This is a genomic window from Streptomyces sp. NPDC001373, from assembly GCF_042895815.1.
GTDB lineage: Bacteria > Actinomycetota > Actinomycetes > Streptomycetales > Streptomycetaceae > Streptomyces.
This window is the reverse complement of sequence record NZ_JBIAWQ010000021.1, coordinates 1-54,219: the sequence shown is the minus strand read 5'-3', so window position 1 is coordinate 54,219 and position 54,219 is coordinate 1. Positions and strand designations below refer to the sequence as shown.

General features: G+C 71.6%; 60 protein-coding genes (1 of these 60 only partly in view). 19 read left to right on the top strand and 41 right to left on the bottom strand.

The window, feature by feature from the left end; all coding sequences use genetic code 11:
* From ACFY15_RS31595 to ACFY15_RS31575, 5 genes are all read right to left on the bottom strand, one after another.
* Positions 1-960, bottom strand: partial view of a dicarboxylate/amino acid:cation symporter gene (locus ACFY15_RS31595; RefSeq protein ID WP_390688389.1) — the 5' portion only. It extends 360 nt beyond the left edge of the window; 960 of the gene's 1,320 nt are visible here — the first part of the coding sequence; it begins with the start codon at positions 958-960; its stop codon lies beyond the left edge, outside the window.
* Positions 961-1,351: 391 nt separating this feature from the next.
* Positions 1,352-1,660 carry a DUF4229 domain-containing protein gene (locus ACFY15_RS31590; RefSeq protein WP_390688533.1) on the bottom strand — a complete coding sequence of 103 codons (309 nt, stop codon included), beginning with the start codon at positions 1,658-1,660 and terminating at the stop codon, positions 1,352-1,354.
* Positions 1,661-1,776: 116 nt separating this feature from the next.
* Positions 1,777-2,301: a GNAT family N-acetyltransferase gene (locus ACFY15_RS31585; RefSeq protein WP_390826507.1), complete on the bottom strand. Its 525-nt coding sequence runs from the start codon at positions 2,299-2,301 to the stop codon at positions 1,777-1,779.
* A gap of 103 nt (positions 2,302-2,404) precedes the next feature.
* Positions 2,405-3,568 (bottom strand): aminofutalosine synthase MqnE, encoded by a 1,164-nt coding sequence (gene mqnE / locus ACFY15_RS31580; RefSeq protein WP_390826506.1) that lies wholly within the window; start codon positions 3,566-3,568, stop codon positions 2,405-2,407.
* Between the two features lie 60 nt (positions 3,569-3,628).
* The gene (locus ACFY15_RS31575) at positions 3,629-4,084 is read right to left on the bottom strand and encodes an Lrp/AsnC family transcriptional regulator (protein WP_344151061.1); all 456 of its coding nucleotides are present in this window, start codon (positions 4,082-4,084) and stop codon (positions 3,629-3,631) included.
* 121 nt (positions 4,085-4,205) lie between these two features.
* On the opposite strand from ACFY15_RS31575, the gene ACFY15_RS31570 reads away from it, so the two are divergent.
* Complete coding sequence (locus tag ACFY15_RS31570; protein ID WP_281187172.1) at positions 4,206-4,340, top strand: hypothetical protein; 135 nt, start codon at positions 4,206-4,208, stop codon at positions 4,338-4,340.
* Here the strand turns inward: ACFY15_RS31570 and ACFY15_RS31565 are convergent.
* The 4 genes from ACFY15_RS31565 to ACFY15_RS31550 form a co-directional block, all read right to left on the bottom strand.
* Positions 4,337-5,008, bottom strand: a complete 672-nt coding sequence (locus ACFY15_RS31565) for a UbiX family flavin prenyltransferase (RefSeq protein WP_390688386.1) — start codon at positions 5,006-5,008, stop codon at positions 4,337-4,339. The genes ACFY15_RS31570 and ACFY15_RS31565 overlap by 4 nt on opposite strands.
* Before the next feature lie 222 nt (positions 5,009-5,230).
* Positions 5,231-6,154, bottom strand: a complete 924-nt coding sequence (gene mqnP / locus ACFY15_RS31560) for a menaquinone biosynthesis prenyltransferase MqnP (RefSeq protein ID WP_390688385.1) — start codon at positions 6,152-6,154, stop codon at positions 5,231-5,233.
* Positions 6,151-6,621: a hypothetical protein gene (locus tag ACFY15_RS31555; protein WP_390688384.1), complete on the bottom strand. Its 471-nt coding sequence runs from the start codon at positions 6,619-6,621 to the stop codon at positions 6,151-6,153. The genes mqnP and ACFY15_RS31555 overlap by 4 nt, the downstream gene beginning before the upstream one ends.
* Entirely contained in the window at positions 6,618-8,075 is a 1,458-nt protein-coding gene (locus ACFY15_RS31550) for a menaquinone biosynthesis decarboxylase (RefSeq protein WP_390688383.1), read from the bottom strand. Before ACFY15_RS31550 ends, ACFY15_RS31555 begins: the two co-directional genes overlap by 4 nt.
* A 91-nt stretch (positions 8,076-8,166) precedes the next feature.
* On the opposite strand from ACFY15_RS31550, the gene ACFY15_RS31545 reads away from it, so the two are divergent.
* On the top strand, positions 8,167-8,484 hold the full coding sequence (locus ACFY15_RS31545; RefSeq protein ID WP_390688382.1) for a PLD nuclease N-terminal domain-containing protein: 318 nt from the start codon (positions 8,167-8,169) through the stop codon (positions 8,482-8,484).
* Between the two features lie 34 nt (positions 8,485-8,518).
* On the opposite strand, the gene ACFY15_RS31540 is transcribed toward ACFY15_RS31545, so the two are convergent.
* The 7 genes from ACFY15_RS31540 to hemL all read right to left on the bottom strand — a co-directional run bounded on the left by ACFY15_RS31540 (position 8,519) and on the right by hemL (position 15,325).
* Positions 8,519-9,010: an SRPBCC domain-containing protein gene (locus ACFY15_RS31540; protein WP_390688381.1), complete on the bottom strand. Its 492-nt coding sequence runs from the start codon at positions 9,008-9,010 to the stop codon at positions 8,519-8,521.
* A gap of 25 nt (positions 9,011-9,035) precedes the next feature.
* Complete coding sequence (ccsB, locus tag ACFY15_RS31535) at positions 9,036-10,121, bottom strand: c-type cytochrome biogenesis protein CcsB (protein ID WP_390688380.1); 1,086 nt, start codon at positions 10,119-10,121, stop codon at positions 9,036-9,038.
* Positions 10,118-11,818 (bottom strand): cytochrome c biogenesis protein ResB, encoded by a 1,701-nt coding sequence (locus ACFY15_RS31530; protein WP_390688379.1) that lies wholly within the window; start codon positions 11,816-11,818, stop codon positions 10,118-10,120. The genes ccsB and ACFY15_RS31530 overlap by 4 nt, the downstream gene beginning before the upstream one ends.
* A gap of 13 nt (positions 11,819-11,831) precedes the next feature.
* On the bottom strand, positions 11,832-12,608 hold the full coding sequence (locus ACFY15_RS31525) for a cytochrome c biogenesis CcdA family protein (protein WP_390688378.1): 777 nt from the start codon (positions 12,606-12,608) through the stop codon (positions 11,832-11,834).
* Between the two features lie 4 nt (positions 12,609-12,612).
* On the bottom strand, positions 12,613-13,242 hold the full coding sequence (locus tag ACFY15_RS31520; RefSeq protein ID WP_390688377.1) for a TlpA family protein disulfide reductase: 630 nt from the start codon (positions 13,240-13,242) through the stop codon (positions 12,613-12,615).
* Between the two features lie 89 nt (positions 13,243-13,331).
* Positions 13,332-14,006, bottom strand: a complete 675-nt coding sequence (locus ACFY15_RS31515) for a histidine phosphatase family protein (RefSeq protein WP_390688376.1) — start codon at positions 14,004-14,006, stop codon at positions 13,332-13,334.
* Positions 14,003-15,325: a glutamate-1-semialdehyde 2,1-aminomutase gene (gene hemL, locus ACFY15_RS31510; RefSeq protein WP_390688375.1), complete on the bottom strand. Its 1,323-nt coding sequence runs from the start codon at positions 15,323-15,325 to the stop codon at positions 14,003-14,005. Before hemL ends, ACFY15_RS31515 begins: the two co-directional genes overlap by 4 nt.
* Before the next feature lie 469 nt (positions 15,326-15,794).
* Here hemL and ACFY15_RS31505 point away from each other — a divergent pair, with 469 nt between their 5' ends.
* A complete protein-coding gene (locus ACFY15_RS31505) occupies positions 15,795-16,232 on the top strand; it encodes a hypothetical protein (RefSeq protein ID WP_045949392.1) in 438 nt (145 codons plus the stop codon).
* 24 nt (positions 16,233-16,256) lie between these two features.
* Here the strand turns inward: ACFY15_RS31505 and ACFY15_RS31500 are convergent, their stop codons facing one another.
* Positions 16,257-17,156, bottom strand: a complete 900-nt coding sequence (locus tag ACFY15_RS31500; protein WP_390688532.1) for an NADP-dependent oxidoreductase — start codon at positions 17,154-17,156, stop codon at positions 16,257-16,259.
* A gap of 163 nt (positions 17,157-17,319) precedes the next feature.
* Here ACFY15_RS31500 and ACFY15_RS31495 point away from each other — a divergent pair, with 163 nt between their 5' ends.
* Both ACFY15_RS31495 and ACFY15_RS31490 read left to right on the top strand, forming a co-directional pair.
* Positions 17,320-17,736: a winged helix-turn-helix transcriptional regulator gene (locus tag ACFY15_RS31495; RefSeq protein WP_390688374.1), complete on the top strand. Its 417-nt coding sequence runs from the start codon at positions 17,320-17,322 to the stop codon at positions 17,734-17,736.
* 63 nt (positions 17,737-17,799) lie between these two features.
* Positions 17,800-18,537, top strand: a complete 738-nt coding sequence (locus ACFY15_RS31490; RefSeq protein WP_390688373.1) for a Mut7-C RNAse domain-containing protein — start codon at positions 17,800-17,802, stop codon at positions 18,535-18,537.
* 30 nt (positions 18,538-18,567) lie between these two features.
* Here the strand turns inward: ACFY15_RS31490 and ACFY15_RS31485 are convergent, their stop codons facing one another.
* Positions 18,568-19,017, bottom strand: coding sequence for a hypothetical protein (locus tag ACFY15_RS31485; protein ID WP_390688372.1), 450 nt, complete (start codon positions 19,015-19,017; stop codon positions 18,568-18,570).
* A 266-nt stretch (positions 19,018-19,283) separates the two neighbouring features.
* Between ACFY15_RS31485 and ACFY15_RS31480 the strand changes: the two genes are divergently transcribed.
* Together ACFY15_RS31480 and ACFY15_RS31475 are read left to right on the top strand one after the other, a co-directional pair.
* Positions 19,284-20,051 (top strand): SDR family NAD(P)-dependent oxidoreductase, encoded by a 768-nt coding sequence (locus ACFY15_RS31480; RefSeq protein ID WP_390826505.1) that lies wholly within the window; start codon positions 19,284-19,286, stop codon positions 20,049-20,051.
* Positions 20,052-20,332: 281 nt separating this feature from the next.
* Entirely contained in the window at positions 20,333-20,911 is a 579-nt protein-coding gene (locus ACFY15_RS31475) for a Uma2 family endonuclease (RefSeq protein ID WP_390826504.1), read from the top strand.
* A 24-nt stretch (positions 20,912-20,935) separates the two neighbouring features.
* Here the strand turns inward: ACFY15_RS31475 and ACFY15_RS31470 are convergent, their stop codons facing one another.
* On the bottom strand, positions 20,936-22,129 hold the full coding sequence (locus ACFY15_RS31470; protein ID WP_390826503.1) for an RtcB family protein: 1,194 nt from the start codon (positions 22,127-22,129) through the stop codon (positions 20,936-20,938).
* Positions 22,130-22,319: 190 nt separating this feature from the next.
* Between ACFY15_RS31470 and ACFY15_RS31465 the strand changes: the two genes are divergently transcribed.
* The 3 genes from ACFY15_RS31465 to ACFY15_RS31455 all read left to right on the top strand — a co-directional run bounded on the left by ACFY15_RS31465 (position 22,320) and on the right by ACFY15_RS31455 (position 25,583).
* Positions 22,320-23,180: a DUF3558 domain-containing protein gene (locus ACFY15_RS31465; protein ID WP_390826542.1), complete on the top strand. Its 861-nt coding sequence runs from the start codon at positions 22,320-22,322 to the stop codon at positions 23,178-23,180.
* A gap of 134 nt (positions 23,181-23,314) precedes the next feature.
* Positions 23,315-24,115, top strand: coding sequence for a DUF3558 family protein (locus tag ACFY15_RS31460; protein WP_390688368.1), 801 nt, complete (start codon positions 23,315-23,317; stop codon positions 24,113-24,115).
* A gap of 76 nt (positions 24,116-24,191) precedes the next feature.
* Positions 24,192-25,583: a DUF2637 domain-containing protein gene (locus tag ACFY15_RS31455; RefSeq protein ID WP_390826502.1), complete on the top strand. Its 1,392-nt coding sequence runs from the start codon at positions 24,192-24,194 to the stop codon at positions 25,581-25,583.
* A 96-nt stretch (positions 25,584-25,679) separates the two neighbouring features.
* Here ACFY15_RS31455 and lysS read toward each other — a convergent pair whose 3' ends face one another.
* On the bottom strand, positions 25,680-27,419 hold the full coding sequence (gene lysS, locus ACFY15_RS31450) for a lysine--tRNA ligase (protein ID WP_390826501.1): 1,740 nt from the start codon (positions 27,417-27,419) through the stop codon (positions 25,680-25,682).
* Between the two features lie 190 nt (positions 27,420-27,609).
* Here lysS and argS point away from each other — a divergent pair, with 190 nt between their 5' ends.
* On the top strand, positions 27,610-29,373 hold the full coding sequence (argS, locus tag ACFY15_RS31445; protein WP_390688366.1) for an arginine--tRNA ligase: 1,764 nt from the start codon (positions 27,610-27,612) through the stop codon (positions 29,371-29,373).
* Positions 29,374-29,430: 57 nt separating this feature from the next.
* Here the strand turns inward: argS and ACFY15_RS31440 are convergent, their stop codons facing one another.
* Entirely contained in the window at positions 29,431-29,829 is a 399-nt protein-coding gene (locus ACFY15_RS31440; RefSeq protein ID WP_390826500.1) for a type II toxin-antitoxin system VapC family toxin, read from the bottom strand.
* A complete protein-coding gene (locus tag ACFY15_RS31435; RefSeq protein WP_045948584.1) occupies positions 29,826-30,056 on the bottom strand; it encodes a hypothetical protein in 231 nt (76 codons plus the stop codon). Before ACFY15_RS31435 ends, ACFY15_RS31440 begins: the two co-directional genes overlap by 4 nt.
* A gap of 219 nt (positions 30,057-30,275) precedes the next feature.
* Between ACFY15_RS31435 and ACFY15_RS31430 the strand changes: the two genes are divergently transcribed.
* The 3 genes from ACFY15_RS31430 (at position 30,276) to ACFY15_RS31420 (ending at position 33,383) form a co-directional block, all read left to right on the top strand.
* Positions 30,276-31,823: an alkaline phosphatase gene (locus ACFY15_RS31430; protein ID WP_390688363.1), complete on the top strand. Its 1,548-nt coding sequence runs from the start codon at positions 30,276-30,278 to the stop codon at positions 31,821-31,823.
* Between the two features lie 75 nt (positions 31,824-31,898).
* Entirely contained in the window at positions 31,899-32,438 is a 540-nt protein-coding gene (locus ACFY15_RS31425; RefSeq protein WP_390688362.1) for a hypothetical protein, read from the top strand.
* 147 nt (positions 32,439-32,585) lie between these two features.
* On the top strand, positions 32,586-33,383 hold the full coding sequence (locus tag ACFY15_RS31420; protein WP_390688529.1) for a VOC family protein: 798 nt from the start codon (positions 32,586-32,588) through the stop codon (positions 33,381-33,383).
* Between the two features lie 70 nt (positions 33,384-33,453).
* Here ACFY15_RS31420 and ACFY15_RS31415 read toward each other — a convergent pair whose 3' ends face one another.
* The 3 genes from ACFY15_RS31415 to ACFY15_RS31405 form a co-directional block, all read right to left on the bottom strand.
* A complete protein-coding gene (locus tag ACFY15_RS31415; protein ID WP_390688361.1) occupies positions 33,454-33,708 on the bottom strand; it encodes a Txe/YoeB family addiction module toxin in 255 nt (84 codons plus the stop codon).
* Complete coding sequence (locus ACFY15_RS31410) at positions 33,705-33,980, bottom strand: type II toxin-antitoxin system Phd/YefM family antitoxin (protein ID WP_390688360.1); 276 nt, start codon at positions 33,978-33,980, stop codon at positions 33,705-33,707. The genes ACFY15_RS31415 and ACFY15_RS31410 overlap by 4 nt, the downstream gene beginning before the upstream one ends.
* Positions 33,981-34,045: 65 nt before the next feature.
* Positions 34,046-34,441, bottom strand: coding sequence for an ATP-binding protein (locus ACFY15_RS31405; protein WP_390688359.1), 396 nt, complete (start codon positions 34,439-34,441; stop codon positions 34,046-34,048).
* Positions 34,442-34,554: 113 nt separating this feature from the next.
* Here ACFY15_RS31405 and ACFY15_RS31400 point away from each other — a divergent pair, with 113 nt between their 5' ends.
* Both ACFY15_RS31400 and ACFY15_RS31395 read left to right on the top strand, forming a co-directional pair.
* Positions 34,555-35,379 (top strand): Scr1 family TA system antitoxin-like transcriptional regulator, encoded by an 825-nt coding sequence (locus ACFY15_RS31400; protein ID WP_390826499.1) that lies wholly within the window; start codon positions 34,555-34,557, stop codon positions 35,377-35,379.
* Entirely contained in the window at positions 35,376-35,555 is a 180-nt protein-coding gene (locus ACFY15_RS31395) for a DUF397 domain-containing protein (protein ID WP_390826498.1), read from the top strand. Before ACFY15_RS31400 ends, ACFY15_RS31395 begins: the two co-directional genes overlap by 4 nt.
* 18 nt (positions 35,556-35,573) lie before the next feature.
* On the opposite strand, the gene ACFY15_RS31390 is transcribed toward ACFY15_RS31395, so the two are convergent.
* From ACFY15_RS31390 to ACFY15_RS31355, 8 genes are all read right to left on the bottom strand, one after another.
* A complete protein-coding gene (locus ACFY15_RS31390; RefSeq protein WP_390688356.1) occupies positions 35,574-35,846 on the bottom strand; it encodes a DUF1876 domain-containing protein in 273 nt (90 codons plus the stop codon).
* 85 nt (positions 35,847-35,931) lie between these two features.
* On the bottom strand, positions 35,932-36,441 hold the full coding sequence (locus tag ACFY15_RS31385) for a carboxymuconolactone decarboxylase family protein (protein ID WP_390826497.1): 510 nt from the start codon (positions 36,439-36,441) through the stop codon (positions 35,932-35,934).
* A 138-nt stretch (positions 36,442-36,579) separates the two neighbouring features.
* Positions 36,580-37,581: a porphobilinogen synthase gene (gene hemB, locus ACFY15_RS31380; protein WP_390688354.1), complete on the bottom strand. Its 1,002-nt coding sequence runs from the start codon at positions 37,579-37,581 to the stop codon at positions 36,580-36,582.
* A 174-nt stretch (positions 37,582-37,755) separates the two neighbouring features.
* The gene (locus ACFY15_RS31375; protein WP_390688353.1) at positions 37,756-39,426 is read right to left on the bottom strand and encodes a uroporphyrinogen-III synthase; all 1,671 of its coding nucleotides are present in this window, start codon (positions 39,424-39,426) and stop codon (positions 37,756-37,758) included.
* A complete protein-coding gene (gene hemC / locus ACFY15_RS31370; RefSeq protein WP_390688352.1) occupies positions 39,423-40,391 on the bottom strand; it encodes a hydroxymethylbilane synthase in 969 nt (322 codons plus the stop codon). Before hemC ends, ACFY15_RS31375 begins: the two co-directional genes overlap by 4 nt.
* Positions 40,388-42,157 (bottom strand): glutamyl-tRNA reductase, encoded by a 1,770-nt coding sequence (locus ACFY15_RS31365; RefSeq protein WP_390688351.1) that lies wholly within the window; start codon positions 42,155-42,157, stop codon positions 40,388-40,390. The genes hemC and ACFY15_RS31365 overlap by 4 nt, the downstream gene beginning before the upstream one ends.
* The gene (locus ACFY15_RS31360) at positions 42,154-42,993 is read right to left on the bottom strand and encodes a redox-sensing transcriptional repressor Rex (protein ID WP_390688350.1); all 840 of its coding nucleotides are present in this window, start codon (positions 42,991-42,993) and stop codon (positions 42,154-42,156) included. Before ACFY15_RS31360 ends, ACFY15_RS31365 begins: the two co-directional genes overlap by 4 nt.
* 273 nt (positions 42,994-43,266) lie before the next feature.
* On the bottom strand, positions 43,267-43,545 hold the full coding sequence (locus tag ACFY15_RS31355) for a glutaredoxin family protein (RefSeq protein ID WP_042815778.1): 279 nt from the start codon (positions 43,543-43,545) through the stop codon (positions 43,267-43,269).
* A gap of 99 nt (positions 43,546-43,644) precedes the next feature.
* Here ACFY15_RS31355 and ACFY15_RS31350 point away from each other — a divergent pair, with 99 nt between their 5' ends.
* The 3 genes from ACFY15_RS31350 (at position 43,645) to ACFY15_RS31340 (ending at position 47,282) form a co-directional block, all read left to right on the top strand.
* The gene (locus ACFY15_RS31350) at positions 43,645-44,676 is read left to right on the top strand and encodes an HAD family hydrolase (protein ID WP_390688349.1); all 1,032 of its coding nucleotides are present in this window, start codon (positions 43,645-43,647) and stop codon (positions 44,674-44,676) included.
* Between the two features lie 339 nt (positions 44,677-45,015).
* Entirely contained in the window at positions 45,016-45,825 is an 810-nt protein-coding gene (locus ACFY15_RS31345; protein ID WP_042815776.1) for an ECF subfamily RNA polymerase sigma factor, BldN family, read from the top strand.
* Positions 45,826-46,070: 245 nt separating this feature from the next.
* A complete protein-coding gene (locus ACFY15_RS31340; protein ID WP_390826496.1) occupies positions 46,071-47,282 on the top strand; it encodes a DUF5667 domain-containing protein in 1,212 nt (403 codons plus the stop codon).
* An 87-nt stretch (positions 47,283-47,369) separates the two neighbouring features.
* Here the strand turns inward: ACFY15_RS31340 and ACFY15_RS31335 are convergent, their stop codons facing one another.
* From ACFY15_RS31335 to ACFY15_RS31300, 8 genes are all read right to left on the bottom strand, one after another.
* On the bottom strand, positions 47,370-48,398 hold the full coding sequence (locus ACFY15_RS31335; protein WP_390688347.1) for a lysophospholipid acyltransferase family protein: 1,029 nt from the start codon (positions 48,396-48,398) through the stop codon (positions 47,370-47,372).
* The gene (locus tag ACFY15_RS31330) at positions 48,398-49,447 is read right to left on the bottom strand and encodes an NAD-dependent epimerase/dehydratase family protein (RefSeq protein ID WP_390688346.1); all 1,050 of its coding nucleotides are present in this window, start codon (positions 49,445-49,447) and stop codon (positions 48,398-48,400) included. The genes ACFY15_RS31335 and ACFY15_RS31330 overlap by 1 nt, the downstream gene beginning before the upstream one ends.
* Positions 49,448-49,542: 95 nt before the next feature.
* Positions 49,543-49,641 (bottom strand): 30S ribosomal protein bS22, encoded by a 99-nt coding sequence (locus tag ACFY15_RS31325; protein ID WP_003948845.1) that lies wholly within the window; start codon positions 49,639-49,641, stop codon positions 49,543-49,545.
* Positions 49,642-49,774: 133 nt separating this feature from the next.
* Positions 49,775-49,984, bottom strand: coding sequence for a helix-turn-helix domain-containing protein (locus ACFY15_RS31320; protein WP_008738568.1), 210 nt, complete (start codon positions 49,982-49,984; stop codon positions 49,775-49,777).
* A gap of 116 nt (positions 49,985-50,100) precedes the next feature.
* A complete protein-coding gene (locus ACFY15_RS31315) occupies positions 50,101-50,931 on the bottom strand; it encodes a phosphatase (RefSeq protein ID WP_390688345.1) in 831 nt (276 codons plus the stop codon).
* Between the two features lie 91 nt (positions 50,932-51,022).
* Positions 51,023-52,171, bottom strand: a complete 1,149-nt coding sequence (locus ACFY15_RS31310; RefSeq protein ID WP_390688528.1) for an acetoin utilization protein AcuC — start codon at positions 52,169-52,171, stop codon at positions 51,023-51,025.
* The gene (locus tag ACFY15_RS31305; protein WP_390688344.1) at positions 52,143-53,366 is read right to left on the bottom strand and encodes an MFS transporter; all 1,224 of its coding nucleotides are present in this window, start codon (positions 53,364-53,366) and stop codon (positions 52,143-52,145) included. Before ACFY15_RS31305 ends, ACFY15_RS31310 begins: the two co-directional genes overlap by 29 nt.
* Before the next feature lie 43 nt (positions 53,367-53,409).
* Positions 53,410-54,063, bottom strand: coding sequence for an HAD family hydrolase (locus ACFY15_RS31300; protein ID WP_390688343.1), 654 nt, complete (start codon positions 54,061-54,063; stop codon positions 53,410-53,412).
* Positions 54,064-54,219: the final 156 nt, after the last annotated feature.

Sequence of the window (54,219 nt, the reverse complement as noted above, 5' to 3'; positions counted from 1 at the left end):
GAGGGCCGGGTAGATCGCGGCGCAGCCGTCCATCTTGGTGGTGGCGCCGAACGGGACGGCGAAGGAGGCGTACTCCTTCGGGACGCCGAGGCGCTCGGTGACCTTCTGGGTGACCGGCATGGTGCCGACCGAGGAGCGGGAGACGAAGGCCAGCTGGATGGCGGGCCAGGCGCCCTTGAAGAACTGGACCGGGTTGACCTTGGCGACCGTGGCGAGGAGCAGCGGGTAGACGCCGAACATGACGAGCGCCGAGCCGATGTAGACGTCGGCGGTGAAGGTGGCGTACTTGCCGATCAGGTCCCAGCCGTAGCCGGCGATGGCGGTACCGATGAGGCCGACGGTGCCGACCGGGGCGAGGCGGATGACCCACCACAGGGCCTTCTGGAGGAGCTCCAGGACGGACTCGGCGAGGTTCAGGACCGGCTGGGCCTTGGAACCGAGCTGGAGGGCGGCGATGCCGGCGACGGCGGCCAGGAAGACGATCTGGAGGACGTTCAGCTCGGTGAACGGGGTGACGATGTCCTTGGGCACGATGCCGGTCAGGAAGTCGATCCACGAGCCGTGCCGCTTGGGCTCCTTGCCGTCGGCCGGGGTGAGGCCGGTGCCGGCGCCCGGGTCGGTCAGCAGGCCGATCGCGAGGCCGATGCCCACCGCGATCAGCGAGGTGATCATGAACCAGAGCAGGGTGCGGGAGGCGAGGCGGGCGGCGTTGTTCACCTTCCGCAGGTTGGTGATGGACACCAGGATCGCGAAGAAGACGAGCGGGGCGACGGCCAGCTTGAGCAGCTGGATGAAGATGTCGCCGACCTGTTCCAGGGTGGTCTTGAGCCAGCCGACGTCCTGGCTGCGGGCTATCCAGCCGAAGAGGACGCCGAGCGCGAGACCGGTGACGATCTGGGCCCAGAAGGGGAACTTGAACGAGGCCTTGGCGGGAGCCTGGGCCTGGGGGGACGCGGACACGGCATTCTCCGGGGGACGCGCGGACGTACGGCGGAAGGTTTCTGCGGGGGATGCGGTACGGCGGCAGCCGGAAAGGGGCCGGGCCGGCCGGCGACCGCTGCTGCGGGCGCTTCAGCGGCAACAGCAACAGGCCGCGGACACGCGGCGGCAGAGGTCGACATGCAGGCGCGCCACGAGCGGGAGGCTCGGGCCCATCGGGTGCGCGGCTGCGGTCAACATGTTGAACACGCTAACACTTCCACTTTGAGAAACCCAAAGAGATGCTTTGAGCACTGATCGCGCGTGGCTGGATCCGCTGAGCCCGCACACCCCCGGAAACGCCGAAACCCCGGCGCAGCGGGGGGTGTTCCCGGCGCCGGGGTCCGTCGAGGGGACCGCTCGTGTCAGTTGTTCACGCGCGGGCGGCGTCGTCGGCCGCGTCCTCCTGGCTGCGGTTCGCGGCGAGCTTCTGCTTCGCATCCGCGACGCGTCCGGAGATCTGCTCGGACATCGCGTCGCGCTGCTTGCGCAGCAGGATGAAGGAGAGCGGCGCGGAGAGCACCAGCGCGAGGAGCACGACCCAGGCGGGGTTGGCCGCGCCGAGCCCGGCGGGCACCCAGCCCAGGTTGACCAGGACGGCGACGAGGACCAGGCATCCGACGAAGATGCCCAGGCGCATCGCGGTGTAGCGGATCGTCGCACTCGGCTTGAGGGACACGATGACCCCTTCTTTCTCATCGGAAACGTCGGCCACGTCGGCACGTGCCCGTCCAGTGAAGCACGCCGGGCACCCGGCACGGCCCGGCGGGGGTCGGTGCGGGAGCCCGGCGGGGGCGGTCAGTGCAGGGGCAGCAGCATGGTGATGCCGTCGCGGTCGTCGCCGGGGGCCACGCGGATCGCGCCGGGGATCCGGCCGACCTCCTTGTAGCCGCAGGCCGCGTAGAAGTGCTCCAGGCCGAGGCCGCCGCGGCACTCCAGGACGACGGCCTCGACGCCCTCCAGCGTGCGGGCCGCGTCGGCGAGGGCGGCCATCAGGGCCCGACCGGCGCCGCGGCCCTGGAGGGCGGGGCTGACCATGACCGTGTACGCGTACACCCAGTGCTTCATGAGCTGGTGCGGGTTGAAGGCGAGGAAGGCCGCGGCGGCCACGGCCCCGCCCTCGTCGCGCCCGACCAGCAGCCGGTGGCGGCCCTCGGCCATCGCGACGAGGTGCTTGACCAGCGCGGGCCGGATGTCGTCGAGCGTGACGGGCGGGACGAAGCCGACCGCGCCGCCGGCGTTGGAGACCTCGGTCCACATCTCCGCGATGCCGTCGCGGAGGGCGGGGTCGACAACGGGATCGAAGGTAAAAGTAAGGGTCACTCGCGCAGACTATCCATTACCGACTCGCACGGCAACGGGTTTTCGGCACGCGAAAGGCCCCGGTCCGCAGGTTGGGGACCGGGGCCTTCGGGGCCGGGCGGGGTCAGACGCGCATCGCCTGCGGGGTCTCGCGCAGCGAGGCGTCGGGGCCGGGGTACTCGCGGATGACCTCGTAGCGCGTGTTGCGCTCGACCGGGCGGAAGCCCGCCTCGCGGATCAGCTCCAGGAGGTCGTCGCGGGTCAGCTTGTTCGGGGTGCCGTAGTTGTCCGCGTCGTGCGTGATCTTGTACTCGACCACCGAGCCGTCCATGTCGTCGGCGCCGTGCTGGAGCGCGAGCTGGGCGGTCTGCACGCCGTGCATCACCCAGAAGACCTTGACGTGCGGCACGTTGTCGAACAGCAGCCGCGAGACGGCGAAGGTCTTGAGCGCCTCGGCGCCCGTCGCCATCGTCGTGCGCGCCTGGAGCCTGTTGCGGACCTTGCCGTCCTTCATGTCCACGAAGTCGTGCTGGTAGCGCAGCGGGATGAAGACCTGGAAGCCGCCGGTCTCGTCCTGGAGCTCGCGCAGCCGCAGCACGTGGTCCACGCGGTGGCGCGGCTCCTCGATGTGCCCGTAGAGCATGGTGCTCGGGGTCTTGAGCCCCTTCTCGTGCGCCAGGCGGTGGATGCGCGACCAGTCCTCCCAGTGGGTCCGGTGGTCGACGATGTGCTGACGGACCTCCCAGTCGAAGATCTCCGCGCCGCCGCCGGTGAGCGACTCCAGGCCGGCCTCGATCAGCTCGTCCAGGATCTCGGACGCCGAGAGACCGGAGATCGTCTCGAAGTGGTGGATCTCGGTCGCCGTGAACGCCTTCAGCGAGACGTTCGGCAGCGCCTCCTTGAGGGCCGACAGCGACCGGGGGTAGTACCGCCACGGCAGGGAGGGGTGCAGGCCGTTGACGATGTGCAGCTCGGTGAGGTTCTCGTTCTCCATGGCCTTGGCCAGGCGCACGGCCTCCTCGATGCGCATCGTGTACGCGTCCTTCTCGCCCGGCTTGCGCTGGAACGAGCAGTACGCGCAGGAGGCGGTGCACACGTTCGTCATGTTGAGGTGGCGATTGACGTTGAAGTGGACGACGTCGCCGTTCTTGCGGGTGCGCACCTCGTGGGCGAGACCGCCCAGCCACGCCAGGTCGTCCGACCCGTAGAGGGCGATGCCGTCCTCACGCGTCAGCCGCTCGCCGGAGCGGACCTTCTCCTCCAGCTCGCGCTTGAGCCCAGCGTCCATGCCGGTGTCTCCCTGTCTTTCCCTGTCCCAGCCTGTGTGCAACCGCCACCCACCGTACTCTCAGGCGTCCTCGGGCAGCTCGCCGACCCGGTTCTCCCACTTGGTGGAGAGGACGATCGTGGTGCGGGTGCGCGAGACGCCCTTGGTGCCGGAGAGCTTGCGGATGATCTTCTCCAGGCCGTCGACGTCGCTGGCGCGGACCTTGAGCATGAAGGAGTCGTCGCCGGCGATGAACCAGCAGTCCTCGATCTCGGCGAGGTCGCGCAGCCGGCGGGCCACGTCCTCGTGGTCGGCGGCGTCGGAGAGGGAGATGCCGATCAGCGCGGTGACGCCGAGGCCGAGCTCGGCGGCGGCCACGGTCGCGCGGTAGCCGGTGATGACACCGGCCGATTCGAGACGGTTGATCCGGTCGGTGACGCTGGGGCCGGAGAGGCCCACGAGACGGCCCAGCTCCGCGTACGAGGCACGCCCGTTCTCCCGGAGTGCCTGGATGAGCTGCCTGTCCACCGTGTCCATTACGTGGAGCCTTCCATTATTCGGCGATCCTGCAAGTTTAGGTATAGAATCAAAGGCACACAGGGTCAACACCCTGTGAATCTTTCAACAGATCAAAGACGATCTTCAGGAGTGGTTCACCGTGTACACGATCGAGATGGCCTACGCGCACATGCGACAGCTCCAGGAGCTGGCCAACCGATCCCGCACCGACCAGCCCGCCGCCGCCTACCGGAACGACAAGACCCGCAGGCCGCTCCGCGCCAAGAAGCGCTAGTCACGGGGGCGGGCGCTGCCAAGCTCCCCCTCCCAACGGCGGTACAGACCGTGCGGCACCCCTGCCGCGTCGAGCACCCGCCCCGCGACGAAGTCCACGAGGTCCTGGATGTGTGTCGCACCCGCATAGAACGCCGGAGAGGCGGGCAGCACGATCGCGCCCGCCTCGTCCAGCGCCACCAGATGCTTCAGCGTCTGCCCGTTCAGCGGGGTCTCCCGCACCGCGACCACCAGCCGGCGCCGCTCCTTGAGCGTCACGCTCGCGACGCGCTGGAGCAGGTCCTTCGACAGCCCGAGCGCCACGCCGGCCACGCAGGCCGTGGACGCGGGGACGATCAGCATCCCCTTGACCGGGTACGACCCCGAACTCGGCCCGGCGGCCAGGTCCCCGGCCGCCCAGTACCGCACGTCCTCCAGGCCACCGGCCTCGAAGGTTCCCGGCTTTCCGTCGGCGCCGCGCGCCAGCCACTCGGCCAGATCGTCGCGCCAGTGCGCGTCCCGGAAGGCGATCCCGGTCTCGTCCAGCAGGGTCAGCCGCGAGGCCCGGCTGACGACCAGGTCGACCGCCTCTCCCGCCGCGAGCAGCCCTCGGACCACCGAGGCCGCGTACGGCGTCCCGGACGCCCCGGAAACCCCCACCACCCAGGGGGTGCGCTTGCGCTCAGTCATACCTCCGAGACTATCCGGCCACACCCGGAGGCCACTCGTTAAGGTGTGCCGGACGCTCCCCGGACGGGACCGGCACCCGCCCGGCCCCCGGCTCAGCTGACGGCGGAGGGGTCCACGGGCAGGCCGGACGTGTCCACGGAGAGCTTGCCGAGGCCGCTCCCGACGACGACCCGGGGACGTCGGCCTCCCTGTCCATGCACGCGGTGGTAGGCCGCACGCCGGCTAGAGGGTCAGGCCCCGCACCGTCAGATCGGCGAGCGCGCACACGAACAGGGCGATCCCGATGAAACCGTTGACCGTGAAGAACGCCCGGTTCAGGCGGGACAGGTCGTGCGGCTTCACGATCGTGTGTTCGTAGAGGAACGCCGCCGCGACGATCAGCAGGCCCAGCCAGAGGAACGGGCCTCCGTCGGTGAGCAGGGCGTAGGCGGCCAGGAGGGCCGTGGTGACGGCGTGGCAGGCGCGGGCGCCCCACAGGGCGCCCGGGACGCCGAAACGGGCCGGGACGGACCTGACGCCCTCGGCGCGGTCGGACTCCACGTCCTGGCAGGCGTAGATCAGGTCGAAGCCGCCGATCCAGACGCCGATGGCCAGGCCGAGGACCACCGCGTCCCAGGACCACTCCCCCGTGACCGCGAGCCAGGCGCCGACCGGGCCCATCGCCTGGGCCAGGCCGAGGATCGCCTGCGGGAAGTTCGTGAACCGCTTGCCGTACGGGTAGACCACCATCGGCACCACCGCGACCGGCGCCAGCGCCAGGCACAGGGGGTTGAGGAGGGCGGCCGATCCCAGGAAAACCACGAGCGCTATGCCCGCGCCCGTCCAGGCCGAGCGCACCGACACCGCGCCGGTGACCAGCTCGCGCCCGGCGGTGCGCGGGTTGCGGGCGTCGATCTCGCGGTCGATGATCCGGTTCGCGGCCATCGCGAAGGTCCGCAGGCCCACCATGCACACGGTGACGAGCAGCAGCTCCCGCCAGTGCATGAGCCCGTCCAGCCGGAACATGGCGGTGAGCGCGGCGATGTAGGCGAAGGGCAGCGCGAAGACCGAGTGCTCGATCATCACGAGGCGCAGGAAGGCCTTGACCCTGCCGGTGGGCTGCGGCGCCTGTCCGGGGCCGAGCACGCCTTCGGCGGTGGTCGTCATGCGAGGCTCCCGCGGAACTCCTCTAGGTCGGCGCGGAGCGCGTCGGCGTCCACCCCCGGGATGTCCAGGGTCACCGGGGCGAGCTCCTCGCCCTCGGGCGGGGTGATCGTGGAGACGAAGCGGCAGCCGTCGCCGGCCGGGTAGGCCCGGATGTGCAGCACCTCGCCCGCGCCGACGGTGAACGGGCCGGACTCGAAGGACAGCTCGGCCAGCAGCCGGTCGGCGAAGTCCTCGGCCTCCGCGTCCCGCAGGCCCGGCAGCTCGAAGCCGCCCCCCTCGCCGTTCTCCTGCTCCCACATCAGCGCCCAGACGGTGCCGGGGCCGGCGAACTCCTCGGGGCTCACGCCGGCCTGCTCGGCGGCCTCGCGGACCTCCGGGTCGGCCGGGTCCAGGCGCGGGCGCGCGAGGGCCACGTAAGCGGTGTCGGTGCCGATGAAGAGGGCGGGGCCGCCCATGGCCGTGCTCACAGGCCGTACTCCTTCCAGCGGCGGTCCACCAGGGCCGCCGTCTCCGGGTCGGACTCGACCATGTCGGGCCAGCCGCCGTCGCGGGTGTAGCCCTCCTCCGGCAGCTTCTTGGTCGCGTCGATGCCCGCCTTGCCGCCCCAGAACTGCTGGTACGAGGCGTGGTCCAGGTGGTCCACCGGCCCCTCGACCACGGTGAGGTCGCGGGAGTAGTCGGTGTTGCCGAGGGCCCGCCAGGAGACCTCGTGCAGGTCGTGGACGTCGCAGTCCTTGTCCACCACGATGATCAGCTTGGTCAGCGACATCATGTGCGCGCCCCAGATGGCGTGCATGACCTTCTGGGCGTGCTTGGGGTACTTCTTGTCGATCGAGACGATCGCGCAGTTGTGGAAGCCGCCCGACTCGGGGAGGTGGTAGTCCACGATGTCCGGGACGATGATCTTCAGGAGCGGGAGGAAGAAACGCTCCGTCGCACGGCCCAGCGGGCCGTCCTCCGTCGGCGGCCGGCCGACGACGATCGACTGGAGCAGCGGCCGCTTCCGCATCGTCACACAGTCGATCTTCAGCGCGGGGAAGGGCTCCTGCGGGGTGTAGAAGCCGGTGTGGTCGCCGAAGGGGCCCTCGGGGAGCATCTCGCCGGGCTCCAGCCACCCCTCGATCACGACCTCGGCGTTGGCCGGGACCTGGAGCGGGACCGTCTTGCAGTCGACCATCTCGATCCGCTTGCCCGCGACGAACCCGGCGAACAGGTACTCGTCGATGTCGCCGGGCAGCGGCGCGGTGGAGGCGTAGGTGACGGCCGGCGGGCAGCCGAAGGCGATCGCGACGGGCAGCCGCTCGCCGCGTGCGGCGGCGACGGCGTAGTGGTTGCGGCTGTCCTTGTGGATCTGCCAGTGCATGCCGATGGTGCGCTTGTCGTGCCGCTGGAGGCGGTAGAGGCCGAGGTTGCGCACGCCGGTCTCGGGGTGCTTGGTGTGGGTCAGGCCGAGGTTGAAGAAGTCGCCGCCGTCCTTGGGCCAGGTGAACAGCGCCGGCAGCATGTCGAGGTCCACGTCGTCGCCGGTGAGGACGACCTCCTGGACGGGCGCGGACTCGCCCTTCACCTTCTTCGGCGGCACGTGCACCATCGAGCCGAGCTTGCCGAAGGCCTCACGGATGCCGATGAAGCCCTGGGGCAGCTCGGGCTTGAGCAGGCCGCCGATCTTCTCGCTGATCTCGCCGTAGGACGTGAGGCCGAGGGCCTTCAGGAGGCGGCGGTCGGTGCCGAAGACGTTCATGGCCAGCGGCATCGCGGAGCCGCGGACGTTCTCGAAGAGGAGGGCGGGGCCGCCCGCCTTGTTCACTCTGTCGACGATCTCCCCGACCTCCAGGTACGGGTCGACTTCGGCCTTGATGCGCTTGAGGTCGCCCTCCCGCTCCAGGGCCCGGAGCAGCGAGCGGAGATCGTCGTAAGCCATGGGCCCCAGTATCCGTCACCGCATACCCTGGGGGCGTCACCGGGGCCCCGCGCGGGCCCGCCGCCACTGCCCGGGGAGTCGGTCCCACACCGTGCTGCGCTATCTGCCGTTCCTGCTGATCCTCGCGCTGACCATCTACGCCTTCATCGACTGTCTGAACACCCCGGAGGAGGAGGTCAAGAGCCTCCCGAAGGGGGTGTGGGTGCTGATCATCCTGCTGTTCTCGATCGTCGGCCCGGCGGTGTGGCTGCTCGCGGGCAGGAAGCGGACGACGGCCGGCGGCGCGGGCGGGTTCGGCGGGGGCGGCCGGGCGCGCCGCACGCAGTGGGTGGCGCCCGACGACAACCCGGAGTTCCTGCGCTCGCTGCGCAAGGACGAGAAGGACAAGGACAAGGACGACCAGGGGTAGCAGCCCCGGGCCCGGGGTCCCGCGCCGCTCCGGCCTACGCCGCGTACGAGGCGCGCAGCTGCGAGCGGCGGGTGTCGGTCCAGGAGGACCAGTCCGCCGGGTGCCCTTCGAGGGCGGCCTCCAGCAGCTCGAAGTGGTCGTGCCAGGCGGCCAGGCCGTCGAGGCGTTCCTCGTCGCTGCCGTCGCGTTCGTTCAGGAAGCGGATCACCGTCGAGTCGGTGCCGACGGGCTCCAGGTGGAAGCGGATCCGCCCCTGGCCGGAGACCGTGTACTCCACGACCCGCTCGACGTCCCAGGCCGTGATCTGCCCCGAGGCCGTGGTGCCGGAGGTCGGCCAGTGCAGGGTGACGGGGCCGCCGAGGCGGCGTTCGGGCAGGTCCGCCGCCGCCAGCCAGGTACGCAGCCCGTCATCGGTGGTCAGGACGGGCCACAGGGCCTCGTAGGCGTAGGGCACGTGCACCTCGAAGCGCAGGAGCCAGCGGCCGGGGCCGCGGGGCTCGCTGGTGGCATGACTCACAGGAGGCATACCACCAGCGTCCCACCGGTCGGGCTCAGACGCCCGCGTAGGAGTGCTTGCCGCTGAGCAGGATGTTCACGCCGTAGTAGTTCCAGATCCAGCAGGCGAAGGCGAAGAGCGCCAGGTAGGCGGCCTTGCGGCCCTTCCAGCCGGCGGTGGCCCGCGCGTGCAGGTAGCAGGCGTACGCCACCCACGTCACGAACGACCAGACCTCCTTGGGGTCCCAGCCCCAGTAGCGGCCCCAGGCGTCGCCGGCCCAGATGGCGCCCGCGACGATCGTGAACGTCCACAGCGGGAAGACGGCCGCGTTGATCCGGTACGAGAACTTGTCGAGGGTGGCCGCCGACGGCATCCGCTCCAGGACCGAGGTGCGGAAGCGGCCGGGGGTCTTCCCGGCCTCCAGGTGGCTCTCGTACGCGTCGCGGAAGAGGTAGAGGACCGCGCCGGCCGCGCCGATGTAGAAGACGGCGCCGCAGAAGATGGCGGTGGAGACGTGGATCCACAGCCAGTACGAGTGCAGGGCCGGGACCAGCTGGTCGCTGGCGGTGTAGAGCCAGGTGGTGGCGATGCCCAGGTCCAGCAGGACGGAGGTGACCAGGATCAGGCCGAGCCAGCGGACGTTCTTCTTCAGGGCCAGGAGCGCCAGGTAGGCGCCGACGGCGACCGTGGAGAAGGTCAGGTTGAACTCGTACATGTTGCCCCAGGGGGCACGCTCCACCGACAGCGCGCGGGAGACCACGCCCGCCGCCTCGATGAGGAAGCCGAGGACGGTCAGCGAGACCGCGATCCGCCCGTACAGGTCGCCCTTCTCGGTGCCGCCGGCGGCGCCGGGGCCGTCCGGGACGTCGCGGACGCCGGTGGCGGAGCGGGTGACGACCTTCGGCCGGTCGAGGACGGCCGTGCCGCCGCCCTTGGTCCGCACCTGCACGGCGGGCGCGGCGCCGGCCGCGGCGGCCGGGGTCAGCGCGGCGGCCGTACGGCCCACCTTGCTGCGGCTGCCGAAGACCCATTCGGTGATGTGCGCGAAGAAGGCGAGCATGTAGACCGCCATCGACGCGTAGACCAGCTTGTTGCTGAGATCGGCGAGGCTCTCGTTCGTCGCCGCCGCGAGCAGCGTCATGCGCGCTCCCCTTCTTCTTCTGTTGTGGTGTCGACTTCCGCCGGCTCGGCTTCCGCCGGGCTCGGCACGGTCTCGTAGAGGGCGGCGGAGAGCGCCGACAGCTCCTCGGGGAGCTTGGCTGACTCGCTGCGGCCCAGACCCGCCATCTCGACGACGGTCACCCCGTCCTCACCGCGCACCGCGCGGACCCAGATCCTGCGGCGCTGGACGAACAGGGACGCGGCCAGGCCGCCGATGGCGACGACGGCGCCCGCGAGGGCCAGCCCGGAGGCGGGCTGGTGGGTGACCGAGAAGGTGGCCCAGCGCTCGATGCCCTCGAACTTCACCGTGCCGGCGCCGTCCGGGAGGGTCATCGTCTCCCCGGGCAGCAGCCGCTGCTTGAACAGCTGCCCCTCGGGGTCCTTGAACTCCTGCATCTTGGAGGTGTTCAGCTGGTACACGTTCTGCGGCAGGCCCGCGTCCACGCCCAGGCTGCCGTGGTAGGCGCTGAGGGCGAGGACGGGGAAGTTCAGGTCCGGGAACTGGGAGAGCATCGTGCCCTTGCCGGCGCCCGCGAACGTCGGCACGAACATGGCGTTGAAGCCGAGCTGTTCCTTGTCGCCGTTCTTGTTGTGGTAGCCGTCCGGGACCTTCACGGCGCCCGACGAGCTGAGGTTGGCGTCGAAGGGCAGCATCGGGACGGCGTCCCGGTAGACGACCTTGCCGCTCGGGTCGGTCACGGAGATGACCGGGGCGTAGCCGTGGCCCAGCAGGTAGATCTTCGAGCCGTCGATCTCCAGCGGCTTGTTGACCTCGATCTCGGCCTTCTTCGGCTCGCCCTCGGCGCCCTCGCTGTAGGTGACGTACGCCTTGAAGTCGCGGGCGGTGCCCTTCTGCGGGCCGCCCTTCTCGTAGCTGGCGTCGAACTTGTCCAGGGTGAACGAGAACGGCACGAGGTCGTCGGCGGAGAAGAGGCTGCCGGACTTGAAGTCGTCGTACTGGGTGAGCGTGTTCGAGAAGCCCTTGCCGCGCAGGACGAGCTTGCCGCCCTCGGACTTGAAGAGCTGCCCGCAGGCGAAGGCCACGAGCATCACGATCAGGGCGATGTGGAAGGCCAGGTTCCCGGCCTCGCGCAGGTAGCCCTTCTCCGCGGCGACGGAGCCGGCGGAGGCCTCGGTGCGGAAGCGTCGCCCGCCGAGCAGGCCCTTCGCGGAGGCGAGCACCTCGTCCGGGCTCTTGTCCGTACGCCAGGTCGTGTAGGCCGGCAGCCGGTCCAGGCGGCGCGGCGCGACCGGCGGGCGGCCGGTGAGCTGGCCGACGAACTGCCAGGTACGCGGGACGATGCAGCCGATCAGCGAGACGAACAGCAGGATGTAGATCGCGGAGAACCACACCGAGCTGTAGACGTCGAAGAGCTGGAGTTTCTCGGCGGCCGGGACCCAGAACCCGTGGGTCTTCTTCCACTCCGCGACCTTCATCGCGTCGACCTGCGTCTGCGGGATGAGGGAGCCGGGGATGGAACCGAGGGAGAGCAGGAAGAGCAGGATCAGCGCCACCCGCATGGAGGTGAGCTGGCGCCAGAACCAGCGGGCCCAGCCGGTGACCCCTATGCCGACGGGGGCGGCGGGGTTGTCGTCGACGGGGGCCGTGGACAGCTGGGCGCGGGCGGCCGCGTCCTCGTTCGGCGCCTCGGCGGGCGCCTTGTCGGTCGTACTCATGTGCGTGTAGTCCTCAGATCCCCACCGTGAAGCCTTGGGTCCAGCCCTGCATCTCGTTGACGATGCTGAACCACATTCCTGTGACGAGCAGCAGACCGGTCAGGATCAGCATGCCTCCGCCGATGCGCATCACCCACGCATAGTGCTTCTTCACCCATCCGAACGCGCCCAGCGCCTTGCGGAAGGCGACGGCCGCGAGGATGAAGGGCACACCCAGGCCGAGGCAGTAGACGGCCGTCAGCAGGGCGCCGCGGCCGGCGGTGGCCTCGTTGATGGACAGGGTGCCGACGGCCGCGAGGGTCGGTCCCATGCAGGGGGTCCAGCCGATGCCGAAGAGGACACCGAGCACGGGAGCCCCGAGCAGGCCCGCCGTCGGCTTCTTGTGGAAGCGGAACTCGCGCATCGTCAGGCCCGGGATCCAGCCCATGAAGAAGAGGCCGAGCAGGATCACCAGGACGCCCATCACACGGGTGATGACCTCCTTGTTCTCACCCTGGAAGACCTGGCCGAACTGGCCGAAGAGCGCGCCGGTCGAAACGAACACGGCGGTGAAGCCGAGGACGAACAGGCCCGCGCCGGCCACCATCCGCCCGCGCCGGGCCTCGGCGAGGTCGGCGCCGCTGACACCTGTCACGTAGGACAGGTAGCCGGGGACCAGCGGGAGGACGCAGGGGGAGAAGAAGGAGACCAGCCCCGCGAGCAGGGCGATCGGCAGGGCGATCAGCAGCCCGCCGGTCAGCACGGTCGTGTTCACGCCGGTCGACTCGGCGGCGAGGAGGTGCCCGACCACGAGGTCACTGCTCCGCGAGGAGCGGGTCGATCATCGAGCGCAGCTGCTCCTCGTTGACCGCGGCCAGCGTACGGGCCGCGATCCTGCCCTCCTTGTCGAGGACGACGGTGGAGGGGATCGCCGACGGGTTCAGGGTGCCCTTGGGGAAGCGCAGGATCAGCTTGCCGTCCGGGTCGTACAGGCTCGGGTAGGTGATCCCGAAGTTCTGCTCGAAGGCGGCGGCGTTCTGCGTGCTGTTGTCGCGGGTGTTGATCCCGACGAACGCCACGTCCTTGCCGGCGTCGCCCAGCTCCTTGCTCACCTTCGCGAAGTACGGGGCCTCCGCACGGCAGGGCGGGCACCAGGAACCCCAGACGTTCAGGACGACGACCTTGCCCTTGAGGGTGGTGGTGTCCAGCGTCTTGCCGTCGACGGTCGCGCCGTCCAGCTTCGGGGCCTCGGCCCGCTCGCCCCGGGCGACGGTGGAGATGCCCGTGGGGCCCGTCACGTAGTTGCCGCCGGCGGAACCGGCCGAAGTGCTGCCGCTGTCGCTGCACGCCGTCAGGGTCAGGGCGCTCGCGAGGGTCACCGCGGTCAGCAGGATGGCGCGGCCGCTGGTCGAGCGGCGGCGACGGGGGGCGCGGCTAAGGCTCATGTGAAAAGTTTCGCATGAGCGATTTGCGGATCTTCCGCACCCCCCGGCGGGGTGTCAATGCGCAGGTCAGGCCAGGCCGTGCCGCAGGGCTACGCGCCGAAGGCCTTCGACTTGCCCTTCACCGGCTTGGCGCCGGCCAGCAGGTGCGCCGGAACCAGGTCGCGCGCCGGCTCGCTGTAGCCCACCGACACCAGCTTGTCGTCCTGGTACGTGAACGACGTCAGCGAGGCCAGCGTGCACTGCCGGCGCCGCGGGTCGTGCCACAGCCGCCGCTTCTCCGCGAAGCTGCGCACGATCCAGATCGGCAGCTGGTGGCTGACCGCCACCGCCTCGTGGCCGCGCGCCGCGTCCCGGGCCGCCTCGATCGCGCTCATCATCCGGACGACCTGCTCGACGTAGGGCTCGCCCCACGACGGCTTGAACGGGTTCGTCAGGTGCTTCCAGTTGCCCGGCCTGCGCAGCGCGCCGTCGCCGACGCCGAAGGTCTTGCCCTCGAAGACGTTGCCCGCCTCGATCAGCCGGCCGTCGGTGGCCAGCTCCAGGCCGTGCACCTTCGCGATCGGCGAGGCCGTCTCCCGCGCGCGCTCCAGCGGGGAGGCCACCACATAGGTGACGTCCCGGTCCTGGAGGTGCTCGGCGACCCGGTCGGCCATCTGCCGGCCCAGCTCGGACAGGTGGTAGCCGGGCCGGCGGCCGTAGAGGACGCCGTCCGGGTTGTGGACCTCTCCGTGCCGCATCACGTGGACGACGGTGATGTCGCTCATGCGGTCGCCTCCGCGGCGGCTCGGGCGGCGGCGGGCAGCGCGGCCGCGACGCGCTCGATCGCGCGCGCGTCGTGGGCGGTGGACACGAACCAGGACTCGAACGCCGACGGGGGCAGGTAGACGCCCTGCGACAGCATCGAGTGGAAGAACGCGTTGAAGCGGAAGCCTTCCTGCTGCTTCGCCTCGTCGTAGTTGCGGACCTCGTCCGGGGTGAAGAAGACGGAGAACATGTTGGACGCCGTCTGCAGGCGGTGCGCCACGCCCTCCTTGGCCAGCGCCGCCGTCACCAGGCCCTGGATCTCCTCGGAGACCGCGTTCACCTTCGCGTACGCCGCGTCGTCCAGCAGCCGCAGCTGCGCGAGGCCGGCGGCGGTGGCGACCGGGTTCCCGGAGAGGGTGCCCGCCTGGTAGACGGGACCGGCCGGGGCCAGGTGGCCCATGACGTCGGCACGGCCGCCGAACGCCGCCGCCGGGAAGCCGCCGCCCATGACCTTGCCGAAGGTCATCAGGTCGGGCTTGACGCCGTCGACCCCGTACCAGCCGGCGCGCGAGGTGCGGAAACCGGTCATCACCTCGTCGGAGACGTACAGCGCGCCGTTCTCGCGGCAGAGGTCGGCGAGACCCTGGTTGAAGCCGTCCAGGGGGGTGACCACGCCCATGTTGCCGGGGGCCGCCTCGGTGATCACGCAGGCGATCTCGCCCGGGTGCGCGGCGAACGCCGCGCGCACCGCGCCGAGGTCGTTGTAGGGGAGCACGATCGTGTCGCCGGCCTGCGCGCCCGTCACGCCGGGGGTGTCGGGCAGGGCGAAGGTCGCCAGGCCGGAACCGGCGGCGGCCAGCAGCGCGTCGACGTGACCGTGGTAGCAGCCGGCGAACTTGACGACCTTGGCCCGGCCCGTGAAGCCGCGGGCCAGCCGGATCGCCGACATGGTCGCCTCGGTACCGGAGGAGACCAGGCGGACCTGCTCCACGGGCTCGATGCGGGCGACGATCTCCTCGGCGAGGGCGACCTCGCCCTCGCCGGGCGTGCCGAAGGAGGTGCCGCGGGCGACCGCGGCCTGGACGGCCTCGATCACTTCCGGGTGGGAGTGGCCGAGGATCATCGGCCCCCACGAGCAGACCAGGTCGACGTACTCGCGCCCGTCGGCATCGGTCAGGTAGGGACCGGCACCGGACACCATGAACCGGGGCGTACCGCCCACGGCACGGAAGGCGCGGACGGGAGAGTTCACGCCGCCGGGGGTCACGAGGGACGCGCGCTCGAAGAGCGTCTGCGAAACTGGGGCTTCATACGGGTACGGGTAGCTCACACCAGCCATGGTCTCAGAGGCCGCGACAGACTTGCGGAGGGGCGTTTCACCGCGCCGCCTCGGGGGAGGTCACTGCCATGATGATCAGGCTGCGTGGCGGGGGCCGCGAAGCCGGTGCAGGCAATACCAGTCGGGTGGAGATATGCAACGCGGTGGTGGACCGGGCGAGGGTACGGACGGCCTGGACCCGCAGCGCGCCCGTGAGGCCCGCCGCCGAGGCAAGCACCGCCGGGCCGCCGAAGCCGCGGACGCGGCCTCCGTCGGCGCCGCACCGGGCCCGGGCGGCCGGACGCCGGACGCCCCGGAGGAGCCCCTCCGCCGGGACACCCCCGAGGAGCCCGTCCGCCGGGACGGCGCGGAGCGCGCCGAGGGCCGCAAGCGCAAGGACCGGCCGGCCCGCCCCGGCCGCGCCGGCGACACCGCCGAACCGGACGCCTCCGACACCGCGGACGAGGACGACCTGCCCAAGGGTCGCGGCATGGGCGTGACCTACAAGTACTTCGGCGCCCCGGACGGCGCGACGGCCGCGCGGGTGCCGGTGACGATGCGGCCGGAGGAGCTGGGCGGCGACGAGCTCGGCATGGGCGGCATGTTCACCAAGATCAAGCCGGAGACGATGGCCGCGATGGTCCTGACGGGCATCGAGGGCATACCGCTGCACAAGGTGCCGCCGCTGGAACTGGTCGTCCTGCACCCGGACTACGCGGTGGTCAAGCTGCCGATGACGGTGGTCGACCCGCTGCGCGACGTGGGCGAGGAGTCGGTGGGGGCCGCCGCCTTCATCTGGTCGACGGTCCCCGACCGCGGCGGCCCCCGGGACGCCTTCAACGTCTACCAGCTGCTGCACGAATGGCAGGACTTCTCCCACCGCCTCCACGAGAACGGCCACCAGGCCTACTGCCTCGTCTGGCCCTGACGGGCGGACCCGCGGCCGGCGGGGTCAGGAGACCGTGAGGACCACCCGCCCCCGGGTGCCCGGGGTCGAGAGGGTCTCGTGCGCCTTCCGCGCGTCCGCGAGGTCGAAGGTCCGGGCGACGCGGAGCGTCAGCGCGCCCTCGTCGACCAGGGCGGCCAGCCGGGCCAGGTGGGCGCCGTCGGGGGCGACCTCCTGCACCGCCACCCGGACCCCCCGCTCCGCGGCCGGGGCCGCGCCGGGGATGAGGCCGACGTAGGCGCCGCCGTCGCGGACGGAGGCCAGCGCGGGCGCGCCCAGGACCGCCGCGTCCAGCACCCCGTCGACCCGCCCGGCGGGAGCCGACCCGCGCGGGACGAACTCCGTGGCGCCCAGGGACCGTACGAGCTCCTCGTCCCCCTCGCCCGCCAGGGCCGTCACCACCAGCCCGGCCCGGGCGGCCAGCTGGACCGCGAGCCCGCCGACCGACCCGGCCGCGCCGGTGACCAGCACCGAGTCGCCGGGGGCCAGCCCGAGCAGGTCCAGCGCGCGGGCGGCCGTCAGCCCGCTCAGCGGGAGCGCCGCCGCGACGGCCGTGTCGACCGAGGCGGGGGCCGCGGCCACCGCCGAGGCGTCCAGCACCGCGTACTCGGCGTGCGTGCCGAGCTGCTTGAGCGGGCCGTAGTGCAGCCCGACCACCCGGCGGCCGGGCGTCCAGCCCTCCACCCCGGGGCCGACCTCGTCGATCTCCCCCGCCACGTCCCAGCCGAGCCCGATCGACCGCCCGGCCCCGCCGAAGACGCCGGCGCGGACCGCACCGTCCACCGGGTTGACCCCGGCGGCCCGGACCCGGATCCGGACCTGTCCGGCCCCCGGCCGCGGCACCTCCACCTCGGCCACCCGCACCTGCTCCGGCCCGCCGAAGGCGTCCACCACCACGGCCCGCATGGTCTTGTCCTGCGCGATGTGCTCGGTCATGATCTCTCCCCGTCGTTCGTGGCCCGGTCCGGCTCCGGTGAGCCGTTCCCGATGACCACTAACTTAGGGAGAGGTACTCTCTTTTCGTAAGTACGCACTACGGAGTGCGTACCCGACCCGGAAGTGGGCAACCATGGCCACCCAGACCGCCGCCGCCCGCCGCGAGGACGCCCGCGCCGCCTACGACGCCTTCATCAGGGAATGCCCCACCAGCCAGCTCCTGGCCCGCATCAGCGACAAGTGGGTCGGGCTCGTCCTCAGCGCCCTCGGTGAAGCCGGCGACGGCTCCATGCGCTACAGCGAACTCGGCCGCAGGATCCCCGGCGTCAGCCAGAAGATGCTCACCCAGACCCTCCGCTCCCTCGAACGCGACGGCCTCGTCACCCGCTCCGTCACCGCGTCCGTCCCCGTCCGCGTCGACTACCGCCTCACCGCACTCGGCGGCAGCCTCGGCCACCTCCTTTCCTCCGTCAAGCACTGGGCCGAGCACCACTTCGACGAGGTCAGCGCCCACCGCCAGGCCTACGACGAAGCCGCCGCCGACGCCTGACCCCTCCCCGGCCCCGTCACCGATTCGGCCGCGCTTCCCCACCGGCGATGGCATGCTGGGACCGTGAACGGTCCCGGTATTGAGCTCACCCTCGCCCCCGAACTGCGCCTCTTCGCTCCGCCCAGCCGGCGCGCGGACCGCGTCCCGACCGCCACCGACGGCGCCTCCAGCCTCGGCCACGTCGTCGAATCCGCCGGCGTCCCCCTCACCGAGGTCGGCCGCCTCCTCGTCGACGGCGACGAGGTGCCCGTCTCCTACGTGCCCCGACCCGGCCAGTCCGTCGAGGTGTTCGGCGTCGACCGTCCCCAGCGGGTGGCCGGCGCCCCGCTGCGCTTCCTCCTCGACGTCCACCTCGGCACCCTCGCCCGCCGCCTGCGCCTGCTCGGCGTCGACGCCGCATACGACAACGAGGACCCCGGCGACCCCGCCCTCGCCACCCGCTCCGCCGCCGAGAGCCGCGTCCTGCTCTCCCGCGACCGGGGCCTGCTGCGCCGCCGCGAGATCTTCGCCGGCGCCTACGTCTACAGCGACAACCCCGACGACCAACTCCGCGACGTCCTCGGCCGGTTCGCACCCGCCCTCGCCCCCTGGACCCGCTGCACCGCCTGCAACGGTCCCCTCCGCGAAGCCGACAAGGACAGCGTCGGCGACCGGCTGGAGCACGGCACGCAGCGCTCGTACGACGTCTTCGCCCAGTGCGCCGACTGCGGGCGCGTCTACTGGCGCGGCGCCCACCACAGCCGCCTGGAGCGGATCGTCGACGGGGCCCTGGCCGAGTTCGGCGACGGCGCCACCGTCTGACACCCGGCCCCGGCCCCGCCGCCAGGACACTCAGAACGCGTAGGCGTCCCCGGTGTCCAGCGCCAGCACCACGTGCTCGTTGTTGGCGCGGTTGCGGTCGGTCGCCCCGCCGTTCCACCAGGTGTCGATCCGCACGGCCACCTCCGCCGGCCTCTCGCGCAGCCCCAGCACCAGCCCGATGTGCCGCCCCCGCCCGTGCTCCGGCAGCGGCCCCGTCTCGCACACCACCTCGCGCACCCCCGCCCGCGCGCACCCGCCGGCCGGCTCCTGTACGTCCGCCAGGTCCGCCGACAGCCGCACCCGCACCGTCGCGTTCGCCAGCGCCGACGGCCCCTCGTTCTGCGGCACCATCCACACCCTCAGCTGCCCCCGTACCAGGGCCACACGCCCGTGGTAGGCCACGTCCGCCTCCGGCCCGGCCCACGCACCCGCCGGCCCGGCCCCGGCCCCGGCCCCGGCCAGCACCAGCAAGCCCGCCACCACCACACTCCGCACGGCACCACGGCGCACCGCCACCACCTCCTCGCGCGGACGGTAACCACCCCGCCGCACCACCGGTCGGACCATCACACGAACGAGGGCGAGCCCACCCCCCATTCGCCACCGCTCCCGTACGCACCCGGTCAGCGCCCCGGCCTATGCTGGCGAGCGTTCGCGCACCGTCCGTACGTACGGGCGAACGCACACGCACCGTGAACGAGCACGCATCGCGACCGCACACCGCGACCGAACGAGGAGCCCCGCCCATGAGCACGCGCACGGCCACCCGAACCGCCGTAGTCACCGGCGCGAGCAGCGGAATCGGCGCGGCCACCGCCCGTCAGCTCGCCGCCGCCGGCTACCACGTCGTCCTCACCGCCCGCCGCAAGGACCGCATCGAGGCCCTCGCCGCCGAGCTCACCGAGGCCGGCCACGAGGCCACCGCCCACGCCCTCGACGTCACCGACCGCCCCGCCGTCGACGCCTTCGCCGCCTCCCTCGAACGCGTCGACGTCCTCGTCAACAACGCCGGCGGCGCCATCGGCGCCGAGTCCGTCGCCACCGGAGACCCGGCCGACTGGCGCACGATGTACGAGGTCAACGTCATCGGCACCCTCAACGTCACCCAGGCGCTCCTGCCGGCCCTCACCGAGAGCGGCGACGGCACCGTCGTCGTCCTCTCCTCCACGGCCGGCCACGACACCTACGAGGGCGGCGCGGGCTACGTCGCCGCCAAGAACGGCGCCCGCGTCCTCGCCGAGACCCTCCGTCTGGAGATCGTCGGACAGCCCGTCCGCGTCATCGAGATCGCCCCCGGCATGGTCAAGACCGAGGAGTTCGCCACCACCCGCTTCCGCGGCGACAAGGAGAAGGCGGAGCAGGTGTACGCGGGCGTCTCCCACCCCCTCTCCGCCGACGACGTGGCCGACACCATCACCTGGGCGGTGACCCGCCCCAGCCACGTCAACATCGACCTCCTCGTGGTCCGCCCCCGCGCCCAGGCCTCGAACACGAAGGTCCACCGCGAGCTCTAGACCAGCCCTGCCGGACCAGCCCGCCGCCCCGAGGTGCGGCACCAGGGGCGCGGGCTCCAGCCCCGCGGCCCCGGCCGCACCCAGCGTCGGTGTGAAGCGCAGCGGCACGACGCCGCCGGCCTTCAGCCGCGGGGTCGGCGGCGCCTGGATCCGTCAACCCCCCTTCAGAGAGCAGAAGTTGCGGCCCTCGTTAACCGGCGAGCCCGTATGGGTGAATCCACTCGAATTGTCGGCGGGCACCGCTACGCTCCGAAAGCGTGAGCCGCGAAAGGGAGGAAGCTATGGCCGTGATGCAGCACGAGACCACGATCGCGGAAGCCGCCGATCGACTCTCCAAGGAGCTTCCCAGGCACCGAGTGGAGATTCTCCAGGGGAGGCTCACCGTGACACCACCTTCCGACGGAGAGCATGCGCTCACTTTGAGCTGGCTCACCGAAAGGTTCTTCGAGGCCGGGGCCAGGGAGGCGGGTCTGCGCTACCTCCAGGGCATCGGCATCTGGCTGCCCACAGGACCCGACGACTACGCCATCCCGGACTTCGCGCTGGTCAGCAAGGACTTCCTGGACTTCAAGGGCCGGAACAACTGCTACTCGCCCGAGGTGTTCCGCCTCATCGTCGAGGTGACCTCCTCGAACTGGGCGGATGACCTGGGCTCCAAGGTCGACTCCTACGCGAAGGCCGGCATCCCCTTCTACGTCATCGCCGACCGCCGCCACGACGAGGTCGTCGTCTGCCGCGACCCGCGCAACGGCACCTACCGCCTCCGTACGTCCCACAAGCGGGGCACCTCCATCACCGTCCCGGAGTACGTCGGAGTGACCCTCGAACTCCCGGTGGACCTCCTCCTCGACGGCGAATGAGGGCCGGGCCCCGGCACGCCCCCGTCAGCCCTTGACACAGATGACCTGCTTGAGCTTCGCCACGACTCGCACCAGGTCGGTCTGCTGGTCGATGACCTGCTCGATCGACTTGTAGGCGCCCGGGATCTCGTCCACGACGCCCGAGTCCTTGCGGCACTCCACGCCCCGGGTCTGCTCCGCCAGGTCGCGCGCCGAGAACCGCTTCTTCGCCGCCGTACGGCTCATCCTGCGGCCGGCGCCGTGCGAGGCGGAGTTGAAGGACCTCTCGTTCCCCAGGCCCTTCACGATGTAGGACCCCGTCCCCATCGAACCGGGGATGATCCCGTACTCCCCGCTGCCGGCCCGGATCGCGCCCTTGCGGGTCACCAGCAGGTCCATGCCGTCGTACCGCTCCTCCGCCACGTAGTTGTGGTGGCAGCTGATCTCCTGCTCGAAGGAGACCTTCGCCTTGCGGAACTCCCGCCGGACGACCTCCTTGAACAGGCTCATCATCGCCGCGCGGTTGTACTTGGCGTACTCCTGGGCCCAGAAGAGGTCATTGCGGTACGCGTCCATCTCCGCGGTCGCGGCCAGGAACACCGCCAGGTCCCGGTCGACCAGGTTCTGGTTGTGCGCCAGACCACGGGCCACGCCGATGTGGTGCGCGGCGAGCTCGTTGCCGATGCCGCGGGATCCGGAGTGCAGCATCAGCCAGACCGAATCCGACTGATCTAGACAGAACTCGATGAAATGATTTCCGGATCCGAGCGTTCCGACCTGCCTCACCGCACGGTCCTGTCGGAACTTGACCGCATCGGCGATGTAGTCGAAGCGCTGCCAGAGGTCGGCGTACCCCGCCTCCGAGAACCCGTACAGCCTCCCCGGATCCACCGCCTCCCGGTGCATCCCCGCCCCCACCGGGATGGCCTGCTCGATCCGCGAGCGCAGCTTCGACAGGTCGCCGGGGAGGTCGTTCGCCGTGAGGGAGGTCCTGACCGCCGACATGCCGCAGCCGATGTCCACGCCCACCGCCGCCGGGCAGACGGCGTCCTTCATGGCGATCACCGAGCCGACCGTCGCGCCCTTGCCGTAGTGCACGTCCGGCATCACGGCCAGGCCCTTGATCCAGGGGAGGCCGGCGGTGTTCTGCAACTGCCTCATGGCGCTGTCCTCGACCGACGCCGGGTCCGTCCACATCCTGATCGGGACCTTCGCCCCCGGCACCTCTACATACGACATAACAGAACAATCCCCCGGAAATCACAAGAAAGGCAGGAGTACGCGAAAAGCCGCGCTCTTACCCCCAGACCAGACAGGGAACCGGCGCCGGCACCAGCGTGTGCGATAGACATTGTGTCCATCCGTGCCCAAGTCGCGGCAACGGAATTTCCCGAGCACGCCAAGGAAACCAGGGGAGCGAGTGAAGCCGATGGACGTGGAGCGCACGCGGGTGCGCCGCCGATTCCTGCCGGGCATCGCGATGCTCACCGCCCTCGTCGCCGGCGCGACCGGCTGCACCAGCGGCAGCGGCATCGGCACCAGCGACCAGAAGAACGGCGGCAGCACGGCCGCCCCCGCGCAGCCCGGCAAGTACCGCAGCCTCCCGCAGCCCTGCAAGGCCGTCGACGGCAAGCGGCTGAGGGCCATGCTCCCGGCCTCGGACTCCCTCACCACCGAGCAGCGCGAGCAGCTCTACGCCGGTACGGCCGAGCCCTCCTACGACGCCGACCGGCACGTCGGCTGCCGCTGGAACGCGCAGACGCCCGAGGCGACCCTGCTGCTGTCGGTCACCTTCGAGCGGGTGGTCTCGTACGACCGCGCCGCCGCGAGCGACGACGACAAGGCGCGCCAGGTGTACGTGCGCCGGCTGACGGACGCGCACCTGCCCTTCCCCGGGCCGACCGCGAGCCCCCCTCCGGCCGCGGGGGCCCCCGCGAGCACCGCTCCCGTCGCGAGTGCGCCCTCCGCCGCCGGTACGGGTCCCGCCCCCGGCGCGCCCGAGGCCCCGGTGTCCTCCACCCCGCCCTCCCCCACCGCCTCCCCCGAGCTGGGCTCGCGCGTGCTGGAGGGGCTCGGGAACGAGGGTTTCCTCGACGACAAACTGGGCGCGGCCGGGGCCACCGCCGCGCAGGCGCGCACCGTGCGGATCGTGTTCCGTACGTCGAACGTCATCGTCACCGTCGAGTACAGCGTCCAGCCCTCCGGTCCGGGCAGGGTCCCGCCCGCCACGGAAACACAGGACAAGGCCCGTCAGTTGGCCGAGGCCCTCGCCGAGCGTTTCAACGAGTGAGCGCCCGCTCCCGCAGGGGGCGCTCACGGCCCGCGTGACGGCGCGCACAGCAGGCGGGCTCCGGATCGGGCTACCGTTGCGGGGTCCCACACCCCTGAAGCACCACCGAGATGTCCCCAACGTCTGAAGGAACCATGCACCGATCAGCCTCGCGTCTCACCCGCGTTCTCGCCTGCGCAGCCGTCCCGGTGATCCTCACCGTCGCCGGCTGCTCCTCCGACTCGGGGAAGTCCTCCTCGGGCTCGGACTCCGGCAAGAAGTCCTCGTCGGCCTCGTCCGCCAAGCCGAGCGCGAAGGGCTCGGCCTCGCTGGAGAAGGTGGCGTTCGCGAAGCTGCCGGACCCCTGCAAGTCGGTGCCCGCCAAGACCGTCGAGTCCCTCGTGCACGACGCGAAGGACAAGAACGGTACGGCCGCGAAGTCGAACGACCTCGCCAACCGCGCCAGCTGCTCCTGGAACGGCCTGGAGACGGACGGGGTGAAGGGCTCGCAGTACCGCTGGCTCTCCGTGTCGCTCGTCCGCTACGACTCGCACGCCTCCCTCGGCAGCGGCAACAAGCGCGCGGAGGAGCAGTACAACAAGCAGATAGACCTGGCGAAGACGACGAAGGACGCGCACGACGTCAAGGTCGAGCAGGCCGACGGGGTCGGCGACCAGGGCACCTCCGTGATCTACGGGATCAAGAAGGACGTCGACTTCTTCAACACCACGGTCGTGGCCCGCACCCAGAACGTCGTGATCACCCTCGACTTCAACGGCGCCGCCTACGAGGGCGCCGGAGCGCCCGACCAGGCGAAGCTGCTCCAGGACGCGATCGCCGCGACCAAGGAGGTCGTGACCTCGGTGGCCAACGGCGGTAACGACCAGGCGCCTTCCGGCGGCGAGCCCCCGGCGGGTTCCGCTTCCCCCTCGGCGTCGGCCTCGCCCAAGCAGTAGGGGCCTACGGTGCGGGTGACGCAGAGTCACCCGTACGCTGTGCCTGCCTGTAGCTCGACAAGGGAGGGGATCGCGAGTGGCCGCGATGCAGCTGACCCGTACGCACCGCATTCTCGTCGGTGTCGTGGTCGCCGGAGCCGTCGTCATCGCGGGTATCGGTTTCGCGGGGTCGTACGCCGCGGTCCGCGCCCTGGCGCTGAAGAAAGGCTTCGGCAGCTTCTCGCTGGTGTTCCCGATCGGTATCGACGCGGGTATCTGCGTGCTGCTCGCGCTGGACCTGCTGCTGACCTGGATCCGGATCCCGTTCCCCCTGTTGCGGCAGACGGCCTGGCTGCTGACCGCCGCGACGATCGCGTTCAACGGTGCGGCGGCCTGGCCGGATCCGCTGGGCGTGGGCATGCACGCGGTGATCCCGGTGCTGTTCGTGGTCACGGTCGAGGCGGCGCGGCACGCTGTGGGCCGGATCGCGGACATCACCGCGGACCGGCACATGGAGGGCGTGCGGATCACCCGCTGGCTGCTCTCCCCGGTGCCGACGTTCAAGCTGTGGCGCCGGATGAAGCTGTGGGAGCTGCGTTCGTACGAGCAGGCGGTCGGCATGGAGCAGGACCGGCTGATCTACCAGGCGCGGCTCCAGGCCCGGTACGGGCGGGCGTGGCGGCGGAAGGCGCCGGTGGAGGCGCTGATGCCGCTGCGGCTGGCCCGGATCGGCGTGCCGCTGGCGCAGACGGCTCCGGAGGGGCTGGCGGCGGCGGGGATCGACCCGGTGCTGCTGCCTCCGGCGGGCCGGGGGGCGCGGGCGGCTGCGGCGGCCGCCGCGGCCGCCGCGGTGCCGGCCCACGCGGGCCCGGCCGCGCCGGCCCTGGCGGCTGCTCCGGAGGCGGCTCCGGAGGCCGGGGCGCCCCTCCCCGCGGCGGCGGAGCTGCCGGAACCCCGGCGCCCGCAGGGGCCGCAGGGGCCGGAAGCCCCCGAGGGCCCGGCGGGTCCCGGGGCTCCCGAGGAGTCGAGGCAGTGGGAGGGCCTGGACCGGGCCGCGGCCCGGCGCGCCCAGGCGAAGCTCGCCCAGGCGCCGGCCCCGTTCGCGGTGGCCCCGGAGGCCATGCCCGCCCCCCACGACAGCGCCTGGTTCGCCGGGCCGAAGGCCCCGCAGGCGGAGTACGGGGGCGGCTACGACCCGCAGGCCGCTCCGGCCGGCCCCGAAGGGGAGCTCCGGCCGGAGGCGGAGCGGGAGCCGGACGAGGCCGCCGGCCCGGCGGCCGACGAGGAGAAGTTCGCCGAGGCCGCCTACGAGGTCTTCCGGGCGTACATCGACGAGTTCTCGTCGTTCCCGAACCCCGAGCAGCTCGACGGGCACCTCGCCGACCGTCTCGGGGCCACGCACCCGGGCAGCGCGGCCACGCTCAAGCGGCTGATGCCGGCGCTGAAGCAGCGCTACCAGCGGGACCTGGAGAACGAGCACATCGCGTAACCGGATCCGCGCACGCGGAAGGGCCCGCATCCCCGGCGAACCGGGGGTGCGGGCCCTTCCGTTTGGCCGTCCGCCGCGTCAGACGGCCGGGGGCCTTCAGACCGCGAGGAGCCTTCGCACCCGGTCCGCCCCGACCGCGAGCAGCAGCGTGGGCAGGCGGGGGCCGGTCTCGCGGGTGACGAGCAGGCGGTAGAGCAGGGCGAAGAACTCGCGCTGGGCGACCTTGAGCTCAGGCGTGGGCTTGGCGTCGGGCTCCAGCCCGGCCATGACCTTCGGGACTCCGTAGACGAGGGTCGTGAGCCCGTCCAGCGACCAGTGGGTGTCCAGGCCCTCCAGCAGCATGGCCAGCGAACGGCGCGCCTCCTCGTCGAGGGAGGCGAGCAGTTCGGCGTCGGGCTCCTCGCGGACGAGGGTGCGCTGGTCGGCCGGGACCTGGGTGGTGATCCAGTTCTCGGCGCGGTCCAGGCGCGGGCGGACCTCGTCGAGGGAGGCCAGCGGCTTCTCCGGCTCCAGGTCGGAGAGGATGCGCAGGGTCTGCTCGTCGTGTCCGGCGGTGATGTCGACGACCGACGCGAGGGTGCGGTACGGCATCGGGCGCGGGGTGCGGGGCAGCTCGTGCGAGGCCACGCGGACGGCGCGGGCGTGGGCGGCGGCGTCGGCCGGCAGCACGGAGCCGTCGGCGACCTTGCCCTCCAGCTTGTCCCACTCGTCGTACAGGCGCTGGATCTCCTGGTCGAAGGCGATCTTGAACGACTGGTTGGGGCGGCGCCGCGCGTACAGCCAGCGCAGCAGCTGCGGCTCCATGATCTTCAGCGCGTCGGCCGGGGTGGGGACCCCGCCCTTGCTGGAGGACATCTTGGCCATGCCGCTGATGCCGACGAAGGCGTACATCGGGCCGATGGGCTGCTCGCCGCCGAAGAGGCCGACGATCTGGCCGCCGACCTGGAAGGAGGAGCCCGGGGAGGAGTGGTCGACGCCGGAGGGCTCGAAGACGACGCCCTCGTAGGCCCAGCGCATGGGCCAGTCGACCTTCCAGACCAGCTTGCCGCGGTTGAACTCGGAGAGCTTGACGGTCTCGGTGAACTGGTCCTCGGTGCAGACGTAGGTCAGTTCGGTGGTCTCGTCGTCGTACGCGGTGACCTTGGTGAAGTCCTTGTCGCACTCACCGCAGTACGGCTTGTACGGGAAGTACTCGGCGCCCTCGGCGCTGCCGTCGTCCTCGCTCGCGGCACCGGAGCCCTCGGCGGCCTCGATCTCGGCCTCGTCGAGGGGCTTCTGCTGGGGCTTCTTGCCGCCCGGCTTCTGCTTGGTGCGGTACTGGTCGAGGACGGCGTCGATGTCGCCGCGGTGCTTCATCGCGAACAGGACCTGGTCGCGGTAGGCGCCGGAGGTGTACTGCTCGGTCTGGCTGATGGGGTCGTACTCGACGCCCAGCTCGGCCAGGGAGGCGACCATGGCGGCCTTGAAGTGCTCGGCCCAGTTCGGGTAGGGGGAGCCCTCGGGGGCGGGCACGGAGGTCAGCGGGCGGCCGATGTGCTGGGCGTGGGACTCCTCGGTGACGCCGGGGATGCCCTTGGGGACCTTGCGGTAGCGGTCGTAGTCGTCCCAGGAGATCAGGTGACGGACCTCGTGGCCCCGGCGGCGGATCTCGTCCGCGACCAGGTGCGGGGTCATGACCTCGCGCAGGTTGCCCAGGTGGATCGGGCCCGACGGGGAGAGGCCGGACGCGACGACGATGGTTTTGCCGGGGGCTCGGCGCTCCGCCTCGGCGATGACCTCGTCCGCGAAACGGGAGACCCAGTCGGTCTCTGTGCTGCTCTGCGCGCTCTGAGCCACGACACGTCCTTCTATCTCGAATGCTGGCTTCGGCCATTCTCCCAGACGGAAGGGGACGCTCCGGGGTTGCTTCCGTCTGGTGATACGCCGCGGATATGCCGGGAAGCGGGGAGCCTCCGCGTGGGATACTCGGCACTTGTCGGAACACCCAAGTGCACGCTCGGGCACAACCTCACAGGAACGGCAGCTCATGGCCTCGGTCCCTTCCCTCGCTTCCTCCGTCGAACAGCGCGTCTCGGACGCCCTCGCCTCCGCCCTGCCGGAGGCCGGTGCGGCCGACCCGCTGCTGCGACGAAGCGACCGGGCCGACTTCCAGGCCAACGGCATCCTGGCGCTCGCGAAGAAGGCCAAGGCCAACCCGCGCGAGCTGGCGACGACCGTGGTCGAGGCCATCCCCACGGGTGACCTGATCAAGGAGATCGAGGTCTCGGGCCCCGGCTTCCTCAACATCACCGTCTCGGACGAGGCAATCGTCCGCACGCTCGCGGCGCGTGCCGCCGACGACCGGCTCGGCGTGCCGCTGTCGCCGTCGGCCGGCACCACGGTGATCGACTACGCGCAGCCGAACGTGGCCAAGGAGATGCACGTCGGCCACCTGCGCTCGGCCGTGATCGGCGCGGCGATGGTGGAGATCCTGGAGTTCACGGGCGAGAAGGTGGTCCGCCGCCACCACATCGGCGACTGGGGCACCCAGTTCGGCATGCTGATCCAGTACCTGCTGGAGCACCCGCACGAGCTGGACCACAAGGGCGGGGAGGGCGAGGCGTCCGGCGAGGAGGCCATGTCCAACCTCAACCGCCTCTACAAGGCCTCGCGCGCGCTCTTCGACTCCGACGAGGAGTTCAAGACGCGGGCCCGGGCGCGGGTGGTGGACCTCCAGGCGGGCGACGAGGAGACCCTCGCCCTGTGGCAGCGGTTCGTGGACGAGTCGAAGATCTACTTCTACTCGGTCTTCAACAAGCTCGACATGGACATCCAGGACCCGGACGTGGTCGGCGAGTCCGGCTACAACGACATGCTGGCGGAGACCTGCAAGCTGCTGGAGGACTCGGGCGTGGCCGTCCGTTCCAACGGGGCGCTGTGCGTGTTCTTCGACGAGTACAAGGGACCGGACGGCAACCCGACGCCGCTGATCGTCCAGAAGTCGGACGGCGGCTTCGGCTATGCCGCGACCGACCTGTCGGCGATCCGCGACCGCGTGGGCAGCCTGAAGGCGGACACGCTCATCTACGTGGTGGACGCCCGCCAGGGCCTGCACTTCAAGATGGTCTTCGAGACGGCCCGCCGCGCCGGCTGGCTGAACGACGAGGTCAAGGCCGTGCAGCTGGCCTTCGGCACGGTCCTGGGCAAGGACGGCAAGCCGTTCAAGACCCGCGAGGGCGAGACGGTCCGGCTGGTCGACCTGCTGGACGAGGCGGTGGAGCGGGCGGCCTCCGTGGTCCGGGAGAAGGCCCAGGACCTCACGGAGGAGGAGATCGCCGAGCGCGGCGCCCAGGTGGGCATCGGCGCGGTGAAGTACGCCGACCTGTCGACGTCCGCGTCCCGCGACTACAAGTTCGACCTGGACCAGATGGTCTCGCTGACCGGCGACACGTCCGTGTACCTCCAGTACGCGTACGCGCGGATCCAGTCGATCCTGCGCAAGGCGGGCGAGGCCCGCCCGGCCGCCCACCCGGAGCTGGAGCTCGCGGCGTCGGAGCGGGCGTTGGGCCTGCACCTGGACGGCTTCGGCGAGCTGGTGGCGGAGGCCGCGGCCGAGTACGCCCCGCACAAGCTGGCCGCGTACCTGTACCAGCTGGCCTCGCTGTACACGACGTTCTACGCGGAGTGCCCGGTCCTCAAGGCCGACACCCCGGAGCAGGTCGAGAACCGCCTCTTCCTGTGCGACCTGACCGCCCGCACCCTGACCAAGGGCATGTCCCTGCTGGGCATCCGCACCCCCGAGAAGCTCTGACGCCTCGGGCGAACAGAACACCGAGTGGCCCCCTCCCTGCCGGGAGGGGGCCACTCGCTATTCCGGTCCGAACACCTCGATCTTGCATCGGGGGCTGCCCGACCGTGCGATCCGCGCGTCACAGGTGGCCAGCGGGACCTGCAACCCCTCCGCGAGGGCGACATATGTGGCGTCGTACGCGGACAGGTTCGCGTACAACTCGCGCACTCGGGGCAGGACGGGCACGTGCTCCATCCGCCGGACCGGCAGGGCTGCGAAGTCGTCCCAGGCCGCGTCCAGCTGGGCGTCGGTGAGCTTGCCTCCACGGTGCCTGCCGAGAAGTGCATGGGCGACTTCCACGTCGAGCAGGTGTGGCGCCGCCAACCGTTCGCCCAGCACCCGCTCCCTGAGCGTTTCACCGACCGGTCCCGCGTCGGCCACCAGCATGACGACCGCACTCGCGTCGATCACGATCATTCGCGCCGCCGTCCTGCGTCCAGGTCCGCGAGCACCTCGTCTGCGCTCAACCGGGCCGATACGCGCGCCCGGATCCGGGTGACGACGTCCTCCATCGACGGTGTGGCCGCCTCCTCCTCCAACAGGGTGCGGGCGTAGGCCTGCAAGGACTGGCGGCTTCGGGCGGCACGTATTTTCAGCTCGGCGAGCGCCTCGTCGGACAGATCACGCACGTAGAGAGTGGCCATGCAACAAGAGTAGTCGCACTGCCAGCATTCTGCTGGCAAATGAACTCTCCCCTCCTGGAGCGGCCCGGGGCCGCTCCGGAACGCCCCCCGCCGGGATGACCGTGCCCTGTCATGCCCTCCCCGTTCGGCCGGGCAATACCGAGCGGTAGCGTCCCGTTCACACAGCCCTCCTACGGTCGGCGCGAACCCTGCCGAACACCCGAGGGGAATCTCCCGCACATGCGCCGCAGACCGTTGAAGACGCTCACCGTCCTGGCCATCGCCAGCGCCGTGGCCGCCGGCACCGCCGCCACCGCGAACTCCGCGCCCCAGCAGAGCGACTCGCACCAGGACATCAGGAACGTCATCTACCTGCTCGGTGACGGAATGGGCCGCACCCACGTGACCGCCGCGCGCGACCGGTTCATGGGCGCCGGCGGCAAGCTCACCATGGAGACCCTCCCCCACACGGGCGCGGTAGCCACCTACGCCGTCGAGAAGAACAGCGCGAAGCCGGCCCTGGTCACCGACTCGGCCAGTTCCGCGACCGCCTGGGCCTCCGGCGTGAAGACGTACAACGCGGCCATCGGCGTGGACGCGTACGAGAAGAAGGTCGGCACGCTGATGGAGCAGGCCCACGCGGCCGGCTTCGCCACGGGCAACGTCTCCACCGCCGAGATCACCGACGCCACCCCGGCCGCCCAGTTCAGCCACGCGCTGCTGCGCGGCTGCCAGGGCCCGGTGTACTCGGACGCCGCCTGCCTCCCCAAAAAGGACGACGGCAGCTACGAGGCCGCCCCGGCCGACAAGACGCTGATCACGCCGATCGCCGAGCAGATCGCCCGCAACGGCACCGCCGACGTCATCCTCGGCGGCGGCCTGGCCCGCTTCGAGCCGGACGACCAGAAGGCCCTCCAGGCGCAGGGCTACCAGGTCCTCGGCAGCTTCGGCGACCCGAAGCTGCCCGCGCAGACGGCCGCCAGCCAGAAGGTCGCCACCAAGGCCGACCTGGACAAGGCCAACGGCAAGAAGGTCATCGGCCTGTTCAACCGCGGCAACCTGACCGTGGAGCACAACAAGGCGGCCCTGCCGGCCGACGCCGCGCAGAAGCAGGAGCCCTCGCTCGCGGACATGACCCGCAAGTCGATCCAGCTGCTGACGGACCGCAAGCAGGGCGGCTCGTACGACCGCGGCAAGTCGAAGAAGGGCTTCTTCCTCCAGGTCGAGGGCGCCCAGATCGACAAGCGCTCGCACGCGAACGACGCCGCGCAGACCCTCGACGAGATCAAGGCGTTCGACGACGCGGTCAAGGCCGCGTACGAGTTCGCGAAGAAGGACGGCCACACCCTCGTGATCGTCACGGCGGACCACGAGTGCGCCGGCTTCAACATCATCGAGAAGGGCACGTACACCAACGCCGAGGCCGTGGCGCCGCCGTCCAACACGGACGCCGGCAACCCCGCCAACAACAGCGTCCCGTCGCGTTCCTCCTCGGGCGCCAAGGACCCGGCCCGTTCCAGCGGCATCGTGAACGGCGCGGGCTCCGGTGACACGAAGAACTTCGCCCCGGCCACCTTCCGCACCCCGGACGACCCGGCGGGCGTCAAGGACGGCAGCCCCGAGGCCAGCCTGTGGCTGACCTACCTGTCCGGCAACCACACCGGCGCCGACGTCCCGATCTACGCCTACGGCCCGGGCGGCAACGCCTTCGCCGCGAGCCAGATCAACACCGAGCTGTACGGCAAGATGTACCGCTCGCTGTTCGGCCGCTCTCCGCAGCAGCACTGATCCCCGGGCGGCCGGGGCCGGGGGCGCACTCCCCCGGCCCCGGCCGCCCGCTTTTTCCCCAGGAGCACACCCCCGATGTCGCTGACGTACCTCCCCCGCGTCGCTGCCGCCGCCGCGGCCGCCGCCGCCCTGTTCGCGCTCGCCACGGGCTGCTCGGGCGCCCCGGCCCCGTCGGCGGCCGAGGACCCCGCTCCGGCCGCCGCGCCGGTGTCCCTGCCCGCCCCGCGCAGCGCGCCCGCTCCGGCCGCCGTCCTCACCCCGGCCCCGGCGGCGGGCGAGGTCCGCACCGAGCAGGGCCCGTTCACGGACCGCGTGAAGCTGACGGACCTGAAGCTGACCGGGGCCCCGTCCGTCACCGGCCACATCGCGATCAGCTCGGACGTCAGCGACACCCTGGCCCTGGAGCTCACCGCCGCGTACTACGACGCGCAGGGCCGCCTCCTGGGCACCGGCACCTTCCACTACGAGGAGGAGGGCGAGGAGGGCCACGCCGGACAGCCCCACACGGGCCCCCGCGCGGCCGGCGACGGCATCGACTTCACCGTCCCCGCCGACCGCCTCACCGGCACCCCGGCCGCCGCGGTGCTCTCGATCCCGGTCCTGGTGAACGAGTAGCCGCCGGACTTCCGGGGCCGCCCGCGTGGAGCCTTCCCCCTCCCTTCCGCCCGACTTCACCCGGATGGTCCGGTTCCGCCGCCGGAGGGCGGGTAGGGGACGGCCCGTCCGCCCCCTCACCCGACCCCGGAGACGCGCGTGCCCGACATGAACGGCCCCTACAAGCCCGGCACCCCCTGCTGGATCGACCTGATGGTCCCCGACCAGCGGGCCGCCCTCGACTTCTACTGCGACCTCTTCGGCTGGCAGGGCGAGGTGGGCCCGCCGGAGACGGGCGGCTACGCCGTCTGCACCCTCAAGGGCAAGCCGGTCGCCGGGATCATGAAGGCGACGAACCCCGACGGGACGGTGCCGGACCCGCTGCCGCCGACGGTGTGGACGACGTACCTGGCGACGGACAGCATCGACTCCACCGCCAAGTCCGTCACCGACGCCGGCGGCACGGTCATGATGGGCCCGATGGACGTCATGGACCTCGGCCGGATGGCCGTGATCGCCGATCCCGCGGGCGCGGTCGTCGGCCTGTGGCAGCCCGGCACCTTCGACGGCGCGGGCATCGTCAACGAGCACGGCGCGCTGATCTGGAACGAGCTCACCACGCCCGACCTGCCGGGCGCGTCCGCGTTCTACTCCTCGATCCTGCCCGTCACCACGGCACGGTCCGAGATGCCCGGCGCCGAGGGGTACATCGAGTTCCAGGTCGCCGGCCGCGCGGTGGGCGGGATGATGGACCAGACCAATCTGCCGCCGGGCGTGCCGCCGCACTGGCAGCCGTACTTCCGCGTGGACAACGTGGACGAGGTCCAGGCAGCCGCCGTCCGCGCCGGGGGTACGGTCCTGGCCCCGGCCTTCGACATGGCGGCGGGCCGCATGGCGGTCCTGGCCGACCCCCAGGGCGGCGCGTTCTCCGTCATCACCCCGTCGATGCCGGAGCAGCAGGCCTGACCCGCCCGGCCCCGCTCACCGAGCGGGGCCGCCGGTACCGCCGGGCGCGGCGGGCCCGCTCCCGGCGGCGTCAATAGTGGTAGCGGGCCTGGGCGACCTCGACCGCCCCGTCCCTGATGCGGTACACCAGCCGGTGCTCGTCGGTGATCCGCCGGGACCACCACCCGGACAGGTTCTCCTTCAGCGGCTCCGGCTTACCGGCGCCCTCGAACGGCGTGCGCTGGATCTCCTCGATCAGGCGGTTGATCCTCTTGAGCACCTTCGGATCGGCGGTCGCCCAGTACGTGTACTGCTCCCAGGCCCGGCCCGAGAAGAGCACCTTCACCCAATGGCCCCTTCGTCGCCGTCCTCACCGATCAGCTCCCTGACCTGGCCCCGGCCGGCATCCAGTTCCGCGATGGACTCCATCAGGATCTGGGCGTTGCGCGGCGAGCGCAGGAGGTAGACCGTCTCCTGCCAGGACCGGAAGTCCTCGGCCGACATGATCACGACGTCGCCGTGCTCCCGGGAAGTGACCTCTATGGGCACGTGGTCCTCGTTGACCTGCCGGATCAGCGGGTAGAAACGCTGCCGGGCCTCGTTCGCCGAGATCGACACGGGCTCACCTCCCACTCCACAGTCGTACGGGATTACCGTACCAGTCGACGCCTTCGATGGCGCGGCTAACAGCCGTCGGAGCGGAACTCGGCCCACACGACCTTCCCGGGCGACCGGGGCAGCACCCCCCACAGGTCGGAGACGGCCTCCACGATCCGCAGCCCGGTCCCGGGCGGCCGCCCGATGATCCGCGACCGCCCGGGACCGCTGTCGTGCACCTCGACGCGCACGCAGCAGTCGAAGTTCAGCAGCCGCACCCGGTACGACCGCCCGCGCGGCACCCCGTACCGCAGGGCGTTGGTGGCGAGCTCGCTGACACACAGCACGACGTCGTCCCGGCGCTCCGCGACGTCCCACGCCGCGAGCGTCTCGCACGTGAAGTCCCGCGCGGCGGAGACGGTTTGGAAGGCCCTGGGGAACAACCGCTCACACAGGAGGCCGGGTTGAGTATTTAGGTTCACGGGACGATCGTGGCGCGGAGTGACTAGCTTGTGACAGTGAGCCCACCCGTACTCTGAGACGAGTACGGGTGCGCCGGGGATAATCCGCGTCCGAAGGCGGGGAGTTCATCGCCATGCCACCGAAGAAGCGCCCGCGCCCCAATGCGACGACCATGAAGATGGTCGGCCGTCAGGTAGCCGCCGCAAGGATCGCGAAGAACCTGACACAGAGGCAGCTCGCCGACCTGATCAAGGTGGACGAGGAGAGCATCGGGTCCATCGAGCAGGGCCGACGGGCGCTCATGCCGCACGTCGCCGAACTACTGGACCTACACCTGGCTTTGCCCGGCACACTGACCGTCGCGGCCAACGAGATGCCTGCCGTGGATGTGATCCCGCCCTGGGCGGAGGAGTACATGGAGCTGGAGAAGCGGGCCATTGCGCTGTCCTGGTACGACAACCAGGTCATCCCAGGTCTGCTCCAGCCCGAGTGCTACGCCCGAGCCGTCTTCGCCTGCCGCGTACCGGCCTACGATCAGGAAAAGATCAACGCGCTCACGGCGGACCGACTGGACCGCCAGAAGATACTGCGCCGCGCGACGGCCCCCACTCTGAGTTTCGTCATCTGGGAGCCAGTCGTCCGCCACCGCATCGGCGGCCGCAGGGTGCACGAGGAGCTGCTGCGATACCTGCTCGTTTGCGCTGAACTCCCAGATGTTTCCATCCAGGTCATGCCGCTCGACCAACCCGTCCACGCTGGTCTCAACGGCCCCTTTACGCTCCTGGAAACCCCGGATCACCAGCACTTCGCGTACACCGAGAGCCAACGCGGCAGTCACCTCATCGCCGACCTGGACGAGGTCAGCATCCTTGCGCGGAAGTATGCGATGCTGCGAACTCAGGCCCTCAACACCGAGCAGACGCGCGGCCTGTTGGACCGCTTGCTAGGAGAGCTATGAGCACCACACTGGAGTGGTTCAAGTCCAGCTACAGCGGCGACGAGGGCGGACAGTGCCTCGAGGTGGCCACCACCCCCACCACCGTCCACGTCCGGGACTCCAAGGTCCCGGACGGGCCGACGCTCGGCCTCGCCCCCGCGAGCTGGGCGGCGCTGACCGGCTGGGTCAGCCGGTAGCGCCGCCCGGACCCCGAGTCAGCGGGTGATCGGGTACGACGTGCGCCCGGAGGCGTCGTCGATCTCGTTGTGCGCCTTGCTGAGCAGCTGCTCCTTTATGTCGTTGAGTGCGCGGGCTGCCGCGATCTCCTCACCCACGCGGGGTTGATTGCCGTCACTGGGGTGGCGGCTTGCGTAGCCGTGCCCGCGGACCTCGTTCCCGTCCGGTAGCCGGACCATGGCCGCCGCCCGCGTGCGCTTGTTGTCCTCCTGGAACTCCATTTCCACATGCCATCCGACGGCATCCTTCATGGCGATCACCTCCGTGGCCGCTGATACCAGCGTGCACCCGCGGGCGCACCCCCGCACGGCGGGCCGCAGGCCCGGGCTCAGCGGGTCAGGTCCACTGCTTCGCCATCGACGTGCCCGGCAGCGGCTTGCCGATCAGCGCGAGCGGGATGTAGAAGTTGACCTGTCCGATCGCGACGACCAGCGTGGTCAGCGCCTTCTCGTCGTAGTGCCGCGACGCCTCCGCGAACAGCGCGTCCGAGACGCGTTCCGTGCCCGCCTCCGGAGCCGTCAGCACGGCCTCGACCAGCGCCAGCGCCGCCCGCTCGGCGTCCGTGAAGTACGGGGCGTCCTGCCACGAGGACACGGCCGTGATGCGTTCCTCGGACTCGCCGGACCGGCGCAGGTTCCCGGTGTGCATCAGGGTCAGGTACGTGTTGCCGACGATCTGCCCGGCCCGCAGGTACACCAGCCCCAGCGTGCTCTTCGGGACGGTGTCGTTGTCCACGGCCTTGAACAGGGCCTGTGTCACCGCGCCCAGTTCCGGCAGCAGGGCCACCGGGTCGGACATCCGCGAGCGGAGCCCCCGGGCGGCGGCGGTGTTCCGTGTCTCGGTCATGATCGGCCTCTCCTCTGGTCGGCACGGCGTTCTCACCGCACTGACCGATCCTGCGAGGCGGATGTGACGTCCCGGGGGAGAAAACCTGGAGCGGCGGGCGGCCGGCCCCGTCGGACCGGCCCCCACCCCCGCCAAAGGTCAGCGCTCGCGGCGCAGCCGGCCCGCGACCTCGGTCGCCCAGTACGTGAGGATCGTGTCCGCACCCGCCCGCTTGATGCCGAGCAGGGTCTCCATGATCGCCCGGTCGCGCTCGATCCAGCCCTTCTCCGCGGCCGCCTCGATCATGGCGTACTCGCCGCTGATCTGGTACGCCGCCACCGGCACGTCCACGGCCTCGGCGACCCGGTGCAGGATGTCCAGGTAGGGGCCGGCCGGCTTCACCATGACCATGTCGGCGCCCTCCTCCAGGTCCAGCGCCAGCTCCCGCAGGGACTCGCGGGCGTTCGCCGGGTCCTGCTGGTAGGTCTTGCGGTCGCCCTGGAGGGAGGAGGCGACGGCCTCGCGGAAGGGCCCGTAGAAGGCGGAGGAGTACTTCGCGGTGTAGGCGAGGACCGCCACGTCCTCGTGGCCCGTCTCGTCCAGGGCGTCGCGGATCACACCGACCTGGCCGTCCATCATGCCGCTGGGGCCCACGACGTGGACGCCCGCGTCGGCCTGGACCTGGGCCATCTCCGCGTACCGCTCCAGCGTCGCGTCGTTGTCCACGCGGCCGTGCTCGTCCAGGACCCCGCAGTGACCGTGGTCGGTGTACTCGTCCAGGCACAGGTCCGACATGATCACCAGGTCGTCGCCGACCTCGGACCTCACGTCGCGGATCGCCAGCTGGAGGATGCCGTCCGGCTCGGTGCCGGCCGTGCCCAGGGCGTCCTTGTTCTCGTCCGCCGGGACGCCGAACAGCATGATCCCCGCCACGCCCGCCTCGACGGCCTCCACGGCGGCCTTCCGCAGCGTGTCCCGCGTGTGCTGCACGACGCCCGGCATCGCCGAGATCGGCAGGGGCTCGCTGATGCCCTCCCGGACGAACGCCGGCAGGATCAGGTCCGAGGGGTGCAGCCGGTACTCGGCGACCATCCGCCGCATCGCCGGGGTGGTGCGCAGCCGACGGGGCCGCGAGCCGGGGAAGGATCCGTACGCGCTCATCTTCTAGTCGCCTCTTCGAGCATCGACAGCAGTCGCCCCCAGCCTAGGCCGTCCCCTCCGGGCCCCCGCGCCCAGCACCGCGGCCGGCCGCCCGGCAGCACGCCGAAGGGGCCCGGGGCGCTCTGCGCACCCGGACCCCTCCCGCCACTAACCCGGCTAACGCCGCCGGCCCGCTCACGTCGTACGACGGCGCCGCGCGCCCGGACGGCGCTCGCTGGGCCGGGCCACGGTCTCACCGGCCTCCTTGGCGGCCTCGCGGCGGGCCTCCCCGTACGCGGCCAGCGCCTCCGCCAGCTTGCCCACGCTCGGCTCCGGCGACAGCACGTCCACGCGCAGGCCGTGCTCCTCCGCCGTCTTGGCCGTCGCCGGCCCGATGCAGGCGATGACGGTCACGTTGTGCGGCTTGCCCGCGATGCCGACCAGGTTGCGGACGGTCGAGGACGACGTGAAGAGAACGGCGTCGAAGCCGCCGCCCTTGATCGCCTCACGGGTGTCCGCCGGCGGCGGCGAGGCGCGCACGGTCCGGTAGGCGGTGACGTCGTCGACCTCCCAGCCCAGCTCTATCAGGCCGGCCACCAGGGTCTCGGTGGCGATGTCGGCGCGCGGCAGGAAGACGCGGTCGATCGGGTCGAAGACCGGGTCGTAGGGCGGCCAGTCCTCCAGCAGCCCGGCGGCCGACTGCTCGCCGCTCGGCACCAGGTCCGGCTTGACGCCGAACTCGACCAGCGCGGCGGCGGTCTGCTCGCCGACCGCGGCGACCTTGATGCCCGCGAAGGCGCGCGCGTCGAGCCCGTACTCCTCGAACTTCTCCCGCACCGCCTTGACGGCGTTCACCGAGGTGAAGGCGATCCACTCGTAGCGGCCGGTGACCAGGCCCTTGACCGCCCGCTCCATCTGCTGCGGGGTGCGCGGCGGCTCCACGGCGATGGTCGGCACCTCGTGCGGCACCGCGCCGTACGAACGCAGCTGGTCGGAGAGCGAAGCGGCCTGCTCCTTGGTGCGCGGCACGAGCACCCGCCAGCCGAACAGCGGCTTCGACTCGAACCAGGCCAGCTCATCGCGGCGCGCGGCCGCGCCCTGCTCGCCGACCACGGCTATGACCGGCCGTGCGCCCTCGGGCGACGGAAGCACCTTGCCCTGCTTGAAGACCTGGGCGATGGTGCCCAGGGTCGCGGTCCAGGTCCGCTGCCGGGTCGTCGTACCGCCGACGGTCACCGTCAGCGGGGTCTCGGGCCCACGCCCGGCCGACACCAGCTCGGCGGCCGCGGCGGCGACCGTCTCCAGCGTGGCGGAGACGACCACGACGCTGCCCTCGCTGGCGCCCACCTCGGCCCAGCAGCGCGCCGAGGCGTGCCTGGCGTCCACGAAGCGCACGTCCGCGCCCTTGTCGCCGCGCAGCGGGACGCCCGCGTACGCGGGCACGCCGACGGCGGTCGCGACACCGGGCACGACCTCGAAGGGGATCCCCTCGTTCGCGCAGGCCAGCATCTCGGCGGCGGCGTTCCCGTCGAGCCCCGGGTCGCCGGTGACGGCACGGACGACCCGCCTGCCGGAGCGCGCGGCCTCCATGACAAGATTGGCGGCGTCGCGGATCACCGGCACCCCGGCGGCGGCTGACTTCTCGTCAGCGACCGTCAGCTGCGGCGTGTCGACGCCCGCGCGCGCGTGGGTCCGTACGACGTCGAGCACCTCGGGCTCGGCGATCAGTACGTCCGCGGCCGCGAGCGCCTCGACGGCGCGCAGCGTCAGCAGACCCGGGTCGCCGGGGCCGGCACCCAGGAAGGTGACGAGCCCTTGGACCGCGACGGCCGGGAAAGCGGAGGTGGTGGGGCTTGAGGGGTTCAAAGGGATCGCTCCCCCATCAGACCGGCCGCGCCCTTGGCCAGCATCTCGTCCGCGAGTTCACGGCCGAGCGCCATGGCCTCGTCGTACGACTGGGGCACGGGACCGGTGGTGGACAGCTGCACCAGCGTGGAACCGTCGAGGGTTCCCACGACACCACGCAGGCGCATTTCATTGACAGTCTGGCCGTCGGCCAGGAGGTCGGCGAGCGCGCCCACGGGCGCACTGCAGCCGGCCTCCAGCGCGGCGAGCAGGGCACGCTCCGCGGTCACCGCGGCCCGGGTGTGCGGGTCGTCGAGCTGACCGAGCGCGGCGATGAGCTCCGCGTCGGAGGCGAGGCATTCCACGGCCAGGGCTCCCTGGCCGGGGGCGGGCAGCACGTTGTCGACCGACAGCAGGTCGGTCGCCTCGTCACCGCGCCCGATCCGGTTCAGGCCGGCGGCGGCGAGCACGACGGCGTCGAGCTCCCCGTCCCGCACGAACCCGATCCGGGTGTCGACGTTGCCCCGGATGGCGACGCACTCGATGCGCCTGCCCAGCCCCTTGGCGTACGCGTGCAGCTGCGCCATGCGGCGCGGCGAGCCGGTACCGACCCGGGCGCCGTCGGGCAGCTGCTCGAAGGTCAGCCCGTCGCGTGCCACGAGGGCGTCGCGCGGGTCCTCCCGCTTCGGCATGGCGGCGATGACCAGCTCGTCGGGCTGCGTGGTCGGCAGGTCCTTCAGCGAGTGCACGGCGAAGTCGACCTCGCCGCGCGCCAGCGCGTCGCGCAGCGCGGTGACGAACACGCCGGTGCCGCCGATCTGCGCGAGGTTCTCGCGGGACACGTCGCCGTACGTCGTGATCTCCACGAGCTCCACGGGCCGGCCGGTGACCGCCCGGACCGCCTCGGCGACGTGCCCGGACTGGGACATGGCCAGCTTGCTGCGGCGTGTGCCGAGCCTGAGGGGCTGGCCGGGACGTGAGTTCATGATGCCCGTCCTGGGTCGTCGTTCTTCGGATCGGCCGCGTCCGCCCGGCTGACGGATGCCACCGTCTGAGGGTCGAGGTCGAAGAGTTCACGCAGCGCCTCGGCGTACCCGGCGCCGCCGGGTTCGCTCGCGAGCTGCTTCACGCGCACGGTCGGCGCGTGGAGGAGCTTGTCGACGACGCGGCGCACGGTCTGGGTGACCTCAGCGCGCTGCCGTTCGTCGAGGTCGGGTACCCGCCCGTCGAGCCGTGCCACCTCCATGGCGACGACCTCGGCGGCCATCGCCCGGAGGGCGACGACGGTGGGGGTGATGTGCGCGGCCCGCTGGGCGGCGCCGAAGGCGGCCACCTCCTGGGCCACGATCCCGCGCACGGCGTCGACGTCGGCGGCCATCGGCGCGTCCGCGGACGCCTCGGCGAGGCTCTCGATGTCCACGAGGCGCACGCCCGGGATCCGGTGCACGGCGGCGTCGATGTCCCGGGGCATGGCCAGGTCCAGCAGCGCGAGGCGTACGGGGGCCCCGTCGCCGTGGGCGCGGTTCTCCCGCCGCGGCTGCCGCTGGGCGGGGGCGCCGCCCTGATCGGCCCAAGCCCCGTGCAGCTCCAGCGAACTGGCGTCCACCCCGGCCAGCGCGGACCGCCCGTCCCCGGCGGGCACGTCGACGGGACAGCCGTCGACGCCGGCCTGACCGGCGGCGGTGATGGTCCGAGCGGCCCCGGCATCGGCGAGCCGCCGCCCGCCTTCGGCGGCGGCGACGAGCCGGGCGACGAGCGCGGCGTCGGGCGCGGCTACCGCGACGGCCTGCGGCGCGCGCCCGGCCGCGGCGGAGCCGTCGGCCACGCCCGGCGCCACGGGCGCGTGCGCTCCTGCCTCAGCCTGGGGCGCAGCCCCGGTTTCGGGAAGGGGCGGGGTGGGGGAGTGCCCCGCAGGGCCGCCCGACACCGCCGCGGCGACGTCGTCCCCGGTCAGCACCAGGCCGGTGGCCCCCGTACAGGAGACCACCACATCGGCCAGCGCCAGCTCGTCCGCGACGGCGGACATCGGAACCGCCCGCGCGGCCACACCGGTGCCCGAGGCAACCAGAATCTCCGCGAGACGCTCCGCCCGCTCCGCGGTCCGGTTCGCGACGGCGATCTCCGCGACCCCCACCCGCGCGAGCGTGGCGGCGGCCAGGGAGGACATCGACCCGGCGCCGATCACCAGCGCCCGCTTCCCGGCGGCCCAGTCGGCCACCGGCTCCCGCACGGCCAGCTGCTCCAGGCCGAAGGTCACCAGCGACTGCCCGGCCCGGTCGATCCCGGTCTCCGAGTGCGCCCGCTTGCCGACCCGCAGCGCCTGCTGGAAGAGGTCGTTGATCAGCCGCCCGGCGGTGTGGAGCTCCTGCCCCAGCGCCAGCGCGTCCTTGATCTGGCCGAGGATCTGCCCCTCGCCGACCACCATCGAGTCCAGGCCGCACGCCACCGAGAACAGGTGGTGCACCGCCCGGTCCTCGTAGTGGACGTACAGGTAGGGGGTGAGCTCCTCCAGCGCGACCCCGCTGTGCTGGGCCAGCAGCGTGGACAGCTCGGCGACACCGGCGTGGAACTTGTCCACGTCGGCGTACAGCTCGATCCGGTTGCAGGTGGCCAGCACGCTCGCCTCGGCCGCCGGCTCGGCGGCCAGGGTGTCGTGCAGCAGCTTGACCTTGGCGTCGACGGACAGCGAGGCCCGCTCCAGCACGCTCACCGGCGCGCTGCGGTGGCTCAGGCCAACGACGAGCAGACTCATGCCGGCATCACCGCCGGAACGTCGCCGTCGGGCCCGTTCTTGCGGGAGGTGGCGGCGCCCCGTCCGGCCGGCGGCTCGACGGCGGCGGCCGGAGCCGCCCCGGTCCCGCCGGCGGCACCGGCACCCGCGGCGGAGGCGCCCGCGGCAGGGGCCTCCGCGGCCCCGCCCGTCTCCTCGCCGGCCTTGCGCTGCTCATGGAACGCCAGAATCTGCAGTTCGATCGACAGGTCGACCTTGCGCACGTCCACCCCGTCCGGGACCTGGAGCACGGTGGGCGCGAAGTTCAGGATGGAGGTCACACCGGCGGCGATCAGCCGCTCGCTGACCTGCTGCGCGGCGCCCGCCGGGGTCGCGATGACCCCGATGGAGACGCCGTTCTCCTCGATGATCTTCTCCAGGTCGTCGGTGTGCTGCACGGGGATGCCCGCCACCGGCTTCCCGGCCATGGCCGGGTCGGCGTCGATCAGCGCGGCCACGCGGAAGCCGCGCGAGGCGAAACCGCCGTAGTTGGCCAGGGCGGCGCCGAGGTTGCCGATGCCGACGATGACGACGGGCCAGTCCTGGGTGAGCCCGAGCTCACGGGAGATCTGGTAGACGAGGTACTCGACGTCGTATCCCACGCCCCGCGTGCCGTAGGAACCGAGGTACGAGAAGTCCTTGCGCAGCTTCGCGGAGTTCACTCCGGCGGCGGCCGCGAGCTCCTCGGAGGACACCGTGGGGACCGAGCGCTCGGAGAGCGCGGTGAGTGCGCGCAGGTACAGCGGAAGCCGGGCGACAGTGGCCTCGGGAATACCTCGGCTGCGGGTCGCCGGTCGGTGAGTTCGGCCAGTTGCCACGATGCTCCTGCGGGATGAGCGGGGCTGTAGGCGGCCTCGTGTCCCAGGACCGCCCCGTCGAAAGCAGGCTATGTCTTTGTGAACGCGTGCACAAAGATTGTGTCCGCTTTGTCCGAGCAAAGTGACCGGGGTCACGCAGGCTGGGCGCGCGGGGCCTGACCCGGGAACGGGCCGAACCCGTTCAAATCCCGAGGGGGGCAAAGCGGTACACACTCCTCATCGATACGCCCCCGAGTCGCCATAAATCGCCCATGATGGTAACGGCACGGAGGGTCAGGCTCCCAATGCCCGTCGAAGACGGTCGGGGTTCACCCTCCAGAAGGTGTGCTGTTCCCCGTCCACCAGCACGACCGGAATCTGCTCCCAGTGCCGGCGGTAGAGCTCCTCGTCCTGCGAGATGTCCTTCTTCTCCCACTGCGCACCCGTCTCGGCGCACACCTTCTCGATCACTTCCTGGGCGTCGTCGCACAGATGGCACCCGGGCTTCCCGATGAGCGTCACCATCCGCTCGTCGGGACGCTTCTTTTCCTTACGGCGCAGCAAAGGGCTCATGCGGCCATTGTCCCGCGCCGCCCGCGTGTGCCCGAAGAGTTAACCGCCCTGTTTCCCGGCGGTTCGGGAACTCCCGAACACAGTGGCTATGCTCGCGTCATGGCCGCTCTGGGATGGCTCACCCCCCGTAGACGCTCCGCGACAGCACGGAGCGTGCTGGCAGGCGAGGCCTCGGCCGAGGCCGCCCGCAAGACCGCGCGGTCCGACGCACCACCGCAGCCCGCCCCGGCGGCGCCGGAGGCCCCCGAGACCGCAAGCGGAACCGGAGCCGAGACCGCCGCGGACGCCGTGCGGGAATCGGACGCAGCCGCGGACGCCGAGTCGGCGACCGCGGCCGAGCCCGCGTTCCCGGTCCCCGGCGACGACCTCGCCGCCGCCTTCTTCGACCTCGACAACACCGTCATGCAGGGCGCCGCGATCTTCCACTTCGGCCGCGGCCTCTACAAGCGCGAGTTCTTCCGCCGCCGCGAACTGGCCCGCTTCGCCTGGCAGCAGGCCTGGTTCCGGCTCGCCGGGGTCGAGGACCCCGACCACATGCAGGACGCCCGCGACAGCGCCCTGTCCATCGTCAAGGGCCACAAGGTCTCCGAACTCATGGCGATCGGCGAGGAGATCTACGACGAGTACATGGCCGAGCGGATCTGGCCGGGCACCCGCGCCCTGGCCCAGGCCCACCTCGACGCCGGCCAGAAGGTCTGGCTCGTCACCGCCGCCCCCGTCGAGACCGCCACGATCATCGCCCGCCGGCTCGGCCTGACCGGCGCCCTGGGCACCGTCGCCGAGTCCGTGGACGGGATCTACACCGGTCGCCTGGTCGGCGAGCCGCTGCACGGCCCCGCCAAGGCCGAGGCGGTGCGCGCGCTGGCCGCCGCAGAGGACCTGGACCTCGCGCGCTGCGCCGCGTACAGCGATTCGCACAACGACATCCCGATGCTGTCGCTGGTCGGACATCCGTACGCGATCAATCCCGACACAAAACTGCGCAAGCATGCCCGTGCGCACGACTGGCGGCTGCGCGACTACCGGACCGGACGCAAGGCCGTGAAGGTCGGCGTCCCGGCCGCCGCCGGCGTCGGCGCGATCGCGGGCGGCGCGGCCGCCGCCATCGCCCTGCACCGCCGCCGCAAGTAGCGACGCCGGGCCACACCCCTTCCGCGGGCGGCCCGGCGTTCATTCGCTCCCCTCTACCCGCACCCCCGGCGCGGCACTCCGGCCTGCCCGACTCGGTCGCGGGCACCCTGGAAGCTTCCATTCCGCGCACTGAAGCGATCAGTAACTGATCACCAACCAGGCCTGATTACGCCCTCGACACGCAACGGAAGTGTCCGAACCGGTGATTTCAGCAACTGGGTGTAGCACTGCCTGTACGAAGCGTTATTCTCCTCAGACGCATGCCGCCGCCCGCCTGTCGCCACGATGGGTGAACGGTCCCGCACTGCACGTGATGGAAGCTCTGCCTCTGGGAGTCCCGTGTACCCACCTGTCGGGGTTGACGCCTCGGGCCTGGCTACGCTGCGCGCAACGGTCCTCGACCACCTGCGCGGCTTCGTCCCCACCGCGTACGCCGTCCCCGCCTTCGCCGCCGTCCCTGCCGGCCTCGGCCCGGCCGGTCCCTGCTACGCCCTGACCGACGGCGGAGCGACGGTGGGCAGACGAGGTCGCACCAGCGCGGGGTCGGCCGCCGGCGGCGGCACGAGCGCGCCCACCGCCCGTCGCCCCACGGCGGACAGCGACCAGGCCCGCATGATGGACCTGGTCGAACGCGCCCAGGCGGGCGAGGCCGAGGCCTTCGGCCGCCTCTACGACCAGTACAGCGACACGGTGTACCGCTACATCTACTACCGCGTCGGCGGCAAGGCGACCGCGGAGGATCTCACCAGTGAGACCTTCCTGCGCGCGCTGCGCCGCATCTCCACCTTCACCTGGCAGGGCCGCGACTTCGGCGCCTGGCTGGTGACCATCGCGCGGAACCTGGTGGCGGACCACTTCAAGTCCAGCCGCTTCCGCCTGGAGGTCACCACCGGCGAGATGCTCGACGCCAACGAGGTGGAGCGCAGCCCCGAGGACTCCGTCCTGGAGTCCCTCTCCAACGCGGCCCTCCTCGAAGCCGTGCGCAAACTCAACCCGCAGCAGCAGGAGTGCGTGACCCTCCGCTTCCTCCAGGGCCTCTCCGTCGCCGAGACGGCCCGGGTCATGGGGAAGAACGAGGGCGCGATCAAAACGCTCCAGTACCGGGCGGTCCGCACCCTCGCCCGCCTGCTGCCGGACGACGCCCGCTGACGCCGGCGAACCACGCCCGCGAAAGAACACGACGACCTCACACCCGGTGACCCCTCGATGACGCTGTGGTCCGATCATCCTTCGTCCGTAACCCAAGTGCCGCGCCGCTCGTTGTGCGGAATGCAGGCTCCCTGTGGACACGCCCTGCCCGAAGCCACTCACCCGAAAGTGTGGATGTGCTCAAGGAAGGCAACCCTCCGGACACCTTGGGGAGTCGATCGTCATGACGAGAGGAGGTGCCGCCAGTGATCGCGAACGTGACTCCGCACCGGCGGGCGAACGCCTTCGCCCAGGCCCTGGAAGGTCGGACCCCGTCCGACCTTTCGGAACCGGAACCGGCGGCCGAGCAGTCCGAGGCACCTGCCGAATCTGCCGACCACGACCGGCTGTTGGCCCTGGCGAGTGCGCTCGGCGAAAGAATGCCGCGCCCGGTGCTGGACCCCGAGGTCAAAGTGGTGCAACGAGCACAGCTCGTGGCCGCCATGGAGGCCATGGTGATGGAGGAGAGGGCCGGGGGCGGTGCCGCCTCGGACCCTCAGGTGCCCGAGCAGCGGACCGGCCGCGGCGCCCACCGGGCGACCTCGCTCCGGAAATTGCGGCCCCGCTCCCGCTGGTCCAAGGGCATCGCAGCGGGCGGCCTCACCGTGGGTGTGGCCGCCGGGGCCTTCAGCGGAGTGGCCGCTGCCAGCACCGACGCCCTGCCCGGTGACTCCCTCTACCCGGTCAAGCTGGGCATGGAGGACCTCAAGCTGGGCATGGCCGACGAGGACGCGGACCGGGGCGAGCTCTACCTCGACCAGGCCTCGAACCGCCTGTCGGAGGCGCGCAGGCTGATGGAGCGCGGCCGGTCGGGCCCCCTCGACCACGAGGTCCTGGCCGAGATCCGGCGCGCCCTGGCGGGCATGAAACACGACGCGGCGGAGGGCCACCGGCTCCTCCAGGCGGCCTACGAACGGGACGGCTCGCTCGGCCCGATCCAGACGCTGTCCTCGTTCTCCCGCTCCCACCGCGACGCGTGGGGCCGGCTCCGGTCCAACCTCCCGCCGCAGCTGCACGACGTCGGCGACCAGGTGACCTCGGTCTTCCAGGCCATAGACGATGACGTGGAGCCGCTCCAGGGCCTCCTGCCGAAGCCCCCGGAGCAGAACCGCGGCGGACAGGGCTCCGGCCCGTCCACGGCGGGCACCCCGGCGGCCCCGGGCAAGCAGCAGCCCGCCCCCGCGTCCGGAGCCCCCTCGCAGCCGACCGCACCGTCCGCGCCCAGCTCCTCCGGCAGCCCGGCGCCCGGCAGCGGCCTCCTCGGCGGCACCGGCGGCCTGCTCAACCCGCCGGCACAGGGCCAGTCCACCCCGGGCGCCCCGGCGACCCCGGAACTCCCGCACCCGGACATCACCCTCCCGCCCCTCCTCCCGGGCCTGCTCCCGGGCCTGGGCATCCAGGCGGAAGACGCCGGGTAGGACGCACGGAAGGGGGCGGGACCACCCAGTGGTCCCGCCCCCTTCCGTCATGCCCTCAGAAGGCCGTGGCGTCAGAAGTCCGTGCCGTCAGAAAAACACCGACCGCCGCTGCACCAGCAGCTTGTACAGCGTGTGCTGGATCTGCTCCCGCACCTCGTCCGTCAGGTTGAACATCAGCATCGGGTCCTCGGCCGCCTCCGCCGCGTACCCGTCCGTCGGGATCGGCTCCCCGAACTGGATCGTCCACTTCGTCGGCAGCGGCACCGCCCCCAAGGGGCCCAGCCACGGGAACGTCGGCGTGATCGGGAAGTACGGCAGCCCCAGCAGCCGCGCCAGCGTCTTCGCGTTGCCGATCATCGGGTAGATCTCCTCCGCCCCCACGATCGAGCACGGCACGATCGGGGTACCCGCCCGCAGCGCCGTCGAGACGAACCCGCCCCGGCCGAACCGCTGCAGCTTGTAGCGCTCACCGAACGGCTTCCCCAACCCCTTGAAGCCCTCCGGCATCACCCCGACGAGCTCCCCGGCCTCCAGCAGCCGCTGCGCGTCCTCCGCGCACGCCAGCGTGTGACCGGCCTTGCGGGCCAGCTCGTTGACCCCCGGCAGCATGAACACCAGGTCCGCCGCCAGCAGCCGCAGGTGCCGCTCCGCCGGATGGTGGTCGTGCACCGCGACCTGGAGCATCAACCCGTCCAGCGGGAGCGTCCCCGAGTGGTTCGCCACGATCAGCGCCCCACCCTCCTTCGGGATGTTCTCGACGCCCTTGACCTCGACCCGGAAGTACTTGTCGAACAGCGGCCGCATCAGGGACATCAGGACCTGGTCCGTCAGCTCCTTGTCGTAGCCGAACGCGTCGACCTCGTACTCGCCCGTGATCCGCCGGCGCAGGAACGCCAGCCCGCCCGCGATCCGCCGGTCCCAGTCACCGCCGCCGCGCGCCCGGCCCGCCGGCGCCTCCACGGGCGCCACCAGCTCCACCGGCCCGGGCTCCTGCGAAGCCGCCTCCGGCGGCCGCGAGGGGGCCGCCACCGCGTCCACGGCCCGCGCCTTGCGCGCGCCACCGCCGCGCCGGCGCGGCCGGTCCTCGCCGAACGGAATGACCTTGGCGTCCGCCACTACCGCTCCACTCCCTCGTCCACCTTCAAGAATGCCGCGACCCGGTCCACGGCCCGCCCGACCCGCTCCGGGGGCAGCAGCCCGTTCCCCCGGCTGCGCGCGAAGTCCGCGAAGGTCTCCACCGTCGTGTACTGCGGCCGGAAACCCAGCACCTCGCGCATCTGCGCGGTCTCCACGACCCGCCCGTGCGTCAGCAGCCGGATCTGCTCCGGCGAGAAGTCCGTCGCCCCGACCGCCCGCAGCGCCTGGCCCACCCACGTCACCGCGGGCAGCAGCAGCGGCACCGCCGGCCGCCCCAGACGCCGCGCGCACTGCGACAGCAGCAGGACGCCGTCCCCCGCGATGTTGAAGGTCCCGCTGTTCAGCGTGCCGCGGCGCGGCTCCCCCGACGCCAGCCGCAGCACGTCCACCACGTCGTCCTCGTGGACGAACTGGAGCCTCGGGTCGTAGCCGAGGACCGTCGGCATCACCGGCATCGAGAAGTACTCCGCCAACGCCGAGTCCGCGAAGGGCCCCAGGATGTTCGCGAAGCGCAGCACGCACACCGCCACGTCCGGCCGCCGGCGCGCGAAGCCCCGGACGTACCCCTCGACCTCGGCGGCCTCCTTCGCGAAGCCGGCCGACGGCAGCGACTTCGGCTGCGTGGTCTCGGTGAAGACGGCCGGGTCGCGCGCCGTCCCCCCGTACACGCTGGTACTGGACTTCACCACGAGCCGCCGTACGGTCGGCGACTTCTGGCAGGCGCCCAGGAGCTGCATCGTCCCGATGACGTTGGTCTCCTTGACGGCACTGCGCCCGCCCGGCGCCCCGGGGGCGCCTCCGGTGACCGCCAGATGGACCACCGTGTCCACCGCGTGCTCGGCGAGCACGCGGGCGATCGCGGACTGTCTGATGTCCGCGTGCACGAACTCGGCCGAGCCGAGTCGGTGCGGCGGGGTCACGGCGTCGACCGCGATGACCCGCTCCACCTCGGGGTCTCGCTGGATGCGGCGCACGAAGCGGCCTCCCAGCTGCCGGGCAGCCCCGGTGACGAGCACGACCTTCCCCACGAGCTCAGCGCCTCCCTCGAGAAGTACCCCCGGCTGCACCGCAGCCCCTCCACCAGGATGGTGGAGGGGCTGCGGAGAACACGTACAGCTGCCGTTTACTTCTTGTTACGACGCTGGACGCGGGTGCGCTTGAGCAGCTTGCGGTGCTTCTTCTTAGCCATCCGCTTGCGCCGCTTCTTGATAACAGAGCCCACGACTACCCTCGCTCACTTCTCTTCACTCGGTGCGGGGCGTCTGGGCCCACACGACCTACGTCGGCCTAGCCTACCCGCCCGAGCTCCGAGCTTGTAATCCGAGGCTTCCGCAGGTGTTGCCCGAGCCTCGTTCTCAGGCCGACTCCACCCCCACGTAGGACTCACGGAGGTACTCGTGGACCGCGTTCTCGGGGACCCGGAAGGACCGGCCCACCCGGATCGCGGGCAGATGACCGTTGTGCACCAGGCGGTACACGGTCATCTTCGACACTCGCATCACCGAGGCGACCTCCGCCACGGTCAGGAACTGAACCTCACTGAGAGGCCTCTCGCCAGCAGCCATGACACCCACCTTGACCTTCCGCGCATGACGGGCACCGGCTTCCCCTCCGGTTACTCCTCGTCGTCGCACGCTCACTCCCCAGAGTAGGGGCGCGTGATACGGCTGGGGAAGAGGAGCTACGGCCACTCCTGACGCACCGGCAGCCCGGCGCGCCGCAACACGAACCGCGTGAGCGGTCCATAGGCAGCCGAGCGCACCGCGTCATCAAGCGGAACCACCGCCGCCACCCGCCCCTCGGCCTCCCCCACGAACAGCGCGGGATCATCCGTATCGGCCAGCCCGATCGCCTCCACACCAAGCTGACCTGCACCGCAGACCCATCCGTGATCACCGACGAGCAGTTCCGGGAGCGGCCCCCCGCCCTCCGCCAGCGCCCCGAGCGCCACCCGAACCGGGGCCGGCGAATGGGTGTGTGCGCCGGTGGCACTCCCGCCTCCCCGCGCGCCGGGTTCCCGCACCAACGCGACTCCCCGTACGTAATCGATCCGGTGCCGCCGTACGCCGAACCGGGTCGCCATGTCGACATGGGCCCCCTGCGCCGGGGTGAGGACAACACAGCCCGCCGCCGACACGGCCCCCGCCAAAGCGGCGTAGAACGACAGCAGCCGATGCGGGTGTCCCGTACCGAACAGCACCGGCGACCGCGCCCCGACCGCCTCCCGCAACCGCTCAGCGAACACCTCCAGCGCGGCCACCGTACGCTCCGGATCGATCACGTCCGGCCCGCTGACCTGCGCCGGGTCCGGGGAGACCCCGCACCGCTCCGCCATCAGCCCCAGCAGCGCACCCTCGTCCCAACGTCCGTCCGGGTCCAGCCCCAGCAGCACCCGGGGATCGCGCGCCGCGAACAGCCGGTAGCTGCGCAGGCTCTCCTCCCGGGTGGTGGCGACGGGCCCGGCCAACCGGGAGGCCAGCAGATGCGCGCGCAAGGCGCCCTCGCTCAACACCCTCCGATGCTGCCGCACGCGATCTGCCGGATCATCAGTTGCGACGCACAGCCCCACCGTTGGCGTAATCACGCCGCCAACTGATCACCCGTCACACCAGCATCCCGCGCAACGGGAACACCGCCCGACGCGTCGCCAGAACGGCCTGATCCGTACGGTCCGCCGGATCGTAACCCGCGTCCCACTCCCGCCACCCGGGCTCGCGCCCGTCCGTCATCCGGGCCGGCCCGTGCTGCCGCGTCCGCGCGTACACCTCGTCCCGCCAGGCCTGCGGCACCGCCGACCGCGGATCCACCGGCCGGTGCGCGGCGATCCCCACCAGGTGCGTCCACGACCGCGGCACGACGTCCACCACCGCGTACCCGCCGCCGCCCAGCGCCAGCCACCGCCCGCCCGCGTACTCGTGTGCCAGGGCGTGACAGGCCTCCTGCACCGCCCGCTGCGCGTCCAGCGACACCGCCAGGTGCGCGAGGGGGTCCTCGAAGTGCGTGTCCGCCCCGTGCTGGGTCACCAGCACCTGCGGCCGGAAGTCCCGCAGCAGCTCCGGCACCGTCGCGTGGAACGCCCGCAGCCACCCCTCGTCCCCGGTCCCGGCGGGCAGCGCCACGTTCACCGCGCTCCCCTCGGCCGACGGGCCGCCCGTCTCCTGAGGCCAGCCCGTCTGAGGGAACAACGTCCGCGGGTGCTCGTGCAGCGACACCGTCAGCACCCGGGGATCGTCCCAGAACGCCGCCTGCACCCCGTCCCCGTGGTGCACGTCCACGTCCACGTACGCGACCCGCTCGGCGCCCAGCTCCAGCAGCCGGGCGATCGCCAGCGCCGCGTCGTTGTACACGCAGAACCCGGCCGCCCCGCCCGGCATGGCGTGGTGCAGCCCGCCGGCGAAGTTCACCGCGTGCTCCGCCTCCCCGCGCCAGACGGCCTCCGCGCCCGCCACCGACTGGCCGGCGATCAGCGCGGACGCCTCGTGCATCCCGTGGAACGCCGGGTCGTCCACCGTCCCCAGCCCGTACGATCCGTCCGCCACCCCCGGATCCGCCGACACCTCGCGCACCGCCGCGACGTAGTCCTCGCGGTGCACCAGCCTCAGCGTCGACTCCCCGGCCGCACGGGCCGCCCGCACCTCCATCTCCCGGTCCAGCCCGAAGGCCCGCACCAGGCCCATCGTCAGCGCCAGGCGCACCGGGTCCATCGGATGGCTCGGTCCGAAGTCATACCCCGTTACCGCCTCGTCCCACATCAACAGCCCGGTCACCGGCTCGCCGCTCATGCCGCACACCGTATCGGGCCCGGTCCACCGTGCCGAACGAGCGGGCGTGGAACAGCGTGACGAGCACCAGCACCATCGGCACCACCATGGCGCCCCGGTAGTTCCAGGCCTCCCCGATCCCGCCGACGAGCGGCGAACCGACCAGGAAACCCACGTAGTTGAAGATGTTCAGCCGCGCCACCGCCGTGTCCGAGGCGTTCGGGAACAGCCGCCCCGCCGCCGCGAACGTCTGCGGCACGATCACGCAGAGCCCGATCCCCAGCAGCGTGAACCCCAGCATCCCCGTCCACGCCCCGGGCGCCGCCGCCACGACCGCGAACCCGGCCGCCGCCACCACCGCCCCGCAGCGCACCACGGCCACCGCCCCGAACCTCCGCACCCCGAGGTCCCCGACGGCCCGCCCGACGAGCGTGGTCACCATGTAGACGTTGTAGGGGACGGTCGCCAACTGCTCCGAGCTCCCCAGCACGTCCTGGAGGTACTTGGCACTCCAGTTCGCCACCGTGGAGTCCCCGATGTACGCGCACGCCATCACCAGGCACAGTGGCAGCAGCAGCCGCCCGCCCCGCTCGGGCCACCCCTGCGCGGCCTCGCCGGCTCCGGCCTTCGTGTCCACGTAGTACCGGCTCCCGGCGAACACGAGCGGCAGCATGACCACCACGGCCGGCAGGTATCCGGTGAACAGCGCCAGATGCCAGTGCGCCCCCGCCCAGGCCGCCGACGCCCCGAGGATGCCGCCCAGGCTGTACGCGGCGTGGAACCCGAGCATGATGGAGCGCCCGTACGCCCGCTGGAGGCTGACCCCGAGCATGTTCATCGAGGCGTCCAGCGCGCCGACCGCCAGCCCGAACACGCCCAGGGCGACGGCCGCGTGCCACAGCCGGGTCCCGGCCCCGACGCCGAGGAGTGCCAGTAGGACGACGGGCTGCGCCCACCGCAGCACGGTGCCGGGCGCGACCCGCTTCACCAGGTGCTCGGTGGCGACGCTGGAGACCCCGGCGAGAACCGGCACGGCGGCGAGGAAGGCGGGCAGCAGCCCGTCGGATATCCCGTACTGGTCCTGGATGGCCGGGATGCGGGTCACGAGCAGGGCGAACGTGACCCCTTGTACGAGGAAGCCCAACCCGAGGGCGCCGCGGCCCCGCCGCAACACGTCATCTGTCATGGCGGCACAGCGTAGGCCCCGCGCCTACCCGTGGGTAGAGCGATCACACACCCAATCCGAGCAGGGCGGACAGCTCCTTCATCTCCCCGAAGCAGGCGGTGGCCCCGGACAGCTTCGACGCGGGGAGCATGGAGGTGAACCCGAGGACGTCCATGCCGGCGGCCCGGGCGGCCTCGACCCCGAGCGGGCTGTCCTCGACGACCACGCACTGCGAGGGGTGGACGCTCATCATGTCGGCGGCGTGCAGGAACAGGTCCGGCGCCGGCTTGCCCCGGCCCACGTCCTCGACGCTGAAGATCCATTCCTCCTCGAACCATTCGCCGAGTCCGGCGGCACGGTGCCCGACGCGGATCCGCTCGTGGCTGCTGGAGGAGGCGACGCAGTACGGCACCCCCTGCGCGGAGAGCTCGCCGAGCACCTCGGTCACCCCGGGAACGGGCCGGAGTTCGCGCGCGAAGGCGGCGAAGATCCGCTCGTGGAGGACCCGGTCGAAGTCCTCCGGCAGCCGTTGCCCGGTGCGTGCGTGGACCACGTCGTGGATCCGGTGCACGGCGCCGCCCAGGTAGTCCCGCAGGCAGTCCTCGTACGTGGTGGGGTGTCCGAGTTCCGTGAGGTACTCGGCGAGGACGGTGTTGGCGAGCGGCTCACTGTCCACGAGGACGCCGTCGTTGTCGAAGATGACCAGCTGGTAGACCATCAGCCCACCATACGAGTGCCCGTCGCACGTACCCGGCAGGGCGGTGCGGGTAAACGGCTGAAAACGCAGAAAAGCCCCGCACCAGAAGGTGCGGGGCTTTCCCACAATGATTGTTCGGCGGCGTCCTACTCTCCCACAGGGTCCCCCCTGCAGTAC

What these genes read in the sequence shown, in the direction of transcription:
- ACFY15_RS31385 (WP_390826497.1), bottom strand. Translation starts at nt 36,441, where the DNA reads ATGACCGAGACACGGAACACCGCCGCCGCCCGGGGGCTCCGCTCGCGG.
- ACFY15_RS31520 (WP_390688377.1), bottom strand. Translation starts at nt 13,242, where the DNA reads ATGAGCCTTAGCCGCGCCCCCCGTCGCCGCCGCTCGACCAGCGGCCGC.
- ACFY15_RS31530 (WP_390688379.1), bottom strand. Translation starts at nt 11,818, where the DNA reads ATGAGTACGACCGACAAGGCGCCCGCCGAGGCGCCGAACGAGGACGCG.
- ACFY15_RS31390 (WP_390688356.1), bottom strand. Translation starts at nt 35,846, where the DNA reads ATGAAGGATGCCGTCGGATGGCATGTGGAAATGGAGTTCCAGGAGGAC.
- ACFY15_RS31515 (WP_390688376.1), bottom strand. Translation starts at nt 14,006, where the DNA reads ATGAGCGACATCACCGTCGTCCACGTGATGCGGCACGGAGAGGTCCAC.
- ACFY15_RS31400 (WP_390826499.1), top strand. Translation starts at nt 34,555, where the DNA reads ATGCCACCGAAGAAGCGCCCGCGCCCCAATGCGACGACCATGAAGATG.
- ACFY15_RS31300 (WP_390688343.1), bottom strand. Translation starts at nt 54,063, where the DNA reads ATGGTCTACCAGCTGGTCATCTTCGACAACGACGGCGTCCTCGTGGAC.
- ACFY15_RS31500 (WP_390688532.1), bottom strand. Translation starts at nt 17,156, where the DNA reads ATGCGGGCCGTGGTGGTGGACGCCTTCGGCGGGCCGGAGCAGGTGCGG.
- hemB (WP_390688354.1), bottom strand. Translation starts at nt 37,581, where the DNA reads ATGAGCGCGTACGGATCCTTCCCCGGCTCGCGGCCCCGTCGGCTGCGC.
- mqnE (WP_390826506.1), bottom strand. Translation starts at nt 3,568, where the DNA reads ATGGACGCTGGGCTCAAGCGCGAGCTGGAGGAGAAGGTCCGCTCCGGC.
- ACFY15_RS31430 (WP_390688363.1), top strand. Translation starts at nt 30,276, where the DNA reads ATGCGCCGCAGACCGTTGAAGACGCTCACCGTCCTGGCCATCGCCAGC.
- ACFY15_RS31460 (WP_390688368.1), top strand. Translation starts at nt 23,315, where the DNA reads ATGCACCGATCAGCCTCGCGTCTCACCCGCGTTCTCGCCTGCGCAGCC.
- ACFY15_RS31575 (WP_344151061.1), bottom strand. Translation starts at nt 4,084, where the DNA reads ATGGACACGGTGGACAGGCAGCTCATCCAGGCACTCCGGGAGAACGGG.
- mqnP (WP_390688385.1), bottom strand. Translation starts at nt 6,154, where the DNA reads ATGACGACCACCGCCGAAGGCGTGCTCGGCCCCGGACAGGCGCCGCAG.
- ACFY15_RS31425 (WP_390688362.1), top strand. Translation starts at nt 31,899, where the DNA reads ATGTCGCTGACGTACCTCCCCCGCGTCGCTGCCGCCGCCGCGGCCGCC.
- ACFY15_RS31480 (WP_390826505.1), top strand. Translation starts at nt 19,284, where the DNA reads ATGAGCACGCGCACGGCCACCCGAACCGCCGTAGTCACCGGCGCGAGC.
- ACFY15_RS31320 (WP_008738568.1), bottom strand. Translation starts at nt 49,984, where the DNA reads ATGGCTGCTGGCGAGAGGCCTCTCAGTGAGGTTCAGTTCCTGACCGTG.
- hemL (WP_390688375.1), bottom strand. Translation starts at nt 15,325, where the DNA reads ATGGCTGGTGTGAGCTACCCGTACCCGTATGAAGCCCCAGTTTCGCAG.
- argS (WP_390688366.1), top strand. Translation starts at nt 27,610, where the DNA reads ATGGCCTCGGTCCCTTCCCTCGCTTCCTCCGTCGAACAGCGCGTCTCG.
- ACFY15_RS31475 (WP_390826504.1), top strand. Translation starts at nt 20,333, where the DNA reads ATGGCCGTGATGCAGCACGAGACCACGATCGCGGAAGCCGCCGATCGA.
- ACFY15_RS31540 (WP_390688381.1), bottom strand. Translation starts at nt 9,010, where the DNA reads ATGCCTCCTGTGAGTCATGCCACCAGCGAGCCCCGCGGCCCCGGCCGC.
- ACFY15_RS31355 (WP_042815778.1), bottom strand. Translation starts at nt 43,545, where the DNA reads ATGAGCCCTTTGCTGCGCCGTAAGGAAAAGAAGCGTCCCGACGAGCGG.
- ACFY15_RS31440 (WP_390826500.1), bottom strand. Translation starts at nt 29,829, where the DNA reads ATGATCGTGATCGACGCGAGTGCGGTCGTCATGCTGGTGGCCGACGCG.
- ACFY15_RS31420 (WP_390688529.1), top strand. Translation starts at nt 32,586, where the DNA reads ATGAACGGCCCCTACAAGCCCGGCACCCCCTGCTGGATCGACCTGATG.
- ACFY15_RS31495 (WP_390688374.1), top strand. Translation starts at nt 17,320, where the DNA reads ATGGCCACCCAGACCGCCGCCGCCCGCCGCGAGGACGCCCGCGCCGCC.
- ACFY15_RS31550 (WP_390688383.1), bottom strand. Translation starts at nt 8,075, where the DNA reads ATGGCTTACGACGATCTCCGCTCGCTGCTCCGGGCCCTGGAGCGGGAG.
- ccsB (WP_390688380.1), bottom strand. Translation starts at nt 10,121, where the DNA reads ATGACGCTGCTCGCGGCGGCGACGAACGAGAGCCTCGCCGATCTCAGC.
- ACFY15_RS31465 (WP_390826542.1), top strand. Translation starts at nt 22,320, where the DNA reads ATGGACGTGGAGCGCACGCGGGTGCGCCGCCGATTCCTGCCGGGCATC.
- ACFY15_RS31435 (WP_045948584.1), bottom strand. Translation starts at nt 30,056, where the DNA reads ATGGCCACTCTCTACGTGCGTGATCTGTCCGACGAGGCGCTCGCCGAG.
- ACFY15_RS31365 (WP_390688351.1), bottom strand. Translation starts at nt 42,157, where the DNA reads ATGAGTCTGCTCGTCGTTGGCCTGAGCCACCGCAGCGCGCCGGTGAGC.
- ACFY15_RS31565 (WP_390688386.1), bottom strand. Translation starts at nt 5,008, where the DNA reads ATGACTGAGCGCAAGCGCACCCCCTGGGTGGTGGGGGTTTCCGGGGCG.
- ACFY15_RS31305 (WP_390688344.1), bottom strand. Translation starts at nt 53,366, where the DNA reads ATGACAGATGACGTGTTGCGGCGGGGCCGCGGCGCCCTCGGGTTGGGC.
- ACFY15_RS31350 (WP_390688349.1), top strand. Translation starts at nt 43,645, where the DNA reads ATGGCCGCTCTGGGATGGCTCACCCCCCGTAGACGCTCCGCGACAGCA.
- ACFY15_RS31505 (WP_045949392.1), top strand. Translation starts at nt 15,795, where the DNA reads ATGGGCGTGACCTACAAGTACTTCGGCGCCCCGGACGGCGCGACGGCC.
- ACFY15_RS31470 (WP_390826503.1), bottom strand. Translation starts at nt 22,129, where the DNA reads ATGTCGTATGTAGAGGTGCCGGGGGCGAAGGTCCCGATCAGGATGTGG.
- hemC (WP_390688352.1), bottom strand. Translation starts at nt 40,391, where the DNA reads ATGAACTCACGTCCCGGCCAGCCCCTCAGGCTCGGCACACGCCGCAGC.
- ACFY15_RS31395 (WP_390826498.1), top strand. Translation starts at nt 35,376, where the DNA reads ATGAGCACCACACTGGAGTGGTTCAAGTCCAGCTACAGCGGCGACGAG.
- ACFY15_RS31310 (WP_390688528.1), bottom strand. Translation starts at nt 52,171, where the DNA reads ATGTGGGACGAGGCGGTAACGGGGTATGACTTCGGACCGAGCCATCCG.